This is a genomic window from Brachybacterium kimchii, assembly GCF_023373525.1.
Classification (GTDB): Bacteria; Actinomycetota; Actinomycetes; order Actinomycetales; family Dermabacteraceae; genus Brachybacterium; species Brachybacterium kimchii.
This window is the reverse complement of the sequence record NZ_CP097218.1, coordinates 2,096,124-2,152,387: the sequence shown is the minus strand read 5'-3', so window position 1 is coordinate 2,152,387 and position 56,264 is coordinate 2,096,124. Positions and strand designations below refer to the sequence as shown.

Sequence of the window (56,264 nt, the reverse complement as noted above, 5' to 3'; positions counted from 1 at the left end):
CGGCCGAGGTGCACGACCACCTCGAGGGCGCTCGCGGCCTGTGCGGCGAGCGCCTGCCGGTCCAGCCCGCCCAGCGCGCCGAGCGCCTCCAGGCGGGCGGGGACGTCCAGGGCGGTGTTGGCATGCAGGGTCCCGCACCCGCCCTCGTGCCCCGTGTTCAGCGCCTGGAGGAGCTCGCGCACCTCGGCGCCGCGGCATTCGCCCAGCACCAGGCGATCCGGACGCATGCGCAGGCTCTGGCGGACCAGGTCGGCCAGGTCCACCGCGCCCGTGCCCTCGCTGTTGGCGTGCCGCGACTGCAGGTGGACGGCATGGGGATGGTCGATGCGCAGCTCTTGCGCGTCCTCGATGACGACGATGCGCTCGCTCTCGGGGACGAGGGCGAGCAGTGCCCCGAGCAGGGTCGTCTTCCCCGTCCCGGTGCCTCCGGTGACGACGAACGCCGCGCGTGCGGCGACGAGCGCCCGCATCACCTCGGGCAGCGGGTCCGGAAGAGCACCTGCGGCCTCGAGATCCGCGAGGCTCATCGTGCGCCGGGAGGGCAGGCGCAGGGAGATCAGGGCGCCCGTGGGCGAGAGCGGCGAGAGCACCCCGTGGAAGCGGATGTCGCCGGGCAGGCGCGCGTCCGCGCAGGGCACGGCGTCGTCGAGGCGTCTGCCGCCCAGGGTCGCCAGGCGCACGGCGAGCGAGCGCGCCTGCTCGGGGGCGACGTGCACAGGGCTGCGGTGCAGTCCCTCGGCGCCGTCGACCCACACGCTGCCGTCGCCGTTGACGAGCACGTCGGTGACTCCCGGCCCCACGAGATCCTGGAGCGGCCCGAGCCCGGAGACGTGGTCGCGCACCCGGCTCGTGATCTCGAGCATCGCGGCGGCGCCGAGCACACGGCCCTCCCGGCGCAGCGCCCGGGAGACCCGGGGGACGTCGACGGGGCCGGGCTCCGCGGCGAGGTCCTCGCGCACGCGGTCGATCACCGCGTCGAGAGCGCCCTCCGGGGCGTCGACGGCGCTCATCGACCGTCCTCCCAGCTCGCTGCGAGGCGACGGGCGAGGCCGTCCGCTCCTCGGCGGCGCACGTCCAGCAGCGGCACGGTCCCGCGCGAGGAGTCCGCGAAGCGCCCGGCGACGCCCAGGTGCAGCGCCTCCCGAACATCCGCGGAGGACACGGGTCCGCGACCGCGGAGCACGGCCTCGGCGCCCCCTGGTGGCAGGTGCCAGGCGGCGAGGCGCCGGGCGGTGGCGCGCAGGGCGTGGTCGGTCGCCGGCAGCACCACGTACAGGCGGTCGAGGTGCGCGATCGCCGGGCCCACCAGATCGGGGGCGAGGTCGACCACGACCTGCGCCGTGAGGGAGTCGAGCGCGGCCAGCACGTGGTCGAGCTGCATGCCGCTGGGAGCGGGATCCTCCCGTGCCACGAGCAGGCGCACGTCGTCGACCTCGGGGAGCCCTGCGACCAGGGCCTCGCCGTCGGCCGCATCGATCCCGGAGAGGTCCTCCCAGCAGGCGCCGCGCAGCTCCGGGGCCTCGACGAGGGCGTCGAGGCCGCCGCCCATCGGGTCGGCGTCGATCAGCACGCTCGAGCGACCGGCACGGGCGGCCGCTCCGGCGAGCCGCGCCGCGAGGCTCGAGGCGCCCGCCCCGCCGCACCCGCCGACCACACCGATGATGCGGGCGCTCTGGCGCGGTCGCAGCGCGTCCCCCAGCAGCGAGAGCAGGCGCGTCGAGTCCTCCGGGAGGCGCAGTACGGCCGCCGCCTCGAGTTCGAGCGCACGCCGCCACACGGGTTCGGAGACCGGGCGATCGGTGACCACGAGCAGCCTGGAGCGGGCGGTGCGCGGAGGATCGGCGAGCAGCGCGGCGGGCGTGCACAGGTGCAGCGCCTCGCGCGTCTCGCCCGCTCCCGCGGACCCGGCAGGACCGGCCGATCCGGCAGGACCGGAAGGCCCCGGTGCGGCGAGCGCGGGAGCGTCCCGCAGCACGGCGCCGGCGGCACCGGCATGGTCCGCGACCAGCGCCCGCAGGCTCTCCGCGGCATCGTCCTCCGCTGCGACGTCGTGCCAGACGACGACGGCCGGTGCACCACCCACGGCCCCGGACGCCGGCCCGCGCCCTCGAAGGACCGGCGCGCGCTCCCGCGGGCCCTCGGCGCCCGGCGGGGAGGAGGCGGCCGGGAATCGGGAGGGCGTGCGGAGTGCGGGGCGGTCCAGGAGGCTGGTCATGCCCCCAGCGTCGGCGCGAGCGGCCTCCCCGTCAGCCCCGAATCCCGGATGGGGGATAAACGGGCATTGTGGAGGATCCGCGGAGCGGGGTCAGAGCTCCAGGTCGAGCACCACGGGCGCGTGGTCGGAGGCGCCCTTGCCCTTGCGCTCCTCGCGGTCGATGAAGGAGGCGCGGTAGGCGGTCTGCACGGCGGGGGAGCCGAGCGCGAAGTCGATGCGCATGCCCTCCTTCTTCGGGAAGCGCAGCTGCTGGTAGTCCCAGTAGGTGTACACACCGGGGCCCGGGTGATCGGGGCGCACCAGGTCCGCGTAGCCCTCGTCGACCACGGCCCGGAAGGCCGAGCGCTCGGGCTCGGTGACGTGCGTCTTCCCCTCGAAGAACTCCATCGACCAGACGTCGTCGTCCTCGGGGGCGACGTTGAAGTCGCCGGTCAGCAGCACGCGGGCGTCGGCGTCGGCCGCGAGCTCGCGGGCTCCCTCGGCGCGGAGCGCCTCGAGCCAGCGCAGCTTGTAGCCGTAGTGCGGGTGGTCGATCTCGCGGCCGTTGGGCACGTACAGGGACCACAGGCGCAGGCCGCCCGAGCCGTCCTCGGCGCCGCCGACGACGGCGCCGAGCGCGCGCGCCTCGACCACGCCGTCCTCGTCGTCGGGCCAGGCGGGGACCGCCGGCAGCTCGGTGCGCACATCGGCCAGGCCGACGCGCGAGGCGATCGCGACGCCGTTCCACTGGTTCAGGCCGTGCGCGGCGACCTCGTACCCGGCGGCCTCGAGGCCGCTGAGGTCCAGTTGCTGGGGCTTCGCCTTGATCTCCTGCAGGGCGATCACGTCGATCTCCTGGCGCTCGAGCAGCGCGAGCAGCCGATCCATCCGGGCGCGCAGGGAGTTGATGTTCCAGGTGGCGATCCGCATGGGACGAGTCTATGCGGGCGGGCCGACGCGCCCGTCCCCTCGATCGGCCCGGCGCCTCCGGCCCGCCGGACCCGCCGCGTCCGATCCCCCTGCACACCGGCCGACCGAGGATGCACAGTAGGGGCATGGACATCGCGATCGAGCAGAGCCTGACATCGATGGGGGACTGGCAGGAGGACCTCTACAAGGACGTCCACCGCCACCCCGAGCTGAGCATGCAGGAGGAGCGGACGGCCGGGAGGATCGAGAGCGAGCTCGCGCAGCTGGGCCTGGAGACGCGCCGGTTCGGCGGGACGGGCGTGGTCGCCGTGATCGAGAACGGGCAGGGGCCGACGGTCCTCGCCCGCGCCGACATCGACGCCCTGCCCGTCACGGAGGACGAGATCGTCGACTACCGCTCGGAGACCGAGGGGGTCATGCACGCCTGCGGCCACGACTTCCATCTCTCCGCGCTGCTGGGCGCGGTGCGCGCCCTGGTCGAGAACCGCGAGGACTGGAGCGGCACCTACGTCGCCGTGTTCCAGCCCGGCGAGGAGGAGGCCGACGGCGCCCTCTCGATGCTCCGCGACGGCCTCGCGGAGGCCGTGCCGCGGCCCGACGTGGCGCTCGGCCAGCACGTCATGCCCGGGATCGCCGGCCAGGTCGCGATCACCGACGGTCCCGTCCTCTCCCAGGGCGACTCCGTGCACGTCACCCTGCACGGCAGGGGCGCCCACGGCTCCATGCCCCATCTCGCCGTCGACCCCGTGGTCCTCGCCTCGAGCATCGTGCTGCGGCTGCAGCAGATCGTGTCCCGCGAGATCCCGCCGGGTGCGTTCTCCGTGGTGACCGTCGGCGCGCTCAACGCCGGGACCAAGTCGAACGTCATCCCCGCGACGGCCGAGCTGCGCCTGAACCTGCGCCACTACGACCCGGACGTGCGCGATGAGGTGATCGCCGCCCTCGAGCGCATCGTGCGCGCCGAGTGCGCGGCCTCCGGCTGCACCCGGGAACCGGAGTTCGAGTACTACGACCAGTACCCGCTGACCAGCAACGATCCGGAGCAGAAGCAGATCGTGCGGGCCGCCTTCGAGGAGGCGTTCGACGACGGCCAGGTGATCACGATGGCCCCTGCGACCGCGAGCGAGGACTTCTCGCATCTTCCCGACGCCTTCGGTGCCCCGTACGTGTACTGGATCGTCGGCGGCACCGATCCCGACCTGTACCGCCGTGCCCAGTCCGACGGCACGGTCGCGAGCGAGGTCCCCGCGAACCACCAGAGCGCCTTCGTGCCGGAGCTGCATCCGACCCTCGAGGCGATGACACGCGCCCAGGTCGCCGCCGCCCTCGCGTACCTGGGCGACGCCGCCTCGGAGCATCCGGGCTCCGGCACCCCGGAGCAGTCCTCCTCCGACACCTCGGACAGGGCCGCCGGCGCGGCCGCGCGCGACTAGCATCAGGACATGGCACGCGCATTGGTCACCGGCTCGACCGCCGGACTGGGCCTCGAGTTCGCCTGGCAGCTCGCCGGGACGGGGCACGACCTGCTGCTCGTCGCCCGTGACGAGGGGCGCCTGCGCGCGGTCGCCGAGCAGATCCGCCACGTGCACAAGGTCGAGGTGGACGTGCTCGCGGCCGATCTCTCCGTGCGCCGCGAGCTGGATCGTGTGGCCACCGCCGTCACCGATCCCGTCGCCCCGGTCTCGCTGCTCGTGAACAACGCGGGGTACGGGCTGCGCGGACGCTTCCTCGAGGTCGGCGTCGAGGAGCACGAGAAGCAGATGGACACGCTGATCCGGGCCGTCCTGGTGCTCTCCCACGCGGCCGCGCGGGTGATGGTCCAGCGCCGCTGCGGTGCGATCATCAACGTCAGCTCCCTGGCGGGGTACACCGCGGCCGGCCCCTATGCGGCCTCCAAGAGCTGGGTCACCGTGTTCACCGAGTCCTTGGCGACCGAGCTCGAGGGGACGGGCGTCACGGCCACCGCGCTGCTGCCCGGCTTCGTCGCCACGGAGTTCCACGAGCGCGCCTCGATCAGCGTCGAGGGTCTGCCGCGCGTGACCTGGCTGAAGGCCCCGTTCGTGGTGGAGCAGGCCCTGCGCGACGCCGCCAAGGGCCAGGTGCTCTCGATCCCCTCGGTGAAGTACCGGGCCGCGGGCGAGGTCTCCCGCCTCGCGCCCCGTCGCCTGGTGCGCCTGCTCGCCTCGCCCCGCTGGGAGGCCGCGGCCGGACGACGGGCCCTCGGGCGCGCTCGCCGGCGCGCGTCCCGGCGCCGGCTGAAGGCCCCCTGGCAGCGCGAGGACGGCTGAGCGAGGGCGCCGGGAGCCGGAGCTCCGCGCGACGGCGGACTGAACGGGCGACGCGGCGGGACGCACGCTGCGTCTACCCTGGTGCCATGCCCGACATCTCGACCGCCGACGCGCGCGCCCGCCTGCTCCAGCTCATCGACGACCTCGCCGTGGTGCGCGGGAAGGTGACGCTCTCCTCCGGCGCCGAGGCCGACTACTACATCGACCTGCGCCGCATCACCCTGCACCACGAGGCGGCCCCGCTCGTGGGCCGCGTCATGCTCGACCTGCTCGCCTCCGAGGGCCTGCTCCACGGGGCCGACGCCGCGACCGCCGTGGGCGGCCTGACGCTCGGCGCGGATCCGGTCGCGACCTCGATCCTCCATACCGCCGCGCACGATGCCTCCGCGGCGGGCGCCCATCCCTGGTCGAACTTCGCGGCGGAGGAGGGCGCCTCCGCCCTGCCCTCGCCGCGCCTGGACGCGTTCGTCGTGCGCAAGGCGAACAAGGCCCACGGCCTGCAGCGCCGCATCGAGGGCCCCGATATCGCCGGTCGCGACGTGATCGCGGTCGAGGACACCTCCACCACCGGGGGCAGCGTGCTCACCGCGTGCGAGGCGATCGAGGAGGCCGGCGCGCGGATCCGGGCCGTCGCGGTGATCATGGACCGCGGCACCGGTGCCCGCGAGAAGATCGAGGCGGCCGGCTACCGGTACCTCTCCGCGTTCTCGGTCGACGAGCTCACCATCTGAGCGGGCCCGTCACAGGTCCGAGGTGGAGAAGGTGTCGCAGGACGCCGGATCGCCGGACTCGTAGCCGGTGGTGAACCATTTCTGGCGCTGCGCGGAGGAGCCGTGCGTCCAGGTCTCGGGGTTCACGTCGCCGCCCGAGACCTCGCCCTGGATGTGGTCGTCGCCCACGGCGCTCGCCGCCGAGAGCGCGTCGGAGATGTCCTCGTCGGTGAGCGGCTCGAGGAACGCCTGGCCCTCCTGGTCCTTCGAGGACGAGGCGTGGTCCGCCCACACGCCCGCATAGCAGTCGGCCTGCAGCTCGAGGCGCACGCCGTCGCTCCTCGGGCCCGTCTGCGCATGGTCGATGCGGTCCATCGTGCCCTGCAGGTTCTGGATGTGGTGCCCGTACTCGTGGGCGACCACGTACTCCTTCGCGAAGGCGCCGGCGGAGGCCCCGTAGGTCGAGCTGAGCTCGTCGTAGAAGCTCGTGTCGATGTAGATCGTGCTGTCGGCCGGGCAGTAGAAGGGGCCGACGTCCCGCGAGGCGGCGCCGCAGCCCGTGTTGGTCTGCCCGGAGAACAGCTTCCCGCGCGGCTCGCTGAAGGAGATGCCCATCTGCGGGGCGAGGTCCTGCCAGGTGGCGTCGGCCGATTCGACGGTGGCCTGCACGAGGCAGTCGTCCGAGGCGTTCGCATCAGCACCCGAGGAGCATCCGGTGTCCCCGCCCGTGCCCTGGTCCTGGGACTGCGAACTGCCCGAGTCCGAGCCCTGCAGCAGATCCAGCGGGTTCCCGCCCATGATCGCGTAGACCACCACGATCACCAGCACCAGGCACCCGCCGCCCCCGCCGCCGATGGCGATGCCGCGGCCGCGACCGCCTCCGCCGCCGCGGGAGACGTTGTCCGAGCGGATGTCGGCGTTCGGGTTGAAGGTCATGGGGCACACAGTAGAAGGTCAGGTCCGTGCCAGGAAGCTGATCGGCGCGACCTCTACGATGGAGCTGCCCGTCCACGAGCGAGAGGCCCCCATGACCTGCGCCCCCGCATCCGTCCCGCGAGCCGGGGCGTCCCGATGAACGTCGTCGACTGGGCCGTGGACACGATGGACGCCCTGGGCGGCCTCGGCGTCGCCCTCCTCATCTTCCTCGAGAACGTGTTCCCGCCGATCCCCTCCGAGGTGATCCTGCCGCTCGCGGGCGTGGCCGCCGCGAAGGAGGGCCACTCCTTCCTCGAGATGCTGCTGTTCTCGCTGGCCGGCTCGGTCGCCGGCGCCTGGGTCCTCTACGGACTCGGCCGGGCGCTCGGCCCCGCGCGGCTGCGCTCCCTGTTCCTGCGGCTGCCGCTGCTGCACGTCGAGGACTTCGACCGGACGGTCGACTGGATGCGCCGGCACGGCACCAAGGGCGTGTTCTTCGGACGCATGGTCCCCGGGATCAGGTCGCTCGTGTCCATCCCCGCGGGCCTGTTCGCGATGCCGTTCTGGCGCTTCACCCTGCTCACCCTCGCGGGGAGCGCGATCTGGAACGCCCTGTTCATCACCCTGGGCTTCACGCTCGGCGCGAACTGGCACGTCATCGAGCCGTTCACCGAGGTCATCTCGAACATCGTGTACGCGGTGATCGCGCTGCTCCTCGTGATCTGGGTGGTGCGGCTCGTGCGGCGCGAACGGCGCCGCCGCGCCCAGGGCCTGCCCGACCCGGACCTCCGGGTCCGCGCGCAGGAGCACGGCGACGACGGGATGGACCGGGACGACAGGACGACGAGTCATGACTGACCCGGGCGAGCCCACTGACCCCGTCGAGCCCGTCGAGCCCGTCGAGCCCGTCGGCCCCGAGCGGGAGATCGGCGTCGGCCCGCACCCCGAGCCGTGGCCCGAGGATCCTCGGCTGGACCCCGATCTGCTCGCGGACGGGGACCGCCGCAACGTCGTGGACCGCTACCGCTACTGGCAGCGCGAGGCGATCATCGCCGACCTCGACGCCCACCGCACCGAGCTGCACGTCGCGATCGAGAACCTCGAGCACGACGCGAACATCGGCTCGATCGTGCGCACCGCGAACGCCTTCGCCGTGGGCGCCTTCCACATCGTGGGCCGCCGTCGCTGGAACCGCCGCGGCGCCATGGTCACCGACCGCTACCAGCACGAGATCCACCACCCCGGCGCCGCGGACCTCGCCGCCTGGGCGCACGAGCGGGGCAGGCCGCTGATCGCGATCGACATCCTCCCCGGCGCGAGGCCCCTCGAGCACGCCCGGCTGCCCGAGCGCGCGGTCCTCGTCTTCGGCCAGGAGGGACCGGGGATCAGCCCGGAGCTGCTGGCGGTCTGCGACGACGTCCTCGAGATCACCCAGCTCGGCTCGACCCGCTCGCTCAACGTCGCGGCGGCGGCAGCGATCGCCATGCACACCTGGATGCGCCAGCACGCGCTCGGCGGAGAGGGGAGCGGGAGTGCGGGCGCGATGTGATCGCGCCCCGACGCCTCCGGTCGGGACCCCGCACGGCGGCGTCGGCGGGCCCGTGTCCACGGGCGCGGACCGGAGGTTCCGTTCGGACGCGGGCGTGAGAGAATCAACAGCACTGCGCGCCTTCGCGGCGCGCGTTCCGATGCCGTTACTCGCACTCGCGTGAGGAGCACACATGCCCATCGCATCCCCTGACAAGTACGCCGAGATGATCGACCGCGCCAAGAAGGGCGCGTTCGCCTACCCCGCCGTGAACGTCTCCAGCTCGCAGACGGCCATCGCCGCCCTGCAGGGCTTCACCGAGGCGAACACCGACGGCATCATCCAGGTGTCCTTCGGCGGTGCGGAGTACCTGTCCGGCTCGACGGTCAAGGACCGCGTCGCCGGTTCGATCGCACTCGCGCAGTTCGTCCACGCCGTCGCGGACAACTACCCGATCAACGTCGCGCTCCACACCGACCACTGCGCCAAGGAGGTCCTGCCCACCTGGGTCGAGCCCCTCATCGAGTGGGACCTCGAGAACCGCGTGAAGAAGGGCCTCGACCCGCTGTTCCAGTCGCACATGTGGGACGGCTCCGCGGTCCCGGTCGACGAGAACCTCGAGATCGCCGAGCGTCTGCTCGCGAAGTCCGCCGAGGCCAAGAAGATCCTCGAGATCGAGGTCGGCGTGGTCGGCGGCGAGGAGGACGGCGTCCAGGCGGACGTCTCCAACGACAAGCTCTTCTCCACCCCGGAGGACGGCCTGAAGACCGCCAAGAAGCTGGGCCTGGGCGAGAACGGCCGCTACCTCACCGCGCTCACCTTCGGCAACGTGCACGGCGTCTACAAGCCGGGCAACGTCAAGCTGCGCCCCTCCGTCCTCAAGGACATCCAGGACGCGGTGGGCAAGGAGTACGGCCAGGACAAGCCGTTCGACCTGGTCATGCACGGCGGCTCCGGCTCCTCGCTCGAGGAGATCCAGGAGGCGGTGGACAACGGCGTCATCAAGATGAACATCGACACCGACACCCAGTACGCCTTCACGCGCCCGGCCGCCGGCCACATGTTCGACAACTACGAGGGCGTCCTCAAGGTCGACGGCGACGTCGGCAACAAGAAGGCCTACGACCCCCGCGCCTGGGGCAAGAAGGCCGAGGCCGGCATGGCCGCCCGCATCGTCGAGGCCGCGCAGAACCTGCGCAGCGCGGGCTCCCACGAGGCCTGATCCGATCGGTCGGGCCGACGGGCCCGACGTCGGCCAGGACGGGGCATCCACCTTCGCGGTGGGTGCCCCGTTCCGCGTCTCCGGGGCCTGCGGCGGGCGCCGGGGGTGCGGCCCGGGCCGAGGGCCGGGGGTCAGTACCTGTTGTTGCGCGAGCGCTCCATGACCGAGCGCAGCGCCGGCAGGACGTCGGCCAGGAAGACGCCGGAGATCACGATCCCGATCACCATCAGCAGCATCGAGGAGCCGCCGCGGCCCACCGGGTAGGGGAGCGCGAGGAAGCCGAGCAGCAGGGCGAGGCCCGTGAGCAGGCCCCAGAACAGCTTCGTGCGCTTGCCCGCCGCGGTGTAGGCGTCGGGGCGGAAGCGCAGAGCGTTGACCAGCGCCCAGATCTCGACGGCGAAGAGCACCACCGCGATCACGGCGAAGATCCAGTACTGGGCGACTGCGAGCCAGAGCATGCGGCCAGGATAACGGCACAGCTCGGGCGCGGGATGGGAGGCGCCCCGGGGCCCCGGGGCGCGGGGCCGGCGTGCCGAGCGTCTATCCCCGCCGGCGGTCGGGGTCGGAGCGGTCGGTGATCAGCAGCTCGAGCGCCTCGGTGGTGGCGGGCGGCTCGACGGCCGACATCTCGCGGGTGAGGGGACGCGGCCCGATGGTGTCGCCGTCGGCCGCGATGAGCAGGCTGGGCAGGAAGCGCTGCGCGTCCCTGTGGTCCAGGCCGGTGGCCTCGAGCAGGTCGATCGCGAGCGAGCGCAGCTGGATCACGAGGGCGACGCCCTCGAAGTGGTCGACCCGGCCCAGGCGCGTGCCGTCGTCGCTGCGCAGCATCGTCTCGGGCGTGAGGTAGGAGCAGAAGATGCGCAGCGCACGGCGCGCGTCGGTGAAGTCGCCGTCCGAGTCGACGGCCTCGCGCAGGGCGACGGCGGCGTCATGGGCGGCGAGCAGGGCGTCGGCCAGACGCGCGTGAGAGCTGCGGCCCTTGACCGACTCGAGGAACGCGACCTCGTGCCGGGCGATCACGCGCACGTTGCGCACGGCGCGATCGGAGCCGATGAGCAGATGCTGCAGGCGCCCGACGTCACCCGCGCGGCGCAGGTGGGTGGGGGAGAAGGTGGCGATCTCCTCGGCCGCGTTGTTCGCGATGCGCCACTCGTCCACGAGCTCCTGGGAGGTGGTGCGGATCTGCGAGAGGGCGGCGCTCGCGACCTTCACGTCCCCCGTGCGGGCGGCGAGGGACATCTGCGTGAGCGCGTCCTCGAGGGCCCGGTACAGCGAGTGCGCGGCCGACTGCTGCCCTCGCCGGGGATCGCCCGAGGTCAGCAGGTGGACGAGGATGCCCACGACCACGCCGGTGAGGGCGTCGAGGATGCGGCCGCCCGGACTCATCGACGGGGTGAGCGGCATGACCGTGACCAGCAGCGACTGGATCGACATCTGCATCGTGAAGACGATCCCGGAGTCGATGAGCCGCGCCAGCAGCCCGGCCGTGACCACGACGACCGCGATCTGCCACGTGCCCGAGCCGATCGTCGCGCGCGCGAGCTCGCCGAGCAGCACGCCGCACATCACGCCCGTGGACATCTCGAGGACCTTGCGGACCTTCTTCTCCGTGCTGGAGACCCCGATGATCACGAAGGCGGCGATGGCCGCGAAGAAGGGGAACTGGTGGCCCCACACGAAGTGGGCGAAGAGGTAGGCGACCGCGGTCGCGACGCCCGCACGGCCGATGCTGCCCAGGCCCTTGCGATCGCGTTCGAGGCCCTCGCCGATGCGGCTGGAGATCGCCGCGCGCACGCGGTCGCCGAGCGGCGGCTTGGGGGTGTCGATGTCCGTGGTGGTGGCCTTCGGCTCGGTCCCGCTCATGCGACCACCGGATCCTTCACTCGCATCTCGAGCAGCTCCCTGAGGTCGAAGGTCTCGCCGTCGCGCCCGCCGCGGCCCACGACCAGTGGGGCGTCGACGGGTTCGATCTCCGCGCCGCGCAGTCTCGAGAGCAGCCCGCCGTCGGCCCGCAGGATGAAATAGCGGGCCTCGGTGTCGATGCCGATCGTGCGGTCGTGCTTGAGATACCAGCCGTGCAGCGGGGTGCGGATGCTCCCGGAGCCCTTGTAGGGGAGCGCCCGCAGCGGACGCGGGGCGATGCCAGCGGTCTCGAAGCGCTCGACGTACTCCCGCAGGATCGCGGTGGCCTTCTCGTGCTCGGTCCGACGGGCGTGCTCGAGCGCCTGCTCCTGCGCGGCGATCACCTCTGCGCGCTGCTGCGACCAGGAGGGCGGATCGCCCCGGCGGTCCTCCGGCATCTCGCCCTGCGGCACCTCGCCTCGTGTCATCTCGCCCTGCGGCACCTCGCCTCGCGGCATCTCGTGCCGCTCACCCTGCGCGCTCATGCCCATGGCCCCCATTGTGTCAGGCCCCGCGGCGCACGGCGCGCGGTCCGGGCAGGTGCGGGCGGGAACGCGGCGGTGGCGCAGCACCCTGGGGCCGCGGCACCTCGGGGCCACGGAACTCCGGCGCCGCGCGCGGTGCCCAGGGATGCGCTGCCCAGGAGCTGCGCAGGCCGGGGCTGCAGCACCCAGGGGTCGCGCGGGCCGGGGTTCGCGCGGCCCGGTGGTGTCGCGGAGGGGCAAATACGGGACCTCTCTGCCATATATGGCAGAGAGGTCCCGTATATGCCGTTCCATGACACGAAGCGGTCTCCGGAGGTGGGTGGATCGGGACGACCACCCGGATCTCAGTCTCGGCCGCTCCGCGACTCGCCGGGCGCGGGCGGGCGCGGGCCGCCGGCGCCTCAGAGTCGCGCCGTGCGGGGCCTCTCTCCGTGCTCGCGGGTGATCACGATGGGCTCCTGCGTCGCATCGAGCCAGGTGATCTCGACGTCCTCGGGCACCGCGTCGGACGCGTCGGCCCCGTCGGCCCCGTCGGCTCCTTCGGACCCGTCGGCTCCGTCGCCTTCTCCCCACGGGCCCGCGCTGATCCGGGATCCGATGACGAGCGGCGCATCGAGCGGGGCGGCGCGCTTGAGGACGGCCAGGGCGATCGGGCCGAGGTCCGCGTGGGTGGCGGTGGAGGTCACGGTCCCCACGAGCTTGCCCTCGCTCCCGCCCAGGCGCACGGGATCGCCGTGTCGGGGCATGACGTTCTGCGAGCCGTCGACCAGGAGCATCGTGAGCCGGCGCGGGGGCTGGCCCAGGTTCAGCACCTTGGCGACGGTCTCCTGACCGCGGTAGCAGCCCTTGGCCGTGTGGACGGCGGTGCGCAGCAGGTCGAGCTCGTGGGGGATGCTGCGCTCGTCGACCTCGGTGGCCTGGCGCGCGCGGTGGGAGGCGATGCGCAGGGCCTCGGCCGCCTCGCTGCCGGCGAGGTGCTCGACGCGCCAGGGGAGCCCTGCGAGGGCGTCGGCGTCGAAGGCGGTGAGCACCCAGTCGGTGCCGTCCTCGGGGTCGGGCCCGTAGGCGACGTGGCCGGGGGCGACCGCGGGGTGCGGGTCGGTCCACACGAAGGCGGGCTCGGGGAGGTCGAGGCCCGTCGCCCCGAGCGCCGCGGCGCCGAGGATGTTCCCGGCGGGCGCGAGGCCGCCCAGCAGGCGCAGGTCGTCGCGGTCGGTGATCTCGACGCGCGCGGCGAAGCGCATCATCTCGAGGTAGCGGCGCAGACCTGCTCGGGAGCCGGGATCGGTGACCAGCAGGATCGTCTCCTCGCCGGTGACGGCGGCGGAGGCCAGGTGCTCGACGCGCCCCTGCGGGCTCAGCACCGCGAGGGAGCGCGAGGCGCCCACGGGGGCGTCGGTGAGCGTCTGCGAGGTGACCGTGGTGAGCCAGCTGCGGGCGTCGGCCCCGCGGAGCTCGAGGATCTCGTGGCCGCCGAGGTCGACGACGGCGCGGCGCGCGAGCAGACGGCGCTGCTCCCGCAGCGGGGCTCCGTAGTGGGCGGGCATGCCGCGGTCAGGACCGTCCTCGGCGAGCACGGCCCCGGATCCCGCCAGCAGGGGCGGGTGGATCGGCTGCGGCGGGGGAGCGGGCTGCTCGGTCATGTCGGCCATGTCAGCCACGGTCGAGCTCGACGGAGAGGTAGGGGGAGAGCTCGTTCGGCGCGGCGGGATCGGTCGCGCGCTCCCACAGCCACATGAGGCGGCCGCCGACGAGCCCGAACATGCGGGTCGCGGCGATCGAGCCGTCCGCCGCGCGGGCCGTGGGGGAGGTGCGCAGGCCCAGCTGGATGCGCGGTCCGCGCACCTCGCCGGCCCAGATCTCCTCGCCGTCGTCGCGGGCGATCACGAGTTCGACGCCGTACGAGACGACGCCCGCGGGGTCGCCGGGCTTGGCGGCGCGGGCGGCCTCGAGGTCCTGGCCGGGCAGAGGATCGCCGACGCGCCAGAAGCCCTTCTCGCGCACCAGCAGGCTGCGCTCGCCCGTGCCGGGATCCTGCTCGGGGACCTTCTCGGGGTCGACGAACGCGCTCGTGGGCGGAAGCGGGGCAGGGGCGTCGAGGAGGTCGGTCGACATCACCCAGGCCAGCGTGCCGTCCTCGTTCGCGGAGGTCACGAGCTTCTGCTCGATGCGGCGGCCGATCAGCTCGCCGTCCTCATCGGGGAGCTGGGCGGCGCCGTCGCCGTTCCAGGAGCCGACGAGCCAGGCCAGCGGGAAGAGGCTCTCGGGGAGCGAGGGATCCAGGACGATCGGCATCGGATCAGCGGCCGAACAGGCGGGTGACCACGAGGACGGCGAATCCGGCGGTGCCGAGCCCGACGACGCCGACGAGAGCGGTGAACACGAGGGACAGAACAGACATGCCCTCACTGTACCGGCCGGGGCGCCTCGAGCGGGCCGACGGGACGGCCGCGCCCCGGGCGGGTCCGTGCATGCCGGTGGGCATGCGGGCGGTCGTGGCGGCGGGCGACGTCCGGGGAGCCCGCGCGACGCCTGTCAGCCCAGCAGGCGCTGGGTGAGCAGTGCCACGACGCCGATCGTGGCGACGGGCCCGGCGGCGACGGCGAGGGAGGGCAGGGGCTCGCGCGCGGCCAGCACCGAACCCAGCAGCAGGTGCACCCCGCTCGCGCCGATCGCGAGCACCGCGCCCACGAGCAGCGCGATCGGCCAGGCGATCGCGGACATCTCGTGCATCATCAGCGCAGTGGTGCCCGCGCCCAGCACGATCGCGAGGATCAGCCGGGGTGTGCGCGGCAGGCCGAGCGCCGTCACCAGCAGCGTCACGGCGAGACCCGCGCCGGAGCCGGCGAGCAGGCCCACCTCGGCCGGTGTCGCGGCGTCGGCCTGGGCGACCACCCAGGTCGCGGAGATCCCGGTGAGCATTACACCGCCCACGGTGCCGGTCAGGGAGGCGGAGAGCTCCTCGCGGCCGCGGCGCAGCATCTGGTGGACGAAGGCACCGAAGATCCCGAGCGCGCAGGCGACCACGACGCTCCACAGCGGCTCCCCGGTCTCCGCGGTGCGCACGCTGAGCAGGGCGGCGAGCATGCCCGTGGCGACGATCACGATGCGCGAGCCGAGCGCGCTGGGGAGCTCGAGCAGGTCCGGCCAGCCGATGCCCACGAGCAGGGCGAGCACGCACAGCAGCGCCGCCATCAGCGGGACCGAGGCGCCGCCGGTGAGCGTCACCAGGCTCAGCAGGACCGCCAGGACGGCTCCCAGAGGGGCCCGTTCCGATGCGGTCATCCGCCCACCTCGCACTCGTCTCGCTGTCGTCGTCCGCGTAAGTCCTGCCCTGGTGCGGGCCCGTGGTCCGAGGCCGGCTCGTCGCCGGTCGTCCGCGGGTCCGCGCGCCCTCCGGGACATCCGGTGCGACGCCCGCTCCCGCGCCGCGGGAGGGCGTCCCGGGACCGCTCGGGGGAACGCTACAGTGGCAGTCTACGAGCCGCCGACGGCGGAGCCCTGCCACGGACCATAAGGACACCCCCGCATGATCGTCACGGACGAGCTGCGCCCTGCGCAGCGCCCGGCGGTCGACCTCCTCCTCGAGCGGACCCGCGCCCACGACGGCGTCGCCGCACTGGACGAGGCCGCGCTGTTCGCCCTGCACGCCGAGCGTGCCGACGGGACGCTGCACCTGCTGCTCTCCGACCCCTCGTCGGACTCACCCGACTCACCGGGCTCACCCGATTCAGCGGGCTCATCGGGCTCGTCGGCCCTGCCGCGCGTCCTCGCCTACGCCTCCGTGCTGCCGGACGGCACCGCCCAGGGCGCCGTCGAACCCGGGGCCCGGCGCCGCGGCCTGGGCTCGCAGCTGCTGGACGCGGTCCTCGAGCGTCGCCCCGACGCCGGGATCTGGGCCCACGGAGCGCTCGACGCCTCGGTCGCCTTCCTGCGCGAGCGCGGATTCGAGCCCGTGCGCGAGCTGCTCACGATGCGCCGCGTGCTCGTAGAGGGTGCCGACGCCGCCGCGGAGATCCCGGCGCGCGAGCCCCGGGACGCGGCGATCGAGCTGGACGCCTTCGACCCGGCGCGCGATGCCGACGCCTGGGTGCGCGTGAACGCGCGCGCCTTCGCCGGCCATCCCGAGCAGGGCCGCCTGACCCGTGCGGACCTCGACGAGCGCATGGCTCAGCCCTGGTTCCGGGCGGAGGACCTCCACGTGGCGCGCCGCGGCGACGAGCTGCTGGGCTTCGTGTGGGTCAAGCGCGAGGAGCCCGAGGAGCCCCGGAGCGCGCCCGACGCCGAGATCTACGCCGTCGGCACCGACCCCGAGGCCGCCGGCCAGGGCGTGGCCGGAGCCCTGCTCAGCCGCGCCCTGCGCGCTCTCGCCGCCGACGGCGTCGGCGCCGCGACCCTCTACGTCGAGGGGGACAACACTCCTGCGCTCGGCCTCTACGAGCACCTGGGCTTCGACGTCTCCGGACGTGATCTCCAGTTCCGCCGCGCCCGCGAGGTCGGCCCGTCGGGCCCGGCCGAGGCGTCGGACCCCGCGGCCCCGAGCTCCGCGCCGTCGGACGCGACGAACGCATGAGCACGATGGCGGTCCCCGGCGCCCAGCCCGCCGTGCTCGCGGCGGGCGCGCTGATCTGGCGCGAGAAGCACGGCACGGTGCAGGTGCTGCTCGTGCACCGCCCCCGCTACGACGACTGGTCGATCCCCAAGGGGAAGCTCGAGGCGAAGGAGACGTTCCCCGCCGCGGCCGTCCGAGAGGTGGGGGAGGAGACCGGGTACCGCGTGCGGCTGCACCGTCCGCTGCCCGCCTCCGTCTATCTGCTGCCCGACGGCCGCTCGAAGATCGTCCAGTACTGGACCGCGGCCGTGCGCTCGCGCATCGGACCCGGCCCGAAGAATCCCAAGGAGATCGACGAGACCCGCTGGGTGGAGATCTCCGAGGCCGAGCAGCTGCTCACCCGGCAGACAGACCGCGTGACCCTCACCGCGCTCTCCGAGCAGCTCGCCGAGGACACCGCGCGCACCCGGCCGATCATCATCCAGCGCCATGCCGCGGCCGTCTCCCGCTCGAAGTGGCGCGACGGCGAGAAGAGCCGACCCCTGAACTCGAAGGGGAAGAAGCAGGCCAAGGCCCTGCCGCCGATGATCGACGCCTTCGCGCCGGACTCCGTGGTCTCCAGCCCCTGGAAGCGCTGCCGGGCGACGGTCCAGCCGTACGCGCGGCTCTCCGGTCTGGACATCGCCACCAAGGAATCGCTCACCGAGGCAGGGCACGCGTCCGAGCCCTCGCGCACCGCCGCGGTCGTCGAGCGCGTGCTGCGCGAGGCCCGGCCGACGATCCTGTGCACCCACCGGCCCGTGCTCCCCACCGTCATCGCCACCGTGCGCGAATTCGCGAGCAGGGAGGCCGCACTCGAGCTGCCGCGCTCGGACCCGTATCTCTCGGCCGGCGAGGCGCTCATCGTGCACGCCGTCCCCGGAGGGCGCATCGTCGCCGTCGAGCGCCATCAGCCGCGCATCGAATGACCCGACGGCCGACGAGGCCGGGGGCGATGCTCAGGACGGCCCGCCCGGCGGACTCCCGCGAGGCGGGCTCCCGACCGGCAGAATGACGCACGTGGGGCGGCGAGCCCCGACGAGACCATGCAGGAGAACACGATCCGATGAGTGACAGCAGCGGCTACGGCGGCTTCAGCGCCCCCGGACCCCAGGACCCTCAGGGCTCCGCACCGTCGCCCTACGGCGCGGGCGATTCGACCGGTGCCAACGATTCCTACGGCTCGAGCGACCCGTACGGCTCGGGTTCCCCCTATGGCTCGGCCGACTCCTACGGCTCGGCCGACTCCTACGGCTCGGGCGCCTCGTACGGCTCCCACGATCCGTACGGCTCGGGCAGCGGATACGGCCCGACGGATCCCTACGCCACCGGCTCCTCGGCCCCTTCGGGAGGGCCCTTCGGGTCGCCGGAGCAGGCGCCCCGGCCTGATGGGCCCGATGGGGCGCCGAGTCATCAGCCGTCCTACCAGCCCGCCTACCAGCCGTCGTACCAGGCCTCGACGGCCTACCCCGGCGGGATGCACGGCGCCGGGTACGCGCCCCGGCCGACGTCGGGGATGGCGATCGCCGGCTTCGTCCTGGGACTCGTGGGCCTCGTGGTGGCCTGCGGCGCCCTCTCGCCGCTCGGCGTCATCTTCTCCGTCATCGGCATGCAGGCGACGGGGGGGAACAGCACCCACGGCGGCCGAGGCTTCGCGATCGCGGGTCTGATCATCTCGATCATCGGCACCCTCCTCCTGCTCCTCGTCGTCGGCGGGTTCGTGCTCGGCTCCCTGGCGGAGTCCACGTCCGGGACCTACTGACCCGGTCCCGGACCTGCCGACCCGATCCGCGGCCTCCCGAGCCGCTGCCGCGACCCGAGCTGTGACCGGACCGTGACCTCGGTGTGATGCACCTGTATATGCACCCTGACCTGCGCTTCCGATGCCCGTGCGCGGGAGTGCGCCGCCCGTTCATCTGACGTTCACACGGCGGCGGGCGAGCGGACACCTCGGCTCCCTAGCGTCGCGCATGTCGCCCCCGCCGGGTATCCCGCCCGGTCACCCTGAGGCGCGCTCCTCGTACTCGTGGGCCCTGCCCCGGAAGGAATCGCAGTGATCGTTCGCAAGACCACGCTCGCCCCTCTCGCCGCGCTCGGACTCACCGCCGCACTCGCCCTGTCCGCCTGTGGCGGCTCCGACGGCGGCACCGCCACGTCGGACGGGGGCGGCGCGGCCGCATCCGGCAGCGTCTCCGGCAAGCTCGCCGGCGCCGGCGCCTCCTCGGCCGAGTCGGCCGAGAGCGCCTGGACCCAGAGCTTCCAGGCCGTGAACCCCGATGCTCAGGTGACCTACGACTCCGTCGGCTCCGGAGCGGGCCGCGAGCAGTTCCTGAACTCCGGCGTCCAGTTCGCCGGCACGGACGCCGCCCTCACGAAGGACGAGATCAAGCAGTCGGCCGACGCCTGCCAGGGCGGCAAGGCCTTCGACGTGCCGATCTACATCTCGCCGATCGCCGTCGTCTTCAACCTCAAGGGCGTCGACGACCTGCAGCTCTCCCCGGAGACCATCGCCGGGATCTTCGCCGGCGACATCACCACCTGGGACGACGACGCGATCAAGAAGGACAACCCGGACGTCGACCTGCCGTCGACCAAGATCACCCCGGTGCACCGCTCGGACTCCTCCGGCACCACCGAGAACTTCACCCAGTACCTCGAGAAGACCGCGCCCAAGGCGTGGAAGCACGGCGAGGTCGAGGACTGGCCCGTCAAGGGCGGCCAGTCCGGCGACGGCACCTCCGGCCTGATCTCCGTGGTCGAGGGCGGCGACGGCACCATCGGCTACGCCGACGCCTCGAAGGCCGGGAACCTCGGCATCGCCAAGATCAAGGTGGGAGACGAGTACGTCGAGTACTCGCCCGAGGCCGCCGCCAAGGCCGTCGAGGACTCCCCGCGCGAGAAGGACCGCGAGGACGGCGACATCGTCGTCCAGCTGGACCGCACCCTGGACGATCCCTCGACCTACCCGCTGGTCCTCGTCTCCTACATGGCCCTGTGCGACACCTACAAGGACCAGGAGACCGCGGACCTCGTGAAGTCCTACGCTTCCTACGTGGTCTCCTCGGACGGCCAGAAGGCCGCGGGCGAGGTCGCCGGCAACGCGCCGCTGTCCGACACGCTCTCCAAGGACGCCACCGCCTCGATCGAGAAGATCAAGGCGAAGGGCTGAGTCCCGACCGATCGATGAGCGCACGGCCGACGGGCGCTCTGGTGCGCCGCACGGGGAACGACTCCCGCGTGCGGCGCACCCGGCCGTCGGCCCCCTCACCGGCCCGCCCACAGGAAGGCGCCCCATGAGCACCCCCGCCGCCGCAGACCCCGCGTCCACGGCACCGGAGCAGGACCCCGCGCAGAGCCCCGAGCCCGGCGGATCCAAGGCCGTGGCCGGCCGCCGCTCCAAGCGCCGACCCGGCGACGTGATCTTCACCGGCCTGAGCGTCGGCTCCGGTCTGCTCATCTTCGTCACGCTCGCGCTGGTCGCGATCTTCCTGACGGTCCGCTCGATCCCCGCGATCCGCGACAGCAAGGAGCTGGGCGGCGGGCCCGACGCGATCTCGCTGTGGTCCTTCGCCGCGCCGCTCGTGTTCGGCACGGTCTTCGCCGCGCTGCTCGCACTCATCATGGCCGTGCCCGTCTCCATCGGGATCGCCCTGTTCATCTCCCACTTCGCGCCGCGTCGACTGGCCACCCCGCTGGGCTTCATGATCGACCTGCTGGCCGCCGTGCCCTCGGTCGTCTTCGGCCTCTGGGGCGGCGTGTGGCTGGTGCCGAAGATGCAGCCGCTCTACGAGCTGCTCAACAAGTACCTGGGCTGGTTCCCGCTGTTCGGCGGTGAACCCTCCACGCCGATGCGCAACCTCGCGACCGCCTCGATCGTGCTCGCCGTGATGATCCTGCCGATCATCACCGCCGTCTCCCGCGAGGTCTTCCTGCAGACCCCACGGCTGCAGGAGGAGGCGGCCCTCGCGCTCGGCGCGACCCGCTGGGAGACGATCCGCGCCGTCGTGCTGCCCTTCGGCCGCTCGGGCGTCGTCTCCGCCTCGATGCTGGGCCTCGGACGCGCGCTCGGCGAGACCATGGCCGTGCTCATGGTGCTGTCCCCGGGATCCACGTTCTCCCTGCACATCCTCGAGGTCGGCAAGCACAACACGATCGCCGCGAACATCGCCTCGCAGAGCGCCGAGGCCACGCCCGACGTCATGGCCCGGCTGATCTTCACCGGCCTGGTCCTGTTCATCATCACCTTCGTCATCAACGCCCTCGCCCGCGCGATCGTCTCGCGCTCGGCGAAGGCGTGAGGGGCCGGGAGGGAACACCATGAGCGCCACCCCCGCACGCACCGCATCCTCCGGGCTGATCACCGGCTCGGGAGCATCCGAGCGCCGCCTGCCCTGGTACCACCTGCTGCTCACCGCGGCGATCGCGATCGTGCTCGCCGCGATCGTGCTGGTGCTGTTCAACAGCTTCTCGATCGGCGGGCTCGTGGTGCTCGGCTACGTCCTGCACCTGGTCATCGGGTACGGCTACTCGCGGATCCGCGAGGGCCGGCGCTGGGCGAACGACCGCTTCGCGACCCTGCTCGTCTTCGGCGCCTTCGCCGTCGCCATGATCCCGCTGATCTCCCTGCTGTGGGAGGTCCTGCACCGCGGCCTCGGCAAGCTCATCAGCCCGTACCCCGGGTACTTCTGGAGCGCCGACATGGCCGGCGTCGTCGGCGGCATGGTCTCCGGCGGCATCGCCCACGCGATCGTCGGCACCCTGCTGATCACGCTCGGCGCGAGCATCATCTCGGTCCCCATCGGCCTGCTCACCGCGATCTTCCTGGTCGAGTACGCCCGCTACGGCGCGCTCCGGGTCCTGGGACGCGGCATCACCTTCCTGGTCGACGTGATGACGGGCATCCCCTCGATCGTCGCGGGCCTGTTCGGCCTGGCCCTGTTCATCACCATCACGAACGACCCCGGCATCCGCATCGGCCTGATGGGCTCGGTCGCGCTCAGCGTGCTCATGATCCCGACCGTGGTGCGCTCGAGCGAGGAGATGCTGCGCCTGGTGCCCCTCGAGCTGCGCGAGGCCGCCTACGGACTCGGCGTGCCCAAGTGGCTCACGATCATGAAGGTCGTGCTGCGCACCTCGATCGCAGGCCTCACCACCGGCGTCACCCTCGCCATCGCCCGCGTGATCGGCGAGACCGCGCCCCTGCTGCTGACCGTCGGCGCGCTGCCGATGATGAACGGCAACCTGTTCAGCGGACGCATGCAGACCCTGCCGACCTTCATCAACAGCCAGTACCGTTCGGGCAACGCCGTCTGCAACTCGGACGCCATCACCAACCCGATCACGCACATGCAGTACGCGTGCTCGACGACGATCAACTACGACCGCGCCTGGGCCGCAGCCCTCACGCTCATCCTCATGGTGATGATCCTGAACATCGTCGCCCGCCTCGTCAGCCGCCTCTTCGCCCCCAAGCTCGGCCGCTGAGCCGGCGGCGCAGCCCTGCACCGAAAGGACACCCCATGGCCCAGGCCATCAACGTGGAGGACCTCAACATCTACTACGGCGACTTCCTCGCCGTGGAGGACGTGACCGTCACCCTCCAGCCCCGCTCGGTCACGGCCCTCATCGGCCCGTCGGGCTGCGGGAAGTCGACGTTCCTGCGCACCCTGAACCGGATGCACGAGGTCATCCCCGGCGCCTACGCGAAGGGCCGCGTCGAGATCGAGGGCTCGGACATCTACGGCCCGGGCGTCGATCCCGTGAACGTCCGCCGCCGCGTGGGCATGGTCTTCCAGAAGCCCAACCCGTTCCCCACCATGTCCATCAAGGACAACGTGCTGGCCGGGGTCAAGCTCAACAACAAGCGCATCTCCCGCTCCGCGTCCGAGGAGCTCGTGGAGACCTCGCTGAAGGGCGCGAACCTCTGGGAGGAGGTCAAGGACCGCCTCGACAAGCCGGGCCTGGGCCTCTCCGGCGGGCAGCAGCAGCGCCTGTGCATCGCCCGCGCGATCGCCGTGAAGCCCGAGGTGATCCTCATGGACGAGCCCTGCTCGGCGCTCGACCCGATCTCCACGCTCGCGATCGAGGACCTCATCCACGAGATGAAGCAGGACTTCACGATCGTCATCGTCACGCACAACATGCAGCAGGCCTCGCGCGTCTCCGACCGCACCGGCTTCTTCAACATCGCGGGGACCGGCAAGCCCGGGCACCTCATCGAGATCGACGAGACCGAGAAGATGTTCACCAACCCCTCCAACACGCAGACGGAGGACTACATCTCCGGTCGCTTCGGCTGAGCGCCGGAGTCAGACCACGGTCCGACATCGGCCCCGGGAATCCGTTCCCGGGGCCGATGCGCGTCCGGGGGCGCGCGGCGGAGGGTGGAGCCATGACCTCGACACCTCTGCCCTCACAGCCCGCACCACAGTCCTCGCCCCAGCCCGCCGTCCCGGGCCCGTCCGGCCCCGCCCCGGTGCTCCAGGCCCGCGCCCTGCGCCATTCCTACGGGGAGAAGGCCGGCGCGACCCTCGCGCTGGACGGCGTGGACCTCGACATCCGCGCCGCGGAGTCGGTCGCGGTGATGGGCCCCTCCGGCTGCGGCAAGACGACCCTCCTGCATGTGCTCGCCGGCATCCTGCCGCCCACCTCCGGGAGCGTCGTCCACGCCGGCGCCTCGCTGGACTCCCTCTCCGACGCCGCGCGCACCCGCCTGCGCCGCACGAGCTTCGGATTCGTCTTCCAGGACGGCCAGCTCCTTCCCGAGCTGACCGCCCTGGAGAACGTGGTGCTCCCGCGCATGCTCGGCGGCGCCTCCCGGCGCGCCGCGAGCGCCGAGGCGTCGGCCTGGCTCGATCGCCTGGGCCTCGCGGGCATGCACGAGCGGCGGCCGGGTCAGCTCTCCGGCGGCCAGGCCCAGCGCGTGGCGATCGCCCGCGCCCTCGCCGGCCGGCCGTCGGTGGTCTTCGCCGACGAGCCCACCGGCGCACTCGACCAGACCACCGGCCACAGCGTGCTCCAGGTGCTCGCCGAGGCCTGCCAGGACGCGGGCGCGGCGCTCGTGATGGTCACCCACGACCCCTCGGTCGCCGCGACCTGCGAGCGGACCATCGCCATGCGCGACGGCCGCATCGCCCAGCAGTTCCACCGCGAGGGAGGCGCGCGATGAGCCTCCTGCACACCGCCCCGCTCGTCCTGCGGCGTCGCGGCGGGATCGCCACTGCCCTCCCCATCATCGGCTTCACGGCCTCCACCGGCATCCTCGCGACCGTCCTCGGCGGGCTCGGCGCCTTCGCCTCCCGCGCCGCCGCCTCGCCCGTCGGCGACGGCCCGCCCACGGCCGAGGCCTCCAACGCCTCCTTCCTCATGACCTGCGCGATCGTCGCGACCGTCCTCCTCGTGCCCAGCGCCATGGGTCTGGGAAGCGCCGCCGCGAAGCTCAGCCTGTCCCGCCGCGAGAGGGACCTCGCCGCGGTGCGCCTGGTGGGCGGCACCACCGCCCAGGTCGGCGCGCTCGCCGTGGCCGACGTCCTCGCCCAGGCCCTCGTCGGCTCCCTGCTCGGCCTGCTCGCGCACCTCGCCGTCACCCCGGCGCTCACGGCCCTCGACTTCGGGATGACGCCCTTCACCTTCGGCGAGCTGCTGATGCCGCTCTGGGCATATCCGGTCCTGGTGATCGCGGCGACGCTGCTCGCGGGCATCTCCGCCGGGATCGGGCTCGCGGGCGTCGCGATCTCACCGCTCGGGGTCGCCCGGGACTCGCGGATCGTGCGCATGTCCGTCGTGCGACTGATCGTCTGGGCGGCGCTGATCGTGCTGTTCATCGGCGCCTTCCAGATCCTGCCGCAGGTCGTGGGCGGGATCCCGAACGGGATCGGCGTGCTGATCGCCGTGCTCGCGATCCTCATGGCGCTCGTGCTCGGCAGCGTGAACATCGTCGGCCCGTTCGTGGTGTGGGTGGTCGCGCGGATCATCGCCGCCATCGCGCCCGGACCCGCCCTGCTGGTGGGAGCGCGTCGACTCGCGGCCGACCCCCGCGCCGGATGGCGTGCCGTCTCCGGCATCACCTTCGGCCTCGTCATCGCAGGATTCCTGACGCTGACCAGCATGTTCGGGAACATGGACGAGACCCCCGCCGAGCGGGCGCTCAGCACCGCGCTGCACACCGGCGGACTGCTCACCCTGGGCATCGCCGCCGTGCTCGCCGCCGTCTCGACCGGGGTCACGCAGACCGCCCGAGTGCTCGACCAGGCGCGCGTCTACCGCTCGCAGCACGTGGCGGGCGCGACCGTGAGCGCCCTCCAGCGCGCCCGCATCGCCGAGATCGCGATCCCCCTCGCACTCGCCGCGATCGTCGCGGGCCTGAGTGCAGCGGGGCTCCTCGCCCCCGTGATGAGCGGCGGCTTCGCCGTGGGCGCGGTCGTGCAGTACATCGGCTCCGCGCTCGGCGCGCTCGGCCTGGTCGCCCTCAGCGTCGTGGTCAGCGCGCCCCTCGTGGGACGGGTCGCCCGGTCCGACGCGTGAGCGGGACGCGTCGGCCGCTCCGACGCGCGAGCGGCACGGTCGGACCGGCGCGACGCGCGAGCAGCACGGGCCGGCCGTCGGCTCGTAGGCTGGGGGCCATGGACATCGAATCCGTGGCCCCCACCGAGATCCCCGAGGGCGCGCACCTCATCGACGTGCGCGAGGACGACGAATGGAAGGCCGGCCACGCCCCGCGCGCGCAGCACGTGCCGGCGAGCTCCTTCATGGAGCACCTGGGCGAGCTGCCCGAGGACGACGACCCGCTCTTCATCGTGTGCCGCTCCGGCGGTCGCAGCTTCCAGGTCACCCAGTGGCTGAACCAGAACGGCTTCGAGGCGGTCAACGTCGCCGGAGGCATGGACATCTGGTTCGAGTCCTCGCTGCCGATGGTCAGCGAGACCGACGCCGAGCCCTACGTGCTCTGAGACGCCTCCGACCCCGACCCGCCGCTCGCGCTCGTGCTGCCGCACAACGCCCGCGAGAGGTGAGTTGATGCGGCATCACCCCCGCGAGAGGTGAGTTGATGTCGTCATTCGTGCTCTTTTGGGACCACAACTCGCCTCTCGGTGAGGAGTCGTCCGCTCCGCCCGTCTCCGGGCGGTCTCGCCCAGCCCCACCCCGGCCGGCCCCGCCCCGCTCAGTCCAGCAGGGCGCGCAGGTGGTCGTTGAGGAACAGGCCGTGCGGGTCCAGCTCCGCGCGCACCTCGTCGAAGACGCCCAGCTGCGGGTAGAGCCCCTCCGCCCGGCCGCGGTCGAGCAGGTGCAGCTTGCCCCAGTGGGGGCGCGCGCCGAGCTCCTCGCCGATCGCGTCGGCCGCGGTGAGCAGCGGCCAGTAGTCCGAGCTGGTCTTCGCCGTCAGCGCGATCGTCACCCGCGGCCCGCCCTGCGCGATCGAGAGCGGGGCATCGTCCCCCGCGACCCATCGCAGCTCGATGGGGTACTGGTGCTCAGGGAACTCCTTCACGTTCAGCGAGGTCAGACGCGAGAAGGCCTCGTCGGCCCGATCCGCGGGGAACGCGAGCTCCATCTCGTGGAACGGCTTCGTGGAGCGGCCCGTGAACACCTGGTAGGCGGGCGCGGCGCCCTCCTCGCCCTCCTCGGCGACATCGAGGCGCCGCACGAGCGCCTTCCCGGCGGCACTCGCACCCTCCTCGACGTCCAGCTGCAGCAGCGCGGGGGAGGCGTCGGAGGGGAACCAGTGCACCTGCACGTGGCGGGCGCTGTCGCCGAGCGCGGCCAGATCCGCGGTCGCGGGGTCGAGATCCACCAGCTCGCGGCGATCTCGCAGGTGGTAGGCGGGGACCGTCTGCAGCTCGATCTCGAGGATCACGCCGAGCGCACCCAGGGACACGCGTGCCGCGCGCAGGCGATCCACCTCGTCCTCGTCGATCTCCACGATCTCGCCGCGTCCGTCGACGAGCCGCAGGCCCGTGATCGCCTCGCTCATGATCTGCGAGTCGACGCCGGACCCGTGGGTGCCGGTGGCCAGCGCGCCCGCGATCGACTGGGCGTCGTGATCGCCCTGCACGGGCAGCGAGAGGCCCTGCGCCCACAGCTCCTCGAACAGCTGGGACAGGGGAGTGCCCGCATGCGCGCGCACGCGCCCGTTCGCGCTGTCCACGCCGGTCAGGCCGCTCATCGCGCCGAGCTTCACGAGCACGCCGCCGGTGGGGATCAGCGGGGAGAACGAGTGCCCGGCGCCCATCGTGCGCACCGGCAGGCGGCGCCCGATCGCCCAGCGCACGGCCTCGACGGCCTCGGTCTCGGTCTCCGGTTGGACCACCGCCTGCGGGGTGAAGCGGTGGTTGCCGCCCCAGTTGTTGGAGCGCTGCTCGATCGTGGCGTGCGGAGGCAGGGAGAAGACCATGCGCCCAGGCTATCGGCACCAGGTGGCGAGGGGCATGGGCTGGGTGCGCCCCGGCCTGAGCGCACGTCCACGCCCTTGCGCTACAGCCCCAGCACGTCCTTCAGCAGCGCATACCCCACGAACGCCACCACATCCAGCAGCGTGTGGGCGATGACCAGCGGGCCCACGCGTCGCGTGCGCCGGAAGCACTCGGTGAAGACCAGGCCCATCGCGAGATTCGCGATGCCGGGGCCGATGCCCTGGTAGAGGTGGTAGCTGCCGCGCAGCACCGCCGTGATCGCGAGGATCCCCGCCGTGCCCACGCCCAGCCGCTCGAGCCTCTGCACGAGATACCCCGAGACGATCACCTCTTCGAGCACGGCGTTCTTCGCCGCCTGCAGGATCAGCACGGGGACCGTCCACCAGTGCGTGTCGAGCGCCGCCGGGATCACCTCGAGGGTCGCCCCGATCGCCCGGCCCGCGTAGTAGACGGCGAGGCCCGGGATGCCGATGCACGCGGCGATCACGATCCCGCGCACGGTGTCGCCGAGAGGTCGCGCGGGCGCGAGGCCGAGGCCGGCGAGGGCGCCCCGCAGACTGCCCGCGCTCACGCTCAGCAGCAGGATCACCAGTGCCACGGGTGCGAGGGTGAAGGCGATCCCGAGCAGCTGCTGCAGCAGATCGAACCAGGGGTTCGTGTCCTGCGAGCTGTTCAGCGTCGCCTGCTGGCCGCTCAGCGGGCCGGCGGCGAGCGACCTCGCGAGGGAGACGATCGAGTACACGCCCGAGCGCCCCAGCGAGAGCGCCAGCACGATCACGATCTCCGCCACCAGGAACGTCGACGGCAGGTCGACGGCCCGGGGCGTCCGCGGGTCAGGTGCGCTCTCGTCCACGGACACATGGTGCCACCGCCGGGTGCGCGCGCTCCGGGACGATGCCCGCCCCGCGGGAATGCCGAGCCTCCCGGACCCGTTGCTCCCTGTCGTGACCGAGAACGTGCAGAGACCCGACCGACCCGACCATGAGAACCCCTGGGCGATGCAGCTCGTGGTGCACCGCGTGAGGGCGGACCCCGCGCACCATGAGGACGTCGTCGAGGCCGCGGCCCAGGCCGTCGTCCAGCTCCTGGACGACGAGCGCTCCCGCACGGGCGAGTGGGCCGACCAGGTCGAGCACTGGCGCGCGGGCTGGATCCGCAAGGTCGTGCGACGGGCCGACGGCGCCCGCTGGGACGCGGTGCAGTCCCTGCCCGGCATCACCGTCGCCCACGGCACCGCGCAGGTGCGCGCCTTCGTCCCGGGGCCGCTGCACCCGCTGCCCAAGGAGCTCGCGAAGCTGCAGGTGGGCGGCACCGAGTTCCCCCGTGGCGATCGCGAGGATGCCCCCGCACCCGCCGCGCCCGCCACAGCCCCCGCGGCCTCCCCGCCCCTCGTCGACGTCGAGATCACCCCGCTCGAGGAGATCTCCACCGGCAAGACCGCTGCGCAGGCGGGCCATGCCGCGCAGCTGCTGTACGAGCGGATGGGGGAGGAGGGGCGCACGGACTGGCGGGCCGACGATTTCCGCGTCCACCTGCTCCCGGCCGACGAGGCCGCCTGGGAGGACCCGGGCGATGCGGTCCGCGTGATCGACGCGGGGCTCACCGAGGTCGACGGGCCGACGGAGACCGCCCGGGCGCACCGTCACCGCGCCCTGGGAGAATGACCGCATGAGCATTCCCGAGACCTCTCCCGCACCCGCCCGTCGGCCCGCCGTCCTCATCACCGGCGCCTCCCGCGGGATCGGCCGCGCCGTCGCCGACGAGCTCGCCGGCGATCACCGTCTGATCCTCGGCGGACGCGACGCCGCGGCGCTCGCCGAGCTGGCCGCGTCCTACCCCGAGGCCGAGCCCTTCGCCGTGGACGTCACCGACTACCCGGCCGTGGGCGACGCGGTCGCGGCGCTCGACCTGCCGGACGGCCTCTCCGCCGTCGTGCACAGCGCCGGCGTGCTGGTGGGCGGCACCACCGAGGAGATGGCGGTCTCCGAGTGGAACCGCTCGATGGAGGTCAACGTGACCGCCGTCGTCGAGCTCACGCGGCTGCTGCTGCCCGCGCTGCGGAAGGCGCGCGGCACTGTGGTCGCCCTGAACTCCGGCAGCGGCTTCAACTCCATCGGCGGGCGCGGCGCCTACTGCGCCTCGAAGTTCGCCCTGCGGGCCTTCACCGACGCCCTGCGCCTCGAGGAGCGCAGGCACGGGGTGCGGGTGAGCTCCGTGCACGCGGGCCGCGTCGACACCGACATGCAGCACGAGCTGCGCGGCATGGAGGACGGTCCCTACGAGATCGAGAAGTACCTGGAGCCGACGTCGGTCGCCTCCGCGGTCGCCCTCGCGATCCGCGCGACCGACGAGGCGAGCATGGACGTCATCTCCGTGCGCCCGCGGATGGGGTGAGGCGGCGCCCGGGCCCCACCTCCGCGGTCGCCCTCACGGCTGCGGCGTGAACCCCTCCTCGAGGAGCGTCGCGCGCCCGCACTCGAGGCGCGCGACGGGCACCCGGAACGGGGAGCACGAGACGTAGTCGAGGCCGAGCGAGTGGAAGAAGTGGATGGAGGCGGGGTCGCCGCCGTGCTCCCCGCACACGCCGAGCGTGAGGTCCGGGTTGGTGGCCCGTCCGCGCTCGGCGGCGATCCGCACCAGCTCGCCCACTCCGTACTGGTCGAGGGACTCGAAGGGGCTGTCGGAGAGGATGCCGCGCTCCTTGTAGGTGAAGAAGAACCCGGCCTCGACGTCGTCGCGGGAGAAGCCCCATGTGGTCTGCGTGAGGTCGTTCGTGCCGAAGCTGAAGAACTCGGCGGCCTCGGCGATCTCCCCGGCGCGCAGGGCGGCGCGCGGCAGCTCGATCATCGTGCCGATCCGAGTGGTGAGCTCCTCCCCGGCCCCGGCACCCGCCCCGGCCCCGGCGCCCGCACGGGCCTCGGCCACGACCTCCTCGGTGACGTCGTCGATCTCCCGGCGGATCGCCCGCAGCTCGCGCACGGACCCCACCAGCGGGATCATGATCTCGACGTGCGGGTCCCCGCCGTCGGCCCGGACCTCGAGCTCGGCCTCGAGGATCGCGCGCACCTGCATGCCGAACAGCCCGGGGATCGTCAGGCCCAGCCGCACGCCGCGCAGCCCCAGCATCGGGTTCTGCTCGTGCAGCCGCTCCACGGCGGCGAGGACCTTCCGCTCGTGCGGCTCGATCCTCCTCCCGGACTCCTCGGCGCGGGCGATGCGCACCGAGAGGTCGGTGAGGTCCGGCAGGAACTCGTGCAGGGGCGGGTCCAGCAGCCGGATGGTCACCGGCAGGTCGCCCATCGCCCGCAGCAGGCCCGCGAAGTCCTCCCGCTGCGCGGGCAGCAGCTCCGCGAGGGCCTCCTCGCGCTCGGCGGGGTCGCCCGCGAGGATCAGCTTCTCGACCTGGGCGCGGCGCTCGCCGAGGAACATGTGCTCGGTGCGTGCGAGGCCGATGCCCTGCGCGCCCATCTGCCGGGCCCGCTCGGCGTCGGCCGCGGTGTCCGCGTTCGCGCGCACCTGCATGCGCCGGACCTCGTCGGCCACTCGCATGAGCCGGTCCACCGAGCGGACCAGGGCCGACGCCCCGGGGTCGTCGGCGGCCAGATCCCCTTCGAGGTACTGGGCGACCTCGCTGGGCTCGACGGGGATGCGGCCGGCGAAGACCTCGCCGGTCGCGCCGTCGATCGAGAGCACGTCCCCCTCCCGGGCGACGACCTCCCCGCCCATGCGGATCTCCCGCGCCTTCGGGTCGACGTCGAGGGACTCGGCCCCGCACACGCAGGTCTTGCCGAGCCCGCGGGCGACCACGGCCGCATGGGAGGTCTTGCCGCCGCGGGAGGTCAGCACGCCCTCGGCGGCGAGCATGCCGCCGAGGTCGTCGGGGTTGGTCTCGCGCCGCACCAGCAGGCAGTCGCGCCCTTCCTGGGCGCGGGCGATCACGGTCTCCGAGTCGAAGACGACCTCGCCGACGGCGGCGCCGGGGGAGGCGCCCATCCCGCGGGCGAGCACGTCGCGCTCGCCGCTCGCGAAGCGGGGGAACATGAGCCGGGTGAGCTGCGCGCCGCTCACGCGGGTGAGGGCCTCGCGCTCGTCGATCGCGCCCTCGTCCACGAGGGTCGTGGCGATGAGGAATGCCGCGGCGGCGGTGCGCTTGCCCACGCGGGTCTGCAGCATCCACAGCTTCCCCGACTCGATCGTGAACTCGATGTCGCACAGGTCCCGGTAGTGCTCCTCGAGCACGTCCATGGTGCGCAGCAGCTCCTGGTACGCATCGGGCAGCACCTCGCCGAGCTCCTCGAGGGACCGGGTGTTGCGGATGCCCGCGACGACGTCCTCGCCCTGCGCACCCACCAGGAAGTCGCCGTAGACGCCGTGCTCGCCGGTCGACGGGTCGCGGGTGAAGGCGACGCCGGTCGCGGAGCGGTCGTCGAGGTTCCCGAAGACCATCGCGACCACGTTCACGGCGGTGCCCAGCTCGTGGTCGATGTGCTCGGCGTTGCGGTAGATGACGGCGCGCGGCGCGTTCCATGACTCGAAGACCGCGCTGATCGAGCCGCGCAGCTGCTCGCGCGGATCCTGCGGGAAGGGGCTCCCGGTCTCGCGCTCGATGATCTGCTGGTACCGGCCGACGATCTCCCTGAGAGCGTCCGCGTCCAGTCCTGCGTCGTCGGCGGCTCCGCGGTCCTCGCGGACGGCCTCGAGCGCGTCCTCGAACATGCTCGCCCCGATGCCGAGCACGGTCGCCCCGTACATCTGCAGCAGACGCCGGTAGGAGTCCTGGGCGAAGCGCTCGGAGCCGGACTGCGCGGCGAGCCCCTGCACGGTCTCGTCGTTCAGGCCGACGTTCAACACCGTCTCCATCATCCCGGGCATCGAGATCGCCGCGCCCGAGCGCACGGAGACCAGCAACGGGTCCTCGCGGTCGCCGAAGCGCCGGTCGATCTGCTGCTCGACGTCCTCGAGCGCGGCGGTCACCTGCTCGGCGAGCTCGGGCGGGTTCTGGCCGTGGTGCATGACGTAGCGGCAGGCGTCGGTCGTGATCGTGAAGCCCGGCGGGACGGGCAGGCCCAGCCGGGTCATCTCGGCGAGGTTCGCCCCCTTGCCGCCCAGCAGGTCCTTCTGGTCCTTCGAGCCCTCGCGGAACGGGTGGACGAATGTGCTCATCCCCATCACCTCTCGACCTCTCCCCGCGGCGGGGAGTGAGGCGGCGGCCCGGGACGGCCGGACCGTCCGGTGCGTCCTTGCACCTGCGTTCACTGTAGGTTCACCAGGGGTTCAGGGGAAGAGGCGGTGCCGCTCTCCCGTTGCTACTCTCGCGCCGTGACGTCCACTCCGCCCCCGCCGCAGCAGCTCGACATCGCGGCCATCGTCCCCTGCTACAACGAGGAGGCGACCGTCGCGAAGGTCGTGTCGGACCTGCGCAGGACGTTCGACGGCATCACGGTGTACGTCTACGACAACAACTCGAAGGACGCCACCCGGGAGCGGGCCCGCGAGGCCGGCGCGATCGTGCGCACCGAGACCCTCCAGGGCAAGGGCAACGTGGTGCGCCGCGCCTTCGCCGACGTCGATGCGGACGTCTACCTGCTCATCGACGGCGACGACACCTACGACGTCGCCTCCGCGCCCGCGATGGTCGAGGCCCTGCTCGAGGGCCCCTACGACCACGTGCTGGGCTGCCGCGTCGACGACCCGGACAACTCGGCGTACCGCAAGGGCCACGCCTGGGGGAACCGCTTCTTCAACCGCGTGGTCTCGAGGCTCTTCGGCGAGCCCGTCACCGACATGCTCTCCGGATTCCGCGTCTTCTCCCGACGCTTCGTGAAGTCCTTCCCGGCGCTCTCGCAGCGCTTCGAGATCGAGACGGAGCTGACGGTCCACTCGCTGGCCACCCGCGTGCCCCAGATCGAGAAGCCGGTCGGCTTCGGCGAGCGGCCCGACGGCAGCGAGTCCAAGCTCAGCACCTTCTCCGACGGCCGACGCATCATCCTCACGATCGCCAAGCTCTTCGCCTTCGAGAAGCCGTTCGTGTTCTGGGGCGCCGCGAGCATCGTCGCCTTCCTGGCCGGCCTGATCAGCGGCATCCCCGTCATCTCGGAGTACGCGCGCACGGGCCTCGTGGAGCGCTTCCCGACCGCGTTCCTCGCGGCGATCTTCATGGTGATCGCCTGCCTGATGGTGACCGCCGGCGTGATCCTGACCGGCACCACGAGGAACCGGCACGAGGCGGCGCGGCTCGCCTACCTGGGGCTCGCCCCGGTGACCACCCCGGGCCTCGCGCCGCAGCGCGAGTTGTCGCCGGAGGAGCTGCGCGCGCCGCAGCACGAGCGTGCGCCCGAGCCGATCGTGCCCGAGAGCGCGCCGGTGGTGCGAGGTGACACCGACCGCCTTCAGCGTCGTGAGGGGCAGAGCCTCGGTGGCCGCTGAGCGCGCGACGTCCCTGCGCGCCCTGGTCGGGCGCTTCCTGGTCTCCGGCGGCGCCATGGCGCTGCTGGACCTGTGCCTGTACTCGGGCGGGACGCTCCTGATGCACTGGCCGCCGATCGCCGCGCACGTCGTCTCCACCCTGATCACGATCTGCGTGAGCTTCGCGGTGAACCGCGCCTTCGTCTTCCGGGCCCACGGCACCGGCGTCCGGGCGTTCGTGCCGTTCCTGGCCGTCACCCTGGTGACCGCGCTCGTGATCCAGTCCCTGATCATCACCGGGGTGGTGCACGCGTGCGGCGCGCTGTTCCCGCAGGCCCCCGAGGGCGTCGTGGCGATCGCCGCGAAGATCATCGCCGTCGGCGTCGCCGCGGTGTGCAACTTCGTGAGCTACCGCGTGATCTTCTCCCGCACCGGGAGCGCCCGGGTCTGACGGCGGGTCGCGCTCGGGCCGGATCCCGAGTGTGATGGGATGCCCGTGTGGCGCTCGAGCTCCTGCGCGGCGGCGCACGCAAGGTGGTGTTCGCGCTCGCGCCCGCCCTTCTCCTCGCTCTGGTTGACGCCCTCGCCGTCCCCGTCGAGCAGATGCCGTGGAGCGGCGGGAGGGTCGGCCGGCACCTCGTGGTCGCGGCGGTGATCGCCGCGGGGATGTGGATCCTGCTCAGCGCCGTGGACGCGCGCACCGCGAGGGATCGGCGCGCGCCGGGCAGCCCCGCCTCGTGGCGGTCGTGCCTGGGCATGGCAGGGATCAGCGCGGTGCTCTGGCTGCTGATGTGGGCGGCGGTGGGCCCGCTGGACGCGATGAACGACACCTATTGGAGCATCCGCAATCCGCTCGGCGTCGCGCCGCAGCAGCCGCTCGTCTACTCGATGATCATCAGCGGCGTCGTGCACGGGCTGCGCCTCGTCACCGGCAGCATGCTCCCGGGGATCATCGCCCTCGTGCTGCTGCAGGTGATCCTGTACGGCCTCGGCCTGTCCTGGACGCTGCGGGTGCTCTCGAGGACGGGGGTCCCGCGTGCGGTGCTCCTCGTCCTCGCGGTGGTGCTCGGGCTCCTGCCGATCACGGCGAACTTCACGTTCGCCCTGGTCAAGGATGCCGCGTTCACGGGCTTCACGCTGCTGCTGGTGCCCGTGCTGCTGACCATCCAGCAGACGGGCGGGCGGTGCCTGCGCAGTCGGGGCTTCCTCTGCGCGATGGTGGTGTCGGCGCTCGGCTTCGCCCTCACCCGGAACAACGCTCTGGTGATCCTCGTGCTGGTCGGCGTGCTCATCGTCGTGCTGGCGCGGAGGGCGCGGCGCACGGCGTGCGTGTGGGTCGCGGGCATCGTGGTGGTCGCGCTGCTCCCGCAGCAGATCCTGACCTTCGCCGCGGGCCCGCAGAAGAGCGTCGAGAGCCTGGGCGTGCCCCTGCAGATGGTGGGCAGCACCCTCGTCCACGAGCCGCAGTGCATCGCGCCCGAGGACGCCCGCACCCTGGAGAGGATCATGCCGGCGCAGACGTGGCGCGACGTCTTCCGCCCGCAGAGCGTGGACCCCGTGAAGTACGACCCCGCCTTCTCCGAGGACGCCCTCCAGGGCTCCCGGGGCGAGTTCCTGGCGGTCTTCGCCCGCACGCTGGGCCGCTGCCCGGGGCCGATGCTCGCCGGATACCGCGATCAGACCTCGCAGCTGTGGCGGTGGGACGCCATCGGAGTCGGCGGCACCTCGCAGTCGTTCTTCCTCGAGCCGATCTCGAACGCGCCCGGGGACCGTGACGAGATCCTGGCGGACCTCGCGGGCCACGGCGTCACGAAGCGACCGCTGCTGGGGGAGACCGTCGGCGCGCGCATGGAGGCCGTGTACCGCGGAGGGCTGGAGGCCACACCGGGTGCAGGGACCTGGGTGTGGGCGCTCGCGCTCGTTATGGCGGCCGCCTGGTACGGCCGACGGGGCGAGGTCCTCGTCGTCGCCTTCCCGGCCCTGCTGCTGTGGGCGACCCTGATGGCGGCCGCTCCCATCGCCGAGCCCTTCCGCTACGTTGCCTACCTGCCGTGGATCCTGGCGATCTCGGCGGTCGTCCTGCTCTGGGGGCGCGGGCGGGCGGTCAGTCGTCCAGGTGCCCCACGAGCCGCGGCGCGCAGCCGACGTACGACGCCGGGGTGAGGGCCAGCAGACGATCCCGCTCGGCATCGGGCAGGCCCAGATCTCCGATGAAGGCTCGCATGTCCTCGCCGGTCACGCGGTGTCCGCGGGTGAGCTCCTTGAGTCGCTCGTAGGGGTTGTCCAGGCCTTCGTGGCCCTGGACGCCCAGGGTGCGCATGACGGACTGGACGGCCTCGCCGAGCACCTCCCAGTTGCCCTCGAGGTCGGCGGCCATCGCCTCGGCGTCCACGTCGAGCCCCGCGAGGCCCTTGGCGATGTTCTGGATCGCCAGCAGCGAGTGCCCGATCGCAGGGGCCACGTTGCGCTGCGTCGTGGAGTCGGTGAGGTCGCGCTGCATGCGCGAGGTGACGAGGGTCTGGCTGAGCACGTCGAGCAGCGCGCCGGAGATCTCGAGGTTCGCCTCGGCGTTCTCGAAGCGGATCGGGTTCACCTTGTGCGGCATCGTCGAGGAGCCCGTGCCGCCCTGCGCGGAGAGGCGCTGACGGAAGTAGCCCAGCGAGATGTACGTCCACACGTCGGTCGCGACGTTGTGGAGGATGCGGCCCGCGCGGGCCATGTCCGCGTACAGCTCGGCCTGCCAGTCGTGGGACTCGATCTGGGTGGTCAGCGGGTTCCAGGTGAGGTCGAGGTGCTCCACGAAGCTGCGGGAGATCTGCTCCCAGTCGGTGTCCGGCACGGAGATCGCGTGCGCCGCGTACGTGCCGGTCGCGCCGTTGATCTTCCCGAGGGTCTGGTTGGCGGGGATCCGCCGCGCCTGCCGCTGCAGACGGTGCGCGAACACCGCGAGCTCCTTGCCCAGTGTGGTGGGCGTCGCCGGCTGGCCGTGGGTGCGCGAGAGCATCGGGACGTCGGCGGTCTCGCGGGCGAGGTCGGCGATCTGGGCGACCACGCCCTCGAAGGCGGGCAGCCACACGTCGCGGACGGCGCCCTTGATCATGAGCGCGTAGGCGAGGTTGTTGACGTCCTCGCTCGTGCAGTAGATGTGCACGATCTCGGCGAGCGGCTCGAGGGAGGTGCCCTGCAGGCGGCGCTTGATGTAGTACTCGACGGCCTTGACGTCGTGCACGGTCTCGCGCTCGATCTCCTTGTGCTCGGCGATGCCCTCGGCGCCGAAGTCCTCGGGGATCGCGCGCAGCAGGGCGCGCTCGTCCTCCGTGAGCGTGCGCAGGCCCGGGATCGCCTCGTTGTCCAGGAGGTGGATGACCCACTCGGTCTCCACGATCAGCCGGGAACGGTTCAGGGCCGCCTCGGAGAGGTGGTCGACCAGCGGCGCGACCTGGTCGCGGTAGCGGCCGTCCAGCGGCGTGAGGGCGATCGGGGGCGTCAGGTCGGCGAAGCTCTGCGGCATGGCCCCATTGTTCCAGAGCGGCGCGCGGGCACGCGCCGTCGGCCGGATGGCGAGGCAGGGCGAGGCGGGGCCGCGGGCCCACGCGCGGAACATCCCCTGGTCGCTCACGGGCGGCTCTGGAAGACTTCACCCATGTTCAGGTTCATCGGGCACCTCATCATCGTCGGCGTCGCACTCTGGCTCACCTCCCTCCTGCTGCCGGGCATGCACCTGGGGGAGGGCGACGGCACGATCCTCGGCCAGGTCCTCACGGTCGCCGGCATCGCGCTGATCTTCGCGATCGTCGACGCGATCGTGAAGCCGATCCTCTCGTTCTTCGCCCTGCCGCTGACCTGTCTCACGCTGGGGCTGTTCATGCTGGTCATCAACGCGCTCATGCTGCTGCTCACCGCGTGGGTCGCGGGCCTGTTCGGTCTGCCCCTGGAGTTCGACAGCTTCTGGTGGGCCCTGCTCGCCGGCGTGATCGTGGGCCTCCTGTCCTCGATCTTCGAGGCGATCCTCGGCGTGGACGGCGACCGGGACCGCGAGCGGGCCTGACGAACCGGGACCGCGAGCGGGCCTGACGAACCGGGGCCGCGAGCGGGCCCGACGGGCGGGCGCGGCCGGGCCGGCCCGACCCGCACGGTCCGGCCCGGATCCTGGGGCGTGCGGCGCGAGGCGTGCCCGTCGGCCTAGCCTGGGGGCATGCCCGCCACCCCCGCCGAGAACATCCGCCTGCGCTCCGCCCTCGATGCGCTGCCCGCCTACGTGCCCGGGAAGCCCGCGGCCGACGACGGCGTGCGCCGCTTCAAGGTCTCCTCGAACGAGTCGCCGTTCGAGCCGCTGCCGCAGGTGGTCGAGGCCGTCAACCGGGCCACCCTGCACGCCAACCTCTACCCGGACATGGGCGCCCTCGACCTTCGCGAGGCGATCGCCGACCACCACAGCACGTCGCGGCGCGCCGTCGGCCCCGAGAACATCGCCCTGTCCACCGGGTCCGTCGCCGTCTCCGGCGACCTGGTGCGGGCGCTCGTGGATCCGGGCGACGAGGTCGTCTTCGCCTGGCGGTCCTTCGAGGCCTACCCGATCCTGGTGCGCAGCCACGGCGGCGTCGACGTCCAGGTCCCGCTCACCCCCGCCTTCGAGCACGACCTGCCGGCGATGGCGGAGGCGATCACCGAGCGCACCCGTCTGGTCATCCTGTGCACCCCGAACAACCCCACCGGGCCCGCGCTGACCACCGCGCAGATCGAGGACTTCCTCGCGCGCGTGCCCGACCACGTGGTCGTCGCCCTCGACGAGGCCTACCGCGAGTTCGTCGACCCCGTGCGCCTCGCCGACACCGCCCGCCTCTTCGCGGAGCACGGCAACGTGGTGCTGCTGCGCACCTTCTCCAAGATGCAGGGCATCGCCGGGCTGCGCGTGGGGTACGCGGTCGCGCACCCGCGCCTGGCGGCGGCGCTCGGCCAGGTCACGGTGCCTTTCGGTGCGAGCTCGATCGCGCAGGCCGCGGCACTGGCGACCTTCGAGCCCGACGCCGCGGCCGAGCTCGAGCACCGTGCCGCCTGGATCCGCGAGCAGCGCGGGCGCCTCGAGCAGGTCCTCGCCGCCCAGGGCTGGGAGCTGCCCGTCTCGCAGGGGAACTTCGTGTACTTCCCGCTCGGGGAGCGCAGCGCGGAGTTCGCCGCCTTCGCCGACGCCCGCGGCCTCGTGGTCCGCGCCTACGGGACCGACGGCGTGCGCGTCACCGTGGGGGAGCGCGAGGCGAACGACCTGCTCCTCTCAATCGCCCAGGAGTGGCGCGAGGCGCAGGAGGGCTGACCGCGCTCGCCGTCCGTGCCCGGCGCACGGCGCTCGGTGCTCAGCGGGGACGGGGAACGGGCCGCGACCCGTGCGCGTCCTCTCCCATCCCACCGATCAGGCGGCTGGTCTCGGCCGGGTCCAGCACGACGGCCGGATGCGGGCCGCCCGCGAGCCAGCGCTCGCGCAGGCGCTCGGGATCCGTGCCGCGCGATCGCTCCAGCCCGGGCCCCGCGGCCAGCACCAGGTTCCCCTCGTCGAGCGCGCGCACCACGTGCTCGTTCGCCAGGGTCCACACGCCCGCGAGACCCGCCGCCTCGGTCGCGGCGTCGAGCGCCCGCGCCTGCGCCGCGAAGAAGCGCAGGCCCGCGTCGTCGCCCACGTTCACCGCCATCACCCCGCGCTCGGACAGGCGCTCCAGGGCGTCGGCGAAGAATCCCTCGCGGGTGAGGTGCGCCGGCGTGCTCTGCCCGCTGAACACGTCGACGACGATCACGTCGAACTCGCCCCTGTCGCCCGACCCGCCAGGCCCGCCAGGCCCGCCCGGCCCGCCCGACCCGACCGACCCCATCGCCGCGAGCTCCTCGGCCGCATCGCCGATCCGGACCTCGAGGTCAGTGCCGGGCGGCAGAGGCAGCGCGGAGGTCACGAGGTCCGGGAGCTCCCGCTCGATCTCGACCACCACCTGCGGGGAGCCGGGGCGCGTGGCCTGCACGTACCGCGCCAGCGTGAGCGCGCCCGCCCCGAGGTGCAGCACGCGCACGGGCGCCCCGGGCTCCGCGGCGGTGTCGACCACGTGGGCGATGCGCCGCAGGTACTCGTGGCGGATCACCCTCGGGTCCTCCAGGTCCACGTGCGACTGCTCGATGCCCCCGACGTCGAGCGCGAAGCCGTGCTCGCTGTAGCCGTCGGGCCGGATCCGGGCGAGGAGGTCCGAGTGCGCCAGACGCGCGCTCATGGCGGCTGGACGCGGCGCGCGGTGGGTCACGCTTTCAGCCTAGACTCAGGGGACGAGTGCCGCGGATCACGAAAGCGGCGGAGGGGAAGACCATGACCGGACCGATGCCCGAGGGCCCGCAGAACGGCCAGCCGCACCAGGACGGACAGGGGGAGGCCTACCCCTGGCGGCAGCAGCACCCCGATCCCGCACAGGGTCAGGGGAGTGCGCAGAGCCAGGACTTCGCGCAGAACCAGGACCTTTCGCAGAGCCAGGACTTCGCACAGAACGAGGGCGGCTCGCCGCAGTCCTCCGCCTCGTGGCCGTCGGGCCCGAGCTCCCCGGCGCCGCAGTACCCGGGTGCGCAGGGCGCCGCCGGGGCGAGCGGCGCGGGTGCGCCGTACGGCGGGTCGGGCCCCGGAGGACCAGGGCAGCCCAGCGGGCCGGGAGGATTCGGTGGATCGGGCGGTCCCGGCGACCCGAACCAGCCGCCCCGGAAGAGCCGCACGGGGCTGATCATCGGGCTGGTCATCGCCGCCGTCGCCTTCCTCCTCGTGATCGTGCTCGTGGTGGTGATCGCGGTCGTCGTCGGCCTGGGCAAGCGCGACGACGGGGGAGGCGGGGGCGCCGCGAAGACCGCCTCGCCCGAGGAGCAGGTGAGCGCGCTCGGCAAGGAGTACATGGACTCCCTGGTCGACGGGGATCCCCAGCCCGCGCTCGAGGTGATCAAGGCCCAGGACCACTCGAACCAGGAGACCCTCGAGGAGGACGCCTACGCGAAGGCGCTCAAGGAGGCGCCGGTCGCCGACGTGACCATCGGCGAGCCGCAGATGTCGTCGCTCTCGGGGAAGGTGACGGTCGACTACACGGTGGGCGGCAAGCCCGCGAGCGGCGAGATCTCGATGCAGGACTACGACGACGACGGCACCTACGAGGTGGTCACCGGTCTCGAGACGTACATGGACGTGCCGGAGGGCTTCTCCGGCCTGGGCCTCACGGTCAACGACGCCGAGGTGAAGCCCGGCACGGAGTACTCCGCGCTGCCGGGCTCCTACACGGTGGGCATGGACGAGAAGCTGTTCGGCCTCGACGGGGAGACGACCCTGGTCTACGGGCTGGGCGACGACTACCCGGACTGGCCCAAGGCGAAGCTCACGGACGACGGCCAGAAGGCCTTCCGCGAGGCCGTCAAGAAGTCGGTCGACAAGTGCGTGGAGCAGAACACGCTCAAGGCCGGCTGCGGCCTCCAGAAGATCCAGGGCACGTCCTCCGACGGCTGGAAGGCCAAGGACAAGACGGTCAAGCGCTCCCTTCCGGGGTCCACCGAGCGCAAGCTCGAGAAGCTCACGGCCGAGCCCGGGTACGACGAGGTCACCTACGTGACCGCGAAGGACTCCATCGGCGGCGTGGACACCACGATGGAGTGCAGCAAGGGAGGTCAGAAGGGCACCTGCAACCTGCTCTACGGCGGCAGCCTGGGCAGGCCCTCCGTCGACCTCGCCGATGACAAGCGCCCGGTGACCTGGGACTGATGCGACCGGCCACCCGGGTGGCGACCCGCTCACGGCGATCCCGTTGGAACTTACGGCTCCGTAGGTTAACCTCGTCCCCGTGAGCGTCTTCCGCACGACAATTCCCGAGCACGCCGACGACGAGCCCCTGATCCAGCTCGTCGCGCCGGACGGCACCCGCACCCCCCACGAGGAGCTCGACGCCGCCGTCGCCCACCTCACGGGCGAGGACCTGCGCCGCTACTACCGCGACATGGTGATGATCCGCGCCGCGGACCTCGAGGCCACCTCCCTGCAGCGCCAGGGGCAGCTGGGCCTGTGGGCGAGCGCCCTGGGGCAGGAGGCCGCGCAGATCGGTGCCGGCCATGCGGCCCGCACCCAGGACTACCTGGTGCCCACGTACCGCGAGCACGGCATCGCCTGGGCGCGCGGCATCGAGCCCTGGCGCCTGCTGGACGTCTGGCGCGGCATCGCCCACGGCAGCTATGACCCCTACGAGCTGCGCACCCATCCCTACATGCTCGTGCTCGGCGCGCAGGTCCCGCAGGCCGTCGGCTACGCGATGGGCCTGCAGCGCGACGGCCTCGTGGGCACCGGCGACCTCGAGTCCGACACCGCGGTGCTCACCCTGTTCGGCGACGGCAGCTCCTCGGAGGGCGAGGTCAGCGAGGGCTTCACCTTCGCCGCCTCCTTCCAGGCGCCGACGGTCTTCTTCACCCAGAACAACCAGTGGGCGATCTCCGTGCCCGCCACCGTCCAGTCCCGGGTCCCGCTCGCCCAGCGCTCGCGCGGCTGGGGAATCCCCAGCGTCCGCATCGACGGCAACGACGTGCTGGCCGTCTACGGCGCCGTGCGCCTCGCGCTCGACGCCGCCCGCGAGGGCGAGGGTCCGAGCTACATCGAGGCCGTCACCTACCGGATGGCCGCGCACACCACGAGCGACGACCCCACGCGCTACCGCGCCCGCGCCGAGGAGGAGGAGTGGGCGGCGAAGGACCCGATCGACCGCCTGCGCCGCTACCTCGAGGCCCAGGACGAGGTCGACGAGGAGTTCGTCCGCCGCTGCGAGGAAGAGGGCCACGACCTGGCGATGGCCCTGCACCACGAGATCCACGCGATGGCCGATCCCGACCCGATCGAGATCTTCAGTCACGTCTACGCAGATCCGCACCCGCTGGTCGAGGCCGAGCGGGCGGAGTTCGAGCGCTACCGCTCCCAGTTCGAGGACGCCGGCGACCAGGCCGCCTCCGAGTCCGCCGAGGAGGGCCGTCGATGAGCACCGTGAAGCTTCCGATCGCGAAGGCGATCACCGCGGGCCTGCGCGACGCCATGCGGGCCGACGAGAAGGTCATGCTGATGGGCGAGGACATCGGTCTGCTCGGCGGCGTCTTCCGCGTCACCGACGGACTGCACGCCGAGTTCGGCGGCGACCGCGTCGTGGACACCCCGCTGGGCGAGGCGGGCATCGTGGGCACGGGCATCGGCCTGTGCTACCGCGGCTACCGGCCCGTGGTCGAGATCCAGTTCGACGGCTTCGTCTTCCCCGCCTTCAACCAGATCACCACGCAGCTGGCGAAGATGCACTACCGCACCCGCGGGCAGGTGCGGGTGCCGATGGTCATCCGCATCCCCTACGGCGGCGGCATCGGCGCGGTCGAGCACCACTCGGAGAGCCCCGAGGCGCTGTTCGCCCACACCGCGGGCCTGCGCATCGTCACCCCCTCGAACGCGCAGGACGGCTACTGGATGACCCGCGAGGCCATCGAGTCCGACGACCCGGTGATCGTCTTCGAGCCCAAGAAGCAGTACTGGATCAAGGGCGACGTCGACACCGACGTGCGGCCCGCGACCGGCATGCACAGCGCGAAGATCGTGCGCCCCGGGAGCGACGCGACGCTGCTGGCCTGGGGCCCCTCGGTCTCCGTGGCCCGTGAGGCCGCCGAGGCCGCGACCGAGGACGGCCTGGACCTCGAGGTGATCGACGCCCGCTCGATCTCGCCCTTCGACGTCCCCACGGTCGTCGAGTCGGTGAAGCGCACCGGCCGTCTGGTGATCGTCCACGAGGCCCCCGTCTTCGGGGCGATCGGCGGCGAGGTCGCAGCCCGCGTCTCCGAGCAGTGCTTCTTCCATCTCGAGGCGCCCGTGCTGCGCGTCGGCGGCTATCACACTCCCTACCCGCCGGCGCGGATGGAGGAGGCCTACCTGCCCGACCTCGACCGCGTGCTCGACGCCGTCGACCGTTCCCTCGCATACTGACGGCGCCCCACCGCCTCCGCCTCCCTGCGATGTCCCCTTCGCCCACTGACCAGCGCCCCCACAGCGGCGTGAACGGAAGGACCCGACGATGAGCACCCTCGTCATGATCACCCTCACCGACCCCGGCGAAGGACTCACCGAGGCCGAGATCCTCGACATCAAGGTGAGCGTGGGCGACACGGTCGCCATCAACGATCCCGTCATCGAGGTCGAGACCGCGAAGTCCGCCGTCGAGCTGCCCAGCCACATCGCCGGCCGCGTCACCCGCGTGCTCGTCGCCGTGGGCGACGAGGTGCAGGTGGGCGCCCCGCTCATCGAGGTCGACACCGATGCCGACGGCAGCGGCCCCGCGCCCGCCGGATCGGCCGACAGCGCCGGCGCCGCGCCCGACGGCGCCGCCACCGAGCCGGACCCGTCGGCCGAGGAGCTCGCGGCCCAGGCCCAGGAGGCGACCGGCGAGACCTCCGAGCCCGTCGACGACACCGTGCCCGCCACTGCCACCGCTGCCGCCCCCGCCCCCGCCCCCGAGGACGAGCAGCCCAAGAACCTCGTGGGCTACGGCGCGCGCCCGAGCAGCGCCCGCCGTCGGCGCCGCGCGGCCGCGCAGGAGGGCGAGGACCCGCAGGTGCCGATCGACCGCATCCTCGCCAAGCCGCCCGTGCGCAAGCTCGCCCGCGACCTCGGCATCGCCCTCGCCGACGTCTTCGCGACGGGCCCCGGCGGGACCGTCACCCGCGAGGACGTGCTCGCCGCGCAGCAGCGCGCGATCGGCGACGAGATGCCCGGCGACGGCGACTACTTCCCGGACGAGTCCCCGCAGGCGCCCGCCTCGCTGCACGGCACCATGAAGTCGGCGACCAGCCAGCCCATGAACCAGCAGTCGTTCTCGGGTGTGACGAGCGACGACCGGACCACGCGGGTGCCGATCCGCTCGGTGCGCAAGCGCACCGCCGAGGCGATGGTCTCGAGCGCCTTCACCGCCCCGCACGTGACCGTGTTCAACGAGGTCGACATGACCGCGACCATGGACCTCGTGCGCTCGCTGCGCGCGTCCCGCGAATGGGCCGACGTCAAGATCTCCCCGCTCGCGATCGTCGCGAAGGCCCTGCTCGTCGCGATCCGCCGGAACCCCGAGGTCAACGCCTCGTGGGACGAGGCGGCGCAGGAGATCGTCTACAAGCACTTCGTGAACCTGGGCATCGCCGCGGCCACCCCGCGCGGCCTCATCGTGCCCAACATCAAGGACGCCCACCTGCTCACCCTCAAGGAGCTCGCCGAGGGCATCAACGACCTCGCGAAGACCGCGCGCTCCGGGTCGACGCCGCTGTCGGCGACGCGCAACGGCACCATCACGGTGACGAACTTCGGCGTCTTCGGCATCGACTCGGGCACCCCGATCCTGAACCCGGGCGAGTCCGTGATCCTGGGCATGGGCGCGGTCAAGCAGAAGCCCTGGGCGGTCGACGGGAAGATCGAGATCCGCGAGGTGACCCAGCTCGCCCTGAGCTTCGACCACCGCCTCATCGACGGCGCGCTCGGCTCGGAGCTGCTGCGCGACATCTCCGCGGTGCTCGAGCAGCCCCAGCTGGGCCTCGTGTGGGGCTGAGCCCCCGCGACGCCGCCGTGGTGACCGTCCGCGGCGCGCGCAGGTCCGCCCGCCTTCTCCTCGGTACCCTGGTGCGGTGACCACGCCTCCCGCACCGCGCCGCCGCGACGATCCGCGCATGCGCACCGTCGAGATGGAGGCCGTCAGCGTCACCGCCGAGGAGGAGGACTCCGAGACCCTCAGCTCGGGCCCCGGACTGCCTCCGCTGTCCTGGCAGCGCACGCTGCTGCTCGTGGCCTGCGGCGGCGTCGCGGGCGGAGTGCTGCGCGAACTGTTCACGCTGCTCATGCCCACGATCCAGACGCCCACCCTCATCGAGGTGCCGCGCTCGACGCTGCTGGTGAACGTGCTGGGCTGCGTGGGCCTCGGGATCCTCACGGGCCTGCTCGAGCGTCAGCCCGACGCGCCGCGCTGGATGCGTCCGCTGCTGGGCATCGGCTTCCTCGAGGGCTTCACCATCTACTCCGGGGTGGTGCTCGAGGGCTCCGCGATGATCGGCGCCGACTTCCCGGCGCTCGCGTTCGTGTACGGAGCGATCACGGTGTTCGGTGCGATCGGCGGGGTGCTGCTCGGGCTGGGTCTCGCCGCGCTGCTGCACCGGCGCGGGATCCGGCTCGGTGGGAGGCCCTTCGGGGGTGCCCGCGCCGCGCACACGCCGGTTCCCGCCCGTTCTCACCGCTTCGCCCGCGTGGGCCACGGCAGCGCCGCACGGCCCGCCTCCGGGACAGGGACGGGTGCCGACGCGGACTCCGGGAGCGGGAGCGCCGAGGCCCTGACGCCCGAGTCCGACGCGTCCGACGCCCCCGCGCCCGTGCCCTCCCTCGACGCCCCGGGCGACGCCGAGGTGCACACGACGCTCTCCTCCGCGACGCCCGCCGCCCCGAGCCCGCGGTCGCCCTCGCGCCCGAGCCCGCGGTCGGCCGCGCCGGCGCCCCGCCGCCCGAGCGAGGGGGAGGGGCGATGACGATCCTGCTGGGCATCCTCTCCGTGCTCGTCGTCGGCGCCGGATGCGGCATCGGCGCGGCCGCGCGCTGGGCCGTGCGCGAGAGCTTCTCGCGCGCCATCGATCGGCGTGAGAGCCCCTCGATCCTCCTCGAGGTCGTGCCGTGGCCGACGATGATCGCGAACGTCGTCGCGTGCTTCCTGCTGGGCATCGTCGTCACCCGGATCGGCGCGGAGCCCACGGGTGCCGTGCGCTACCTGTTCCTGCTGCTCGGGGCGGGCGTCTGCGGCGGACTGTCGACCCTCGCGGGCGCCGCCCTCGACGTCGTCCAGCTCGCGCGTCGCGGCACCCCGGTGATCTCCGTCGGCTACCTGCTGGTGACCGCGGCGCTCGGCATGGCCGCGCTCTGGCTCGGCGTGCTCGTCACCCAGGGCATGGGCTCGGCCGGCGCGTGAGCATGCTCCCTGTCCTCCTGGGGGTGATCGAGGACCTCGCCGCGGCCGGCGCGCTCGGCGCCTCCCTGCTCGCCTGCCTGGTGCTGGTCGCGCCGGCGGACCGTGCCCGCGCGATGACCCCGATCGCGGTGCTCGGCGGCGTCTGGACCCTCACCCAGCTGCTGGCCCTCGCGCCCGCACCGCGTCTGGTGCCCGCTCTTGTCGCCGCCCTCGCCGCCCTCATCACGCTGCTCGCGGCGGGCCTCGGCACGAGTGCCCGTGCCCGGATCGTCGGCCTGCTCACGGGAGTGCTCGCGGTCCTCGGCATCACGATCCGGGTGCTCGGCGACCAGGGGTTCCTGCTCCCTCAGGCAGGGGCGGCCGTGCCAGTGCTGGTGCACGTCCTCGCGATGTCCGTGTGGCTGGGCGGGCTCGGCGCGATCCTGCTGCTGCGCGCCCGCGGCCCGCTCACGGACGCGCGGGCCGTCATCTCCCGCTTCTCCCATCTGGCGCTGCTCGCGTGGTGCGTGCTCGCGCTCAGCGGGCTGTGGGCGCTGCTGACCCGCCTCGGCTCGCCGCTGGACCTCGTGACCACGGCCTTCGGCCTCGCGGGTCTCGCGAAGATCGTGCTGCTGCTCGCGCTCGGCGTCCTCGGCGCGCTCCAGCGGAGGCACCTGGCGACACGGATGAGGGCCGACGGGCCGGGGCGTCCCTTCGTCCGGCTCGCCGGCATCGAGCTCGTGCTGATGGTGGTCGCCGTGGCCCTCGGCGGGATCCTCGCGCTCCTGCCGGCCCCCGGCCTCCTCGGCGGCGCGGCGGCGGGCCCGGCGGCGGAGCTCACCGGCCACGCCCTGCCGTCCGCCCCGAGCGCGGCCGCGCTGCTGACGTCCTGGCGGCCCGACGCCCTGGTGATCGCCCTCGCCCTCGGCCTCGTGTTCGCGCTCCGCTTCCCGCGCACGGGACCCCGCCCGTCGCGACATGCGCGCTCGACCGAGGCGCGACTCGTCGTCGGGGCCGTGCTCCTCGTGCTCGTCGTCTGCGGACCTCTCGGCGTCTACGGCCCGGTGCTGAGCTCGGCGCACCTGCTGCAGCAGGGCCTCCTGCTCGTGGTCGTCGGGCCCCTCCTCGCCAGTGCAGTGCCCACGCCCGGCGGACTCGTCCGTCTGCTGCACCGCGACCCGTGGGTCGCACCGCTGCTCGCGCTCGGGCCGACGTGCCTGCTCGTCCTCGTGCACGCCACGCCGTGGCTGCTGGGGCCGGCGCTCGCGACGATCCCCGGGCACGAGCTGCTGCTCCTGGCCCCGGTGGTCCTGGGTGCGCTCACCTGGTGGACCGTGGACCCGGGCGCGGGTCCCCTGCGGGACGGAGACGAGGGCGCAGGTCCGACGGAGCCCACCGGTCGCCTCCGCGCGTGGCGCATCGTCCTCGCCGCCCTGCCCGTCGCGGGACTCGCGGTGAGCGGACTGGCCGTCGCGCTCGGCAGCACGCTGCTGGCCTCCGACCGCTTCGGCGCGACGGGGCGCACCTGGCGGGCGGACGCCCTCGCGGATCAGCAGACGGGCGGCTGGATCCTCGTGGGCCTCGCCGTGCTCGCGGGGATCGCGCTCGCAGCTCGGGGCGTCGCGTCCCGGACGTCGCGCCTCTCCGCCCGCACGGGCGGGTGACCGGACCGTCCGGCGATCCGGCTCGTCGGCCGAGCGCCGGGCCGCCCGACAGATCAGTCGGCCCGACAGATCAGTCGGCCCGGCCGATCAGCAGACCCGACCGATCAGTCGAAGAGCGCGCGCACGGAGCGCAGGCGGGCGAGCAGCAGGTCGCGATCCACGAAGGGGACGAGGGCGCGGTCCTCGGCCGCCGCGGAGCCAGATGCGCCGGAGCCCGACGCGCCCGCTCCCGCGCTGCGACGGTCCTCCCGGCGCGGCGGCAGCAGCGCGCCGAGGCGGCCGCGCAGACCTGACTCGCCGGGCAGCGGCACCTGGGCGTCCGAGCCCTCGCGCAGACGCTGGAACTGCGCGGCCTGCGGGGTGCCCTCGCGCTCGGCGTGCAGGGCATAGGCGGCGACGTCGGCCTGCTCGACGAGCAGGGGCAGCACGCCGCCGTTCACGCGCTGCTGGCCCAGCAGCACGAGGTCGCCGCGGCCGCGCGGGAAGGCGCCGAGGAACAGGTCGAGCTCACCGCTCGCGGTGCGGGGCACCACGTCGTCGGGGAGGTAGTCGGCGCCCTGCTCGTAGCCCGTCGCGAAGACGATGACGTCGGGCGCGAAGTCCGCGTGGGCGCGGTTCCCGCCGGTGAAGGACACCGTGCCGTCCTCGTCGATCGCCTCGACGTCGCCCGTGGGGGTGACGCGGCCGTCGCGGATGCGCGGGGCGATCTCGTCGGAGACGATCACGGCGTCCTCGAGCAGGGGAGCGGCGGGCCTGGGCAGGCCCAGCGACTCCGGGGCGCCGACGGCGCGGCGCACGACCTGCTCGGCGATCTTCTCGTTCAGCCCGCCCAGCACGGAGGGCTCGCGGGACGCGGCGACGTCGCCCGGCTGCCCGCCGATCGTGCGCGGGACGATCCAGTGGCCGGTGCGCACCGACCAGCGCACCTCGAGCGCGCGGCGGGCGGCGTCCACGGCGATGTCGGCCGCGGACTGGCCGGAGCCGACCACGAGCACGCGCCTGCCCTCGAGGCCGTCGCTGCCCTCCCAGTCCGACGAGTGCAGGGTGCGGATGCCCTCGGGCACGTCACCGGCCCATTCCGGCAGGTGCGGGCGTGAGGAGACGCCATGGGCGGCGACGATCGCGCGGTAGACCGTGACGCGGCCGTCGGAGAACTCGACCTGCCACACGCCCTCCTCGAAGGGCTTCGCGGTGCGCACCACGAGGCGCGGCAGGAAATGGTCGGTGAGGTCGTAGCGGGCGGCGTAGGCGCGCAGGTACTTCGACATCTGCGCGGGGCGCAGGAAGGGCGGGAAGGAGACCGGCTGGATCATGTCCTCGTACTGCGTGAACTGCGTCGAGGAGATCATCTCCATCGCCGGCCAGACGGGGGAGTCCTCGCGCGAGGTGCTCCAGATGCCGCCGACGTCCTTGCCCGCGTCCACCAGGTCGAAGGGCACGCGGAGCGCCTTCAGCGCGGCCGCCGCGGCGAGGCCCGCGGGGCCCGCGCCGACGACCAGGACCTTCTCGCGGCTGGGGACGTCGACGCCGGCGTCCTCGGCGGAGGTCTGCTGCGTGGCGGAGGCGTGGGACATCGCGGAGGGCCTTCCGATCGGGGCTTGCGGATCATGGCCCCCGGCGCACCGGTCCCGTCGGACGCGAGGTCCGGTCGGGGCGACGACGCCGTGGGGCGCGGCCATCCTATCCGCGACCCCGTCCGCGGGGTCCCAGCGGACGGCGATCATCCTGCGGCGATCACAGGACCGTGATCACGACGGAGATCCCGAGCGCGACGACCACCGAGGTCATCACGTGCCCGAGGAGCGCCTGCAGCCGCACCAGGCGGCGGGCTCCGCTCGTGAGCGGCACGTTCTCGTTCGCCGAGCCCGAGACCTGGACGATCATGGAGACGTAGAGGTACTCGTCGAAGCCGCGCTGCGGGGCGGACAGCTCGAAGGCGTCGCCATGGCCGTCCTCCGCCGCGTACTCGACGGCGAGGGTGATCGCTGTGGAGTACCAGGTGCACAGGATCGCGGCGATCGTCGTCACCAGGAGCACCACGCGGTAGGGGCCGGACTCGCTGAGCAGGAGCAGCACGATCGCGAGCACCGCGAGCATGACCAGCCCCAGTGCTTCGGAGCTGACGGATCCGCGCCCCGAGACCCATCGCAGCCAAGCGGAGGCGCGCCGTGCCCGTGCCAGGCGCGCGGCGATCACGACGTCGCGCCGGGGGAGACGGTGGAAGGTCCAGTGCGTGAGCAGCGCGAAGCTCGCGGCGTACACGGTGATCGCGATGACGGCGAACGTGCCCGGGAGGGAGAGCGCCTCGCGCTCCCGCTCGCTCGGGAACAGCGAGCTCAGCGCGAAGGTGGCGGCGAGGGAGAGGACGACGGTGACGGTGAGGGCGATCGTGTTGCGGCGGTTCTCCGAGCGCAGACGGAGCGCGAGATCCGCCTCGCGTCCGGCTCGCCGGGCACGTCGCTCCCGCGCGCGGGCCAGGCGCTCGCGCCGGCGGTGCGCCGAGGCCGCTGCGGCTTCTCGCGCGCGTGCGCGGGGGTCTGCACGGGGGTCGTCGGCTGCACGGGGCTCTTCGTGCGCAGTGTCCTCCGCGGGCGCGCTCATCGGATCGGGCCGGCGGCGCCGTCCGGCCCGCCCGCCGCCTCGCGCGCCAGGCGGAGCGCCCCGGCGAGACCGTCCTGGACCGGGGCCACAGTGCGCCCCGCCGCTTCGAGCCAGGTCACGAGGTCGTCGTGGATGGGGCCGGAGGTCGTGAGCACGCCGCCGGCGAGCACCACGGGCAACGCCGCCTCGGGGTCCAGGCGCTGCACGGTGCGGGAGAAGTGCCGGCCCGCGCCGTCGAGGATCCCGCGGGCGACCTCGTCGAACTGGTCCTCGCACAGGGAACCGGGCAGCGGCGCGAAGCGGCCCAGGTCGGCGAGGGAGAGCGGGTCGATCGCGGCGACCAGATCCTGTCGCGGATCGCCGGTGGGGGAGAGCGGGACGAGCCCGTCGCGCAGATCGAGCTCCAGCACGTCGCCGAGCGACTCGGTGAGGCGGGTGCGCGGTCCGCGGCCGTCGATGTCCGCGGCGACCGCCTGCAGCACGGCGCGCCCCAGCCAGACCGCGGAGCCCACGTCCCCGAGCAGCCATCCCATCCCGTCGCAGCGCTCCGCGGGACGGCGGCCCTCGAAGCGCACGCACACGGAGCCGGTGCCGGCGAGCAGCAGCAGGCCGTCCTCGCCCACGCCCGCGCCGAGGAAGGCGGTGAGGTGGTCGTCGGTCGCCGTGAGGCGGGCCGGCTCGATGCCGAGCGGTGCGAGCGCCTCGGCCACCGCGGCGGTGATCTCCCGTCGGCGGGCCGCGCCGTTGCCCGCGAGGCCGAGCACCGCGGCGCCCACGCGCTCCCGCGCCGCCACGGGGCCGTCGATGCCGGCCGCCTCGAGAGCCCGACGGGCCGGCTCGGCGAGCGCCGCGAGCGCTCCGGGGCCGCTCGAGCGCAGGTTCGCACCGGGCCCCAAGACGGGCTCGGCCATCAGCGGCGGATCGTCCGGATCGACCGGCGCGACGAGGAATCTGCTGCGGGTGCCGCCGACGTCCGCCACCAGCACGACGGGCGACGTCACAGCTCGGTCACGGTCCTGGGGAGCCTGCACGGGACCTCCTTCATCGTGGTAACTTCAGCATAGAAGATCGGCGAGGGAAGTTTTCTTGACGTTCGGCTCCGGGAGCGATCCCGGAGGGTGCCATCCCGGGTCCCCGGATCCTCGATGACGCTGCTTCTCGACGCGGTTCCCGCATCGCTCGACGACGAGACGATATCCACAGTGCCGCCCGGCACGTGCCGACCCGACAGCTGTGAGGAGTTCCGATGATCTCACGACGAGGTGTTCTCTCCGCCGGGGCCGCCGGCTCCGCCGCGCTCGGCCTTGCCGCCTGCTCGGGCGGCTCGGGCGGCAGCGACCCGACCGACACCGAGGCCAACGCCGACAAGACCATCACCCTGTGGATCATGCAGGGCACCAACGCGAAGACCGACGAGTACGTCGACGCGATCACCAAGGCGTTCAAGGACAAGACCGGCGCGACCCTCAAGGTCGAGGTGCAGCCCTGGGACGGCGCGCACGACAAGTTCGTGACCGCGATGAGCGGCGGCACCGGCCCGGACGTGGCCGAGGTCGGCACCACCTGGGTCCCCGAGTTCGCCGACGCGGGCGGCCTCGACCCGCTCACCAAGGACGTCGACGAGGCGGGCATCGGGGACGGCCTCGTGCAGGGCCTCGTGGACGCCGGCACCCTGGACGACGAGCTCTACGGCATGCCCTGGTACGCGGGCGTCCGCTCGATCCTCGCGGACAGGAAGATCCTCGAGGACGCGGGCGTGACCGAGCAGCCCGCCAGCTGGGACGACCTGCTCAGCATGATCGAGACGCTCAAGAAGAAGAACCCCGACATCATCCCGTTCCCCGTCGCGGGGGGCTCGATCTTCGCCGGCATGCCCTTCGTGTGGGGCGCGGGCGGCGACATCGCCGCCGAGTCCGGCGGGAAGTGGAAGGCCACGATCAACTCGACCGAGTCGGTCGAGGGCATCACCTGGTACACGGATCTCGCGCTCAAGCACGACGCGTCGACCGCGGCCGCCTCGAGCTGGCTCGAGACCGACTCCCTGGCCGCCTTCCAGCAGGGCAAGGTCGCCATGTTCATCACCGGCTCGTGGGTCCCCGCGACGATCAAGGCCGACGACGAGGACCTCTACAAGCGCCTGGTCGCCTTCACGATCCCCGCGAAGGACAAGGCCGTCGCGCCCTCCTTCCTGGGCGGGTCGCTGCTGTGCCGCTTCACCGAGACCGAGGAGCCCGAGCTCGCCTTCGAGCTCATCAAGCTCATGTCCACCGGCGAGCTCGCGACCAAGTGGGCGAAGGAGACGAACTACTTCCCCGGCGAGCAGAAGGCCCTGGACCAGGTCGTGTCCGACGGCGACGACCTCACCAAGGTCTTCGCCCAGCAGATGACAGAGGGCGGCACCACCGTCCCCGTCACCCCGGCCTGGGGACAGATCGAGGGCAAGAAGACGCTGTCCACCCTGTTCAGCGACATCCTCGGCGGCACCGACGCGAAGCAGGCCGCCGACGCCGCCGCCACCGAGATGGACAAGATCTTCGGCGGATGAGCGCGGCCACCTCCACCCCGAAGAACGCCGCGAACGCCACCGGGACCCTCGAGCGCCGACGGGTCCCGGTGCGCCGACGCCTCCAGCGCGGCTCCGCTCCCTGGCTGCTGCTCGCCCCGGGACTGGTGACCCTCGCGATCCTGCTGCTGTGGCCGCTGGTGCGGGTGCTGAACCTGTCCGTGCAGGACTACCGGCTGCGCAACCTCATCCGCGGGGACTCGAACTACACGGGCCTGACGAACTACCGGGAGATCCTCTCCGACCCGTTCCTGTGGGGCACGGTGCTGCCCAACACGGTGGGCTTCGCGGTCGTGTGCGTGGTGCTCACGATGGTCGTCGGGATCGTGGTCGCCCTGTTCCTGAACACCCTGGGCACCTGGTGGCGCAGCATCTGCACCACCGCGATCATGGTCGCCTGGGCGGTGCCCGCGATCACCGGCACCTATGTGTTCGTGTGGCTCTTCGACCCCCTGAACGGGCTGGTCGCGAGCACCCTGGACCAGCTGGGGATCATGGAGGCCGGCTCGTGGAACTGGTTCGCCAACCGCTGGGCGTTCTACGCGATCGCGACCGCGAACGTCGTCTACCACGGGTTCCCGTTCATCGCGGTCACGGTGCTCGCGGGCCTCGGCACCGTCCCCAAGGAGCTCTACGAGGCCGCGTCGCTCGACGGCGCGGGGCCCCTGTCCCGCTTCCGCAGCGTGACCATCCCGGGCATCCGCCCGATCCTCGCGGTCTGCATCATCCTGTCGACCATCTGGGACTTCAAGGTCTTCACGCAGATCTACCTGATGCCCGGCGGCAACGGCACCAACCGCGACGTGATGAACCTGGGCGTGTGGTCGTACTCGGAGTCCTTCGCCCAGGGTCTGTACGGACGCGGCTCGGCGATCGCCGTGCTGCTGACGCTCCTGCTGCTGGTGATCTCCGTGATCTACATGCGCTCGCTCATGAAGGAGGACGAGCTGTGAGCACCGCCCCTGCCGCCCGCACCGCCCCCGCGGCCCCCGTCGGCCCCGCGCCCACCGCCGCCGAGCGCACCGCCCAGCGCGCGGCGATCCGTCGTCGCAGTCCGCGGCGCATCGCGACCGTCGTCGGCAAGGTCGTCGGCATCGTGCTGGTGCTCGTGTTCTCGCTGTTCCCCTTCTACTGGATGCTCTCCACGGCCGTGGATCCCAATCCGCTGGGGCGCGGCGCGAGCTGGCTGCCCACCGGTTTCACGCTCAAGAACTTCCGGTTCGTGCTCGTGGACGCCGGGTTCCTGGACTACGTGAAGAACTCGGCGGTCGTCGCCCTGGGCACCGTGCTGATCTCCGGCGCCATCGCGCTGCTGGCCGCCGTGGCGGTGGCCCGCTTCCGCTTCCGCCTGCGCACCCAGGTGCTGATCCTCGTGCTGCTCGTGCAGATGGTGCCGCTCGAGGCGCTCGTGATCCCCCTGTTCCTGCAGGCCCGCAACCTGCACCTGCTGAACTCGATGCTGGGACTGATCATCGTCTACCTGGCGTTCTCGCTGCCCTTCGCGATCTGGAACCTGCGGGGCTTCGTGGCCGCCGTCCCGAAGGAGCTCGAGGAGGCCGCCTACGTGGACGGCGCGAGCTGGCCGCGGATGTTCCGCTCGATCCTGTTCCCGCTGGTCGCCCCGGGCCTCGTCGCGACCAGCGTGTTCAGCTTCATCACCGCCTGGAACGAGTTCATCTTCGCGCTGACCTTCATGCAGGACAGCTCGAAGTACACCGTGGGCGTGGGGCTGCGCAGCTTCTTCACCCAGAACACGGCGAACTGGGGCGCCGTGATGGCCGCCTCGACGATCATCGCCCTGCCCGTGGTGATCTTCTTCGTCCTGGTCCAGCGCAACCTCGCGAGCGGCCTCACCCAGGGCGCGGTGAAGGGATGAGCGGGACGCCCGCCTGGGACCGCGACGTCCTCACCCTGCTCATGGCCCCGCTCGAGGGCACGACGCTCCCTGACTGGGCGGGCGACGCGCTCGACGCCGGCCTCGGCTCGATCATCCTGTTCGGATACAACACGCCGGATCCGGGGACGGCGGCCGCGCTCGCCGCCTCGATCCACGAGCGCTGCGACGAGGTGCTCGTGGCGATCGACGAGGAGGGCGGTGACGTCTCCCGCCTGCAGGCGGCGACCGGCTCCTCCCTGCCCAGCGCCTGGGCCTTCGGGCAGATCGACGAGGTCGCGCTCACGGCCCGCGCGGGCGAGGCACTCGGCGAGCTTCTCGCCGCCTGCGACATGGACCTCGTGCTCTCCCCGGTGCTCGACGTCTCGACCGACCCGGCGAACCCCGTGATCGGCACCCGCTCGTACGGCGACGACCCCGACCGCGTCTCGCGCCACGGCCGCGCCATGGCCAGCGGCCTGCGCAGCGCGGGACTCGGCGTGACCGGAAAGCACTTCCCGGGGCACGGCGCCACGTCCGTCGACTCCCACACCGCCCTGCCCCGCATCGACCTCGACGCGCGCGACATGCGCAGCGAGCACCTCGCGCCCTTCCAGATCGCCCCGTGGCTCGACGCGGTGATGACCGCGCACATCCTCGTGCCCTCCCTCGGCGAGGGCCCCGCCTCGCTCTCGCGCTGGTCGACGACGCTGCTCGACGAGGTCTCCGGGAACGGCTTTCACGGGCTCGTGATCACCGACGCCCTGGACATGGCCGCCGTCGCCGCCGATCCCGGATTCGGGGAGGCCGCCGTGCGCGCGCTCGAGGCGGGCGCCCACCTGCTGTGCCTGGGCACCTCGCTGCGCCGCGACGCCGCCCAGATGGTCCGCGAGGCGCACGACGCGATCCTCGCCGCGCTCGAGAGCGGGCGCCTGGACCGTGAGGAGATCGGCCTACGGGCCGCGCAGACCCGCGCCGCCATCCGCTCGCTGCGCATCCGCCGCGGC

52 protein-coding genes (2 of these 52 cut by a window edge) are annotated in these 56,264 nt (G+C 72.8%); 34 read left to right on the top strand and 18 right to left on the bottom strand.

What is annotated here, in order from left to right; genetic code table 11:
* The 3 genes from M4486_RS10185 to M4486_RS10175 form a co-directional block, all read right to left on the bottom strand.
* On the bottom strand, nt 1–1,010 hold the 5' portion of the coding sequence (locus tag M4486_RS10185) for a TadA family conjugal transfer-associated ATPase (protein ID WP_249476959.1). It extends 250 nt beyond the left edge of the window; only the first 1,010 of its 1,260 coding nucleotides appear in the window; its start codon is at nt 1,008–1,010; the stop codon falls past the left edge of the window.
* Entirely contained in the window at nt 1,007–2,215 is a 1,209-nt protein-coding gene (locus M4486_RS10180) for a CpaE-like family protein (RefSeq protein WP_249476958.1), read from the bottom strand. The genes M4486_RS10185 and M4486_RS10180 overlap by 4 nt, the downstream gene beginning before the upstream one ends.
* Nucleotides 2,216–2,305: 90 nt before the next feature.
* The gene (locus tag M4486_RS10175; RefSeq protein ID WP_249476957.1) at nt 2,306–3,124 is read right to left on the bottom strand and encodes an exodeoxyribonuclease III; all 819 of its coding nucleotides are present in this window, start codon (nt 3,122–3,124) and stop codon (nt 2,306–2,308) included.
* A 125-nt stretch (nt 3,125–3,249) separates the two neighbouring features.
* Between M4486_RS10175 and M4486_RS10170 the strand changes: the two genes are divergently transcribed.
* The 3 genes from M4486_RS10170 to M4486_RS10160 all read left to right on the top strand — a co-directional run bounded on the left by M4486_RS10170 (nt 3,250) and on the right by M4486_RS10160 (nt 6,143).
* Nucleotides 3,250–4,557 carry an amidohydrolase gene (locus M4486_RS10170; RefSeq protein WP_249476956.1) on the top strand — a complete coding sequence of 436 codons (1,308 nt, stop codon included), beginning with the start codon at nt 3,250–3,252 and terminating at the stop codon, nt 4,555–4,557.
* 9 nt (nt 4,558–4,566) lie between these two features.
* The gene (locus M4486_RS10165; RefSeq protein ID WP_249476955.1) at nt 4,567–5,412 is read left to right on the top strand and encodes an SDR family NAD(P)-dependent oxidoreductase; all 846 of its coding nucleotides are present in this window, start codon (nt 4,567–4,569) and stop codon (nt 5,410–5,412) included.
* Nucleotides 5,413–5,498: 86 nt separating this feature from the next.
* Nucleotides 5,499–6,143: an orotate phosphoribosyltransferase gene (locus M4486_RS10160; RefSeq protein ID WP_249476954.1), complete on the top strand. Its 645-nt coding sequence runs from the start codon at nt 5,499–5,501 to the stop codon at nt 6,141–6,143.
* A 9-nt stretch (nt 6,144–6,152) separates the two neighbouring features.
* Here the strand turns inward: M4486_RS10160 and ypfJ are convergent, their stop codons facing one another.
* Nucleotides 6,153–7,058 carry a KPN_02809 family neutral zinc metallopeptidase gene (gene ypfJ, locus M4486_RS10155; protein ID WP_249476953.1) on the bottom strand — a complete coding sequence of 302 codons (906 nt, stop codon included), beginning with the start codon at nt 7,056–7,058 and terminating at the stop codon, nt 6,153–6,155.
* 135 nt (nt 7,059–7,193) lie between these two features.
* On the opposite strand from ypfJ, the gene M4486_RS10150 reads away from it, so the two are divergent.
* The 3 genes from M4486_RS10150 (at nt 7,194) to fbaA (ending at nt 9,787) form a co-directional block, all read left to right on the top strand.
* On the top strand, nt 7,194–7,895 hold the full coding sequence (locus tag M4486_RS10150; RefSeq protein ID WP_249476952.1) for a DedA family protein: 702 nt from the start codon (nt 7,194–7,196) through the stop codon (nt 7,893–7,895).
* Nucleotides 7,888–8,586: a TrmH family RNA methyltransferase gene (locus M4486_RS10145; protein ID WP_249476951.1), complete on the top strand. Its 699-nt coding sequence runs from the start codon at nt 7,888–7,890 to the stop codon at nt 8,584–8,586. The genes M4486_RS10150 and M4486_RS10145 overlap by 8 nt, the downstream gene beginning before the upstream one ends.
* Nucleotides 8,587–8,758: 172 nt before the next feature.
* Nucleotides 8,759–9,787 carry a class II fructose-bisphosphate aldolase gene (fbaA, locus tag M4486_RS10140; RefSeq protein ID WP_152352247.1) on the top strand — a complete coding sequence of 343 codons (1,029 nt, stop codon included), beginning with the start codon at nt 8,759–8,761 and terminating at the stop codon, nt 9,785–9,787.
* A gap of 131 nt (nt 9,788–9,918) precedes the next feature.
* Here the strand turns inward: fbaA and M4486_RS10135 are convergent, their stop codons facing one another.
* From M4486_RS10135 to M4486_RS10110, 6 genes are all read right to left on the bottom strand, one after another.
* A complete protein-coding gene (locus tag M4486_RS10135; RefSeq protein ID WP_249481045.1) occupies nt 9,919–10,245 on the bottom strand; it encodes a DUF2516 family protein in 327 nt (108 codons plus the stop codon).
* 82 nt (nt 10,246–10,327) lie between these two features.
* A complete protein-coding gene (locus M4486_RS10130; protein WP_249481044.1) occupies nt 10,328–11,650 on the bottom strand; it encodes an FUSC family protein in 1,323 nt (440 codons plus the stop codon).
* Entirely contained in the window at nt 11,647–12,174 is a 528-nt protein-coding gene (locus M4486_RS10125; RefSeq protein WP_249481043.1) for a hypothetical protein, read from the bottom strand. The genes M4486_RS10130 and M4486_RS10125 overlap by 4 nt, the downstream gene beginning before the upstream one ends.
* Nucleotides 12,175–12,575: 401 nt before the next feature.
* Entirely contained in the window at nt 12,576–13,826 is a 1,251-nt protein-coding gene (ygfZ, locus tag M4486_RS10120; RefSeq protein WP_249481042.1) for a CAF17-like 4Fe-4S cluster assembly/insertion protein YgfZ, read from the bottom strand.
* 1 nt (nt 13,827) lies between these two features.
* On the bottom strand, nt 13,828–14,469 hold the full coding sequence (locus M4486_RS10115) for a heme-binding beta-barrel domain-containing protein (protein ID WP_249481041.1): 642 nt from the start codon (nt 14,467–14,469) through the stop codon (nt 13,828–13,830).
* 240 nt (nt 14,470–14,709) lie between these two features.
* Complete coding sequence (locus M4486_RS10110; protein ID WP_249481040.1) at nt 14,710–15,459, bottom strand: hypothetical protein; 750 nt, start codon at nt 15,457–15,459, stop codon at nt 14,710–14,712.
* A gap of 244 nt (nt 15,460–15,703) precedes the next feature.
* Here M4486_RS10110 and mshD point away from each other — a divergent pair, with 244 nt between their 5' ends.
* The 10 genes from mshD (at nt 15,704) to M4486_RS10060 (ending at nt 25,713) form a co-directional block, all read left to right on the top strand.
* The gene (gene mshD, locus M4486_RS10105; protein WP_249481039.1) at nt 15,704–16,747 is read left to right on the top strand and encodes a mycothiol synthase; all 1,044 of its coding nucleotides are present in this window, start codon (nt 15,704–15,706) and stop codon (nt 16,745–16,747) included.
* Nucleotides 16,744–17,694, top strand: a complete 951-nt coding sequence (locus tag M4486_RS10100) for an NUDIX hydrolase (RefSeq protein ID WP_249481038.1) — start codon at nt 16,744–16,746, stop codon at nt 17,692–17,694. The genes mshD and M4486_RS10100 overlap by 4 nt, the downstream gene beginning before the upstream one ends.
* A gap of 137 nt (nt 17,695–17,831) precedes the next feature.
* On the top strand, nt 17,832–18,527 hold the full coding sequence (locus tag M4486_RS10095) for a DUF4190 domain-containing protein (RefSeq protein ID WP_249481036.1): 696 nt from the start codon (nt 17,832–17,834) through the stop codon (nt 18,525–18,527).
* A 291-nt stretch (nt 18,528–18,818) separates the two neighbouring features.
* Nucleotides 18,819–19,934, top strand: coding sequence for a phosphate ABC transporter substrate-binding protein PstS (pstS, locus tag M4486_RS10090; RefSeq protein WP_249481033.1), 1,116 nt, complete (start codon nt 18,819–18,821; stop codon nt 19,932–19,934).
* A 124-nt stretch (nt 19,935–20,058) separates the two neighbouring features.
* On the top strand, nt 20,059–21,063 hold the full coding sequence (gene pstC / locus M4486_RS10085) for a phosphate ABC transporter permease subunit PstC (protein ID WP_249481031.1): 1,005 nt from the start codon (nt 20,059–20,061) through the stop codon (nt 21,061–21,063).
* Between the two features lie 19 nt (nt 21,064–21,082).
* Nucleotides 21,083–22,249 carry a phosphate ABC transporter permease PstA gene (pstA, locus tag M4486_RS10080; RefSeq protein WP_249481029.1) on the top strand — a complete coding sequence of 389 codons (1,167 nt, stop codon included), beginning with the start codon at nt 21,083–21,085 and terminating at the stop codon, nt 22,247–22,249.
* A 35-nt stretch (nt 22,250–22,284) separates the two neighbouring features.
* Nucleotides 22,285–23,064 carry a phosphate ABC transporter ATP-binding protein PstB gene (gene pstB, locus M4486_RS10075; protein WP_249481027.1) on the top strand — a complete coding sequence of 260 codons (780 nt, stop codon included), beginning with the start codon at nt 22,285–22,287 and terminating at the stop codon, nt 23,062–23,064.
* Nucleotides 23,065–23,156: 92 nt separating this feature from the next.
* Nucleotides 23,157–23,933, top strand: coding sequence for an ABC transporter ATP-binding protein (locus M4486_RS10070; protein ID WP_249481026.1), 777 nt, complete (start codon nt 23,157–23,159; stop codon nt 23,931–23,933).
* The gene (locus M4486_RS10065; protein WP_249481024.1) at nt 23,930–25,288 is read left to right on the top strand and encodes a permease; all 1,359 of its coding nucleotides are present in this window, start codon (nt 23,930–23,932) and stop codon (nt 25,286–25,288) included. The genes M4486_RS10070 and M4486_RS10065 overlap by 4 nt, the downstream gene beginning before the upstream one ends.
* Before the next feature lie 98 nt (nt 25,289–25,386).
* Nucleotides 25,387–25,713, top strand: coding sequence for a rhodanese-like domain-containing protein (locus M4486_RS10060; RefSeq protein ID WP_249481022.1), 327 nt, complete (start codon nt 25,387–25,389; stop codon nt 25,711–25,713).
* Between the two features lie 212 nt (nt 25,714–25,925).
* Here the strand turns inward: M4486_RS10060 and M4486_RS10055 are convergent, their stop codons facing one another.
* Together M4486_RS10055 and M4486_RS10050 are read right to left on the bottom strand one after the other, a co-directional pair.
* Entirely contained in the window at nt 25,926–27,155 is a 1,230-nt protein-coding gene (locus tag M4486_RS10055) for a D-arabinono-1,4-lactone oxidase (RefSeq protein WP_249481020.1), read from the bottom strand.
* 80 nt (nt 27,156–27,235) lie between these two features.
* Nucleotides 27,236–28,027: a CPBP family intramembrane glutamic endopeptidase gene (locus M4486_RS10050; protein WP_249481019.1), complete on the bottom strand. Its 792-nt coding sequence runs from the start codon at nt 28,025–28,027 to the stop codon at nt 27,236–27,238.
* A 91-nt stretch (nt 28,028–28,118) separates the two neighbouring features.
* On the opposite strand from M4486_RS10050, the gene M4486_RS10045 reads away from it, so the two are divergent.
* Both M4486_RS10045 and M4486_RS10040 read left to right on the top strand, forming a co-directional pair.
* On the top strand, nt 28,119–28,838 hold the full coding sequence (locus M4486_RS10045; RefSeq protein WP_249481017.1) for a peptidyl-tRNA hydrolase: 720 nt from the start codon (nt 28,119–28,121) through the stop codon (nt 28,836–28,838).
* A 4-nt stretch (nt 28,839–28,842) separates the two neighbouring features.
* Complete coding sequence (locus M4486_RS10040; protein WP_249481015.1) at nt 28,843–29,568, top strand: SDR family oxidoreductase; 726 nt, start codon at nt 28,843–28,845, stop codon at nt 29,566–29,568.
* 33 nt (nt 29,569–29,601) lie between these two features.
* Here the strand turns inward: M4486_RS10040 and ppdK are convergent, their stop codons facing one another.
* A complete protein-coding gene (gene ppdK / locus M4486_RS10035) occupies nt 29,602–32,337 on the bottom strand; it encodes a pyruvate, phosphate dikinase (RefSeq protein WP_249481013.1) in 2,736 nt (911 codons plus the stop codon).
* A 156-nt stretch (nt 32,338–32,493) separates the two neighbouring features.
* On the opposite strand from ppdK, the gene M4486_RS10030 reads away from it, so the two are divergent.
* From M4486_RS10030 to M4486_RS10020, 3 genes are read left to right on the top strand one after another with little or no spacing between them, the layout of a single operon-like run.
* The gene (locus M4486_RS10030; RefSeq protein ID WP_249481012.1) at nt 32,494–33,600 is read left to right on the top strand and encodes a glycosyltransferase; all 1,107 of its coding nucleotides are present in this window, start codon (nt 32,494–32,496) and stop codon (nt 33,598–33,600) included.
* Nucleotides 33,590–34,030: a GtrA family protein gene (locus M4486_RS10025; RefSeq protein WP_249481010.1), complete on the top strand. Its 441-nt coding sequence runs from the start codon at nt 33,590–33,592 to the stop codon at nt 34,028–34,030. The genes M4486_RS10030 and M4486_RS10025 overlap by 11 nt, the downstream gene beginning before the upstream one ends.
* Nucleotides 34,031–34,077: 47 nt before the next feature.
* The gene (locus M4486_RS10020) at nt 34,078–35,742 is read left to right on the top strand and encodes a DUF6020 family protein (protein WP_249481008.1); all 1,665 of its coding nucleotides are present in this window, start codon (nt 34,078–34,080) and stop codon (nt 35,740–35,742) included.
* On the opposite strand, the gene purB is transcribed toward M4486_RS10020, so the two are convergent.
* The gene (gene purB, locus M4486_RS10015; protein WP_249481006.1) at nt 35,684–37,090 is read right to left on the bottom strand and encodes an adenylosuccinate lyase; all 1,407 of its coding nucleotides are present in this window, start codon (nt 37,088–37,090) and stop codon (nt 35,684–35,686) included. The genes M4486_RS10020 and purB overlap by 59 nt on opposite strands.
* 132 nt (nt 37,091–37,222) lie before the next feature.
* Here purB and M4486_RS10010 point away from each other — a divergent pair, with 132 nt between their 5' ends.
* Entirely contained in the window at nt 37,223–37,627 is a 405-nt protein-coding gene (locus M4486_RS10010; protein ID WP_249481004.1) for a phage holin family protein, read from the top strand.
* 147 nt (nt 37,628–37,774) lie between these two features.
* Nucleotides 37,775–38,890, top strand: a complete 1,116-nt coding sequence (locus M4486_RS10005; protein ID WP_249481002.1) for a histidinol-phosphate transaminase — start codon at nt 37,775–37,777, stop codon at nt 38,888–38,890.
* Nucleotides 38,891–38,930: 40 nt separating this feature from the next.
* Here M4486_RS10005 and M4486_RS10000 read toward each other — a convergent pair whose 3' ends face one another.
* Nucleotides 38,931–39,857 (bottom strand): spermidine synthase, encoded by a 927-nt coding sequence (locus M4486_RS10000; RefSeq protein ID WP_249481000.1) that lies wholly within the window; start codon nt 39,855–39,857, stop codon nt 38,931–38,933.
* Nucleotides 39,858–39,919: 62 nt separating this feature from the next.
* Between M4486_RS10000 and M4486_RS09995 the strand changes: the two genes are divergently transcribed.
* From M4486_RS09995 to M4486_RS09965, 7 genes are all read left to right on the top strand, one after another.
* The gene (locus tag M4486_RS09995; protein ID WP_249480998.1) at nt 39,920–41,338 is read left to right on the top strand and encodes a hypothetical protein; all 1,419 of its coding nucleotides are present in this window, start codon (nt 39,920–39,922) and stop codon (nt 41,336–41,338) included.
* 79 nt (nt 41,339–41,417) lie between these two features.
* On the top strand, nt 41,418–42,593 hold the full coding sequence (locus tag M4486_RS09990; protein ID WP_249480997.1) for a thiamine pyrophosphate-dependent enzyme: 1,176 nt from the start codon (nt 41,418–41,420) through the stop codon (nt 42,591–42,593).
* Nucleotides 42,590–43,573, top strand: coding sequence for an alpha-ketoacid dehydrogenase subunit beta (locus M4486_RS09985; protein WP_249480995.1), 984 nt, complete (start codon nt 42,590–42,592; stop codon nt 43,571–43,573). The genes M4486_RS09990 and M4486_RS09985 overlap by 4 nt, the downstream gene beginning before the upstream one ends.
* Nucleotides 43,574–43,661: 88 nt before the next feature.
* Complete coding sequence (locus M4486_RS09980; RefSeq protein WP_249480993.1) at nt 43,662–45,179, top strand: dihydrolipoamide acetyltransferase family protein; 1,518 nt, start codon at nt 43,662–43,664, stop codon at nt 45,177–45,179.
* Between the two features lie 76 nt (nt 45,180–45,255).
* Nucleotides 45,256–46,143: a fluoride efflux transporter FluC gene (locus tag M4486_RS09975; RefSeq protein WP_249480991.1), complete on the top strand. Its 888-nt coding sequence runs from the start codon at nt 45,256–45,258 to the stop codon at nt 46,141–46,143.
* Nucleotides 46,140–46,577, top strand: coding sequence for a fluoride efflux transporter FluC (locus M4486_RS09970; RefSeq protein WP_249480990.1), 438 nt, complete (start codon nt 46,140–46,142; stop codon nt 46,575–46,577). Before M4486_RS09975 ends, M4486_RS09970 begins: the two co-directional genes overlap by 4 nt.
* A gap of 2 nt (nt 46,578–46,579) precedes the next feature.
* Entirely contained in the window at nt 46,580–48,220 is a 1,641-nt protein-coding gene (locus tag M4486_RS09965; protein ID WP_249480988.1) for a CopD family protein, read from the top strand.
* 104 nt (nt 48,221–48,324) lie between these two features.
* Here M4486_RS09965 and M4486_RS09960 read toward each other — a convergent pair whose 3' ends face one another.
* The 3 genes from M4486_RS09960 to M4486_RS09950 form a co-directional block, all read right to left on the bottom strand.
* Nucleotides 48,325–49,794, bottom strand: a complete 1,470-nt coding sequence (locus M4486_RS09960) for a flavin-containing monooxygenase (RefSeq protein ID WP_249480987.1) — start codon at nt 49,792–49,794, stop codon at nt 48,325–48,327.
* Nucleotides 49,795–49,954: 160 nt separating this feature from the next.
* A complete protein-coding gene (locus tag M4486_RS09955; RefSeq protein WP_249480985.1) occupies nt 49,955–50,821 on the bottom strand; it encodes a hypothetical protein in 867 nt (288 codons plus the stop codon).
* Nucleotides 50,818–51,852 (bottom strand): N-acetylglucosamine kinase, encoded by a 1,035-nt coding sequence (locus M4486_RS09950; protein ID WP_249480984.1) that lies wholly within the window; start codon nt 51,850–51,852, stop codon nt 50,818–50,820. The genes M4486_RS09955 and M4486_RS09950 overlap by 4 nt, the downstream gene beginning before the upstream one ends.
* A 215-nt stretch (nt 51,853–52,067) precedes the next feature.
* On the opposite strand from M4486_RS09950, the gene M4486_RS09945 reads away from it, so the two are divergent.
* The 4 genes from M4486_RS09945 to M4486_RS09930 form a co-directional block, all read left to right on the top strand.
* Complete coding sequence (locus tag M4486_RS09945) at nt 52,068–53,366, top strand: sugar ABC transporter substrate-binding protein (RefSeq protein ID WP_249480983.1); 1,299 nt, start codon at nt 52,068–52,070, stop codon at nt 53,364–53,366.
* The gene (locus M4486_RS09940; protein ID WP_249480981.1) at nt 53,363–54,337 is read left to right on the top strand and encodes a carbohydrate ABC transporter permease; all 975 of its coding nucleotides are present in this window, start codon (nt 53,363–53,365) and stop codon (nt 54,335–54,337) included. The genes M4486_RS09945 and M4486_RS09940 overlap by 4 nt, the downstream gene beginning before the upstream one ends.
* Nucleotides 54,338–54,423: 86 nt before the next feature.
* A complete protein-coding gene (locus M4486_RS09935) occupies nt 54,424–55,260 on the top strand; it encodes a carbohydrate ABC transporter permease (RefSeq protein ID WP_249481113.1) in 837 nt (278 codons plus the stop codon).
* Nucleotides 55,257–56,264, top strand: the 5' portion of a protein-coding gene (locus tag M4486_RS09930; RefSeq protein ID WP_249480980.1) for a glycoside hydrolase family 3 N-terminal domain-containing protein. The gene runs 465 nt beyond the window's last position; the window shows 1,008 of its 1,473 coding nt (coding positions 1–1,008); its start codon is at nt 55,257–55,259; the stop codon falls past the right edge of the window. The genes M4486_RS09935 and M4486_RS09930 overlap by 4 nt, the downstream gene beginning before the upstream one ends.

Bases quoted from the DNA above. Each gene is read 5' to 3' on its own strand.
- M4486_RS10040 (WP_249481015.1), top strand. From the start codon at position 28,843: ATGAGCATTCCCGAGACCTCTCCCGCACCCGCCCGTCGGCCCGCCGTC.
- M4486_RS10055 (WP_249481020.1), bottom strand. From the start codon at position 27,155: ATGGTCTTCTCCCTGCCTCCGCACGCCACGATCGAGCAGCGCTCCAAC.
- M4486_RS10170 (WP_249476956.1), top strand. From the start codon at position 3,250: ATGGACATCGCGATCGAGCAGAGCCTGACATCGATGGGGGACTGGCAG.
- M4486_RS10070 (WP_249481026.1), top strand. From the start codon at position 23,157: ATGACCTCGACACCTCTGCCCTCACAGCCCGCACCACAGTCCTCGCCC.
- M4486_RS10135 (WP_249481045.1), bottom strand. From the start codon at position 10,245: ATGCTCTGGCTCGCAGTCGCCCAGTACTGGATCTTCGCCGTGATCGCG.
- M4486_RS10110 (WP_249481040.1), bottom strand. From the start codon at position 15,459: ATGACCGCATCGGAACGGGCCCCTCTGGGAGCCGTCCTGGCGGTCCTG.
- M4486_RS10005 (WP_249481002.1), top strand. From the start codon at position 37,775: ATGCCCGCCACCCCCGCCGAGAACATCCGCCTGCGCTCCGCCCTCGAT.
- mshD (WP_249481039.1), top strand. From the start codon at position 15,704: ATGATCGTCACGGACGAGCTGCGCCCTGCGCAGCGCCCGGCGGTCGAC.
- M4486_RS10150 (WP_249476952.1), top strand. From the start codon at position 7,194: ATGAACGTCGTCGACTGGGCCGTGGACACGATGGACGCCCTGGGCGGC.
- M4486_RS10065 (WP_249481024.1), top strand. From the start codon at position 23,930: ATGAGCCTCCTGCACACCGCCCCGCTCGTCCTGCGGCGTCGCGGCGGG.
- M4486_RS10115 (WP_249481041.1), bottom strand. From the start codon at position 14,469: ATGCCGATCGTCCTGGATCCCTCGCTCCCCGAGAGCCTCTTCCCGCTG.
- ppdK (WP_249481013.1), bottom strand. From the start codon at position 32,337: ATGAGCACATTCGTCCACCCGTTCCGCGAGGGCTCGAAGGACCAGAAG.
- M4486_RS10100 (WP_249481038.1), top strand. From the start codon at position 16,744: ATGAGCACGATGGCGGTCCCCGGCGCCCAGCCCGCCGTGCTCGCGGCG.
- M4486_RS10130 (WP_249481044.1), bottom strand. From the start codon at position 11,650: ATGAGCGGGACCGAGCCGAAGGCCACCACCACGGACATCGACACCCCC.
- pstB (WP_249481027.1), top strand. From the start codon at position 22,285: ATGGCCCAGGCCATCAACGTGGAGGACCTCAACATCTACTACGGCGAC.
- M4486_RS09980 (WP_249480993.1), top strand. From the start codon at position 43,662: ATGAGCACCCTCGTCATGATCACCCTCACCGACCCCGGCGAAGGACTC.
- M4486_RS10095 (WP_249481036.1), top strand. From the start codon at position 17,832: ATGAGTGACAGCAGCGGCTACGGCGGCTTCAGCGCCCCCGGACCCCAG.
- pstC (WP_249481031.1), top strand. From the start codon at position 20,059: ATGAGCACCCCCGCCGCCGCAGACCCCGCGTCCACGGCACCGGAGCAG.
- M4486_RS10060 (WP_249481022.1), top strand. From the start codon at position 25,387: ATGGACATCGAATCCGTGGCCCCCACCGAGATCCCCGAGGGCGCGCAC.
- M4486_RS09960 (WP_249480987.1), bottom strand. From the start codon at position 49,794: ATGTCCCACGCCTCCGCCACGCAGCAGACCTCCGCCGAGGACGCCGGC.
- M4486_RS09940 (WP_249480981.1), top strand. From the start codon at position 53,363: ATGAGCGCGGCCACCTCCACCCCGAAGAACGCCGCGAACGCCACCGGG.
- M4486_RS09995 (WP_249480998.1), top strand. From the start codon at position 39,920: ATGACCGGACCGATGCCCGAGGGCCCGCAGAACGGCCAGCCGCACCAG.
- M4486_RS09965 (WP_249480988.1), top strand. From the start codon at position 46,580: ATGCTCCCTGTCCTCCTGGGGGTGATCGAGGACCTCGCCGCGGCCGGC.
- M4486_RS10145 (WP_249476951.1), top strand. From the start codon at position 7,888: ATGACTGACCCGGGCGAGCCCACTGACCCCGTCGAGCCCGTCGAGCCC.
- M4486_RS09955 (WP_249480985.1), bottom strand. From the start codon at position 50,821: ATGAGCGCGCCCGCGGAGGACACTGCGCACGAAGAGCCCCGTGCAGCC.
- M4486_RS09985 (WP_249480995.1), top strand. From the start codon at position 42,590: ATGAGCACCGTGAAGCTTCCGATCGCGAAGGCGATCACCGCGGGCCTG.
- M4486_RS10010 (WP_249481004.1), top strand. From the start codon at position 37,223: ATGTTCAGGTTCATCGGGCACCTCATCATCGTCGGCGTCGCACTCTGG.
- purB (WP_249481006.1), bottom strand. From the start codon at position 37,090: ATGCCGCAGAGCTTCGCCGACCTGACGCCCCCGATCGCCCTCACGCCG.
- ypfJ (WP_249476953.1), bottom strand. From the start codon at position 7,058: ATGACCTTCAACCCGAACGCCGACATCCGCTCGGACAACGTCTCCCGC.
- M4486_RS10125 (WP_249481043.1), bottom strand. From the start codon at position 12,174: ATGAGCGCGCAGGGTGAGCGGCACGAGATGCCGCGAGGCGAGGTGCCG.
- M4486_RS10180 (WP_249476958.1), bottom strand. From the start codon at position 2,215: ATGACCAGCCTCCTGGACCGCCCCGCACTCCGCACGCCCTCCCGATTC.
- M4486_RS10175 (WP_249476957.1), bottom strand. From the start codon at position 3,124: ATGCGGATCGCCACCTGGAACATCAACTCCCTGCGCGCCCGGATGGAT.
- M4486_RS10160 (WP_249476954.1), top strand. From the start codon at position 5,499: ATGCCCGACATCTCGACCGCCGACGCGCGCGCCCGCCTGCTCCAGCTC.
- ygfZ (WP_249481042.1), bottom strand. From the start codon at position 13,826: ATGGCCGACATGACCGAGCAGCCCGCTCCCCCGCCGCAGCCGATCCAC.
- M4486_RS10165 (WP_249476955.1), top strand. From the start codon at position 4,567: ATGGCACGCGCATTGGTCACCGGCTCGACCGCCGGACTGGGCCTCGAG.
- M4486_RS09970 (WP_249480990.1), top strand. From the start codon at position 46,140: ATGACGATCCTGCTGGGCATCCTCTCCGTGCTCGTCGTCGGCGCCGGA.
- M4486_RS09945 (WP_249480983.1), top strand. From the start codon at position 52,068: ATGATCTCACGACGAGGTGTTCTCTCCGCCGGGGCCGCCGGCTCCGCC.
- fbaA (WP_152352247.1), top strand. From the start codon at position 8,759: ATGCCCATCGCATCCCCTGACAAGTACGCCGAGATGATCGACCGCGCC.
- pstA (WP_249481029.1), top strand. From the start codon at position 21,083: ATGAGCGCCACCCCCGCACGCACCGCATCCTCCGGGCTGATCACCGGC.